At 61.7% G+C, this 48,419-nt stretch carries 35 protein-coding genes, 1 tRNA gene and 1 pseudogene (1 of these 37 only partly in view); 19 read left to right on the forward strand and 18 right to left on the reverse strand.

The window, feature by feature from the left end; translation table 11 throughout:
• The 7 genes from CCD76_RS09505 to CCD76_RS09535 form a co-directional block, all read right to left on the reverse strand.
• Positions 1-2,527, reverse strand: partial view of a sarcosine oxidase subunit alpha family protein gene (locus CCD76_RS09505; protein ID WP_087719276.1) — the 5' portion only. The gene continues 518 nt to the left of window position 1, outside the view; only the first 2,527 of its 3,045 coding nucleotides appear in the window; it begins with the start codon at positions 2,525-2,527; its stop codon lies beyond the left edge, outside the window.
• Positions 2,524-2,916, reverse strand: coding sequence for a sarcosine oxidase subunit delta (locus tag CCD76_RS09510; RefSeq protein ID WP_087719277.1), 393 nt, complete (start codon positions 2,914-2,916; stop codon positions 2,524-2,526). Before CCD76_RS09510 ends, CCD76_RS09505 begins: the two co-directional genes overlap by 4 nt.
• 190 nt (positions 2,917-3,106) lie before the next feature.
• Positions 3,107-4,357: a sarcosine oxidase subunit beta family protein gene (locus CCD76_RS09515; protein WP_087719278.1), complete on the reverse strand. Its 1,251-nt coding sequence runs from the start codon at positions 4,355-4,357 to the stop codon at positions 3,107-3,109.
• A gap of 320 nt (positions 4,358-4,677) precedes the next feature.
• On the reverse strand, positions 4,678-5,748 hold the full coding sequence (locus CCD76_RS09520) for a GlxA family transcriptional regulator (protein ID WP_087719279.1): 1,071 nt from the start codon (positions 5,746-5,748) through the stop codon (positions 4,678-4,680).
• A gap of 127 nt (positions 5,749-5,875) precedes the next feature.
• A complete protein-coding gene (locus CCD76_RS09525) occupies positions 5,876-8,008 on the reverse strand; it encodes a RecQ family ATP-dependent DNA helicase (RefSeq protein WP_087719280.1) in 2,133 nt (710 codons plus the stop codon).
• A gap of 31 nt (positions 8,009-8,039) precedes the next feature.
• On the reverse strand, positions 8,040-9,806 hold the full coding sequence (locus CCD76_RS09530; protein ID WP_087719281.1) for an MFS transporter: 1,767 nt from the start codon (positions 9,804-9,806) through the stop codon (positions 8,040-8,042).
• Between the two features lie 205 nt (positions 9,807-10,011).
• Positions 10,012-10,779 carry an ATP-binding cassette domain-containing protein gene (locus tag CCD76_RS09535; protein ID WP_087719282.1) on the reverse strand — a complete coding sequence of 256 codons (768 nt, stop codon included), beginning with the start codon at positions 10,777-10,779 and terminating at the stop codon, positions 10,012-10,014.
• Between the two features lie 170 nt (positions 10,780-10,949).
• Here CCD76_RS09535 and CCD76_RS09540 point away from each other — a divergent pair, with 170 nt between their 5' ends.
• Together CCD76_RS09540 and CCD76_RS09545 are read left to right on the forward strand one after the other, a co-directional pair.
• Entirely contained in the window at positions 10,950-12,149 is a 1,200-nt protein-coding gene (locus CCD76_RS09540; RefSeq protein WP_087719283.1) for a hypothetical protein, read from the forward strand.
• Positions 12,146-12,634: a GNAT family N-acetyltransferase gene (locus CCD76_RS09545; protein ID WP_087719284.1), complete on the forward strand. Its 489-nt coding sequence runs from the start codon at positions 12,146-12,148 to the stop codon at positions 12,632-12,634. Before CCD76_RS09540 ends, CCD76_RS09545 begins: the two co-directional genes overlap by 4 nt.
• Here CCD76_RS09545 and CCD76_RS09550 read toward each other — a convergent pair.
• From CCD76_RS09550 to CCD76_RS09570, 5 genes are all read right to left on the reverse strand, one after another.
• Positions 12,631-13,158, reverse strand: coding sequence for an RNA polymerase sigma factor (locus CCD76_RS09550; RefSeq protein ID WP_087719285.1), 528 nt, complete (start codon positions 13,156-13,158; stop codon positions 12,631-12,633). The two genes, CCD76_RS09545 and CCD76_RS09550, sit on opposite strands and share 4 nt — an antisense overlap.
• Positions 13,159-13,353: 195 nt before the next feature.
• Positions 13,354-15,837, reverse strand: coding sequence for a GNAT family N-acetyltransferase (locus CCD76_RS09555; protein WP_087719286.1), 2,484 nt, complete (start codon positions 15,835-15,837; stop codon positions 13,354-13,356).
• 61 nt (positions 15,838-15,898) lie between these two features.
• Entirely contained in the window at positions 15,899-17,260 is a 1,362-nt protein-coding gene (locus CCD76_RS09560; RefSeq protein ID WP_087719287.1) for a lysine N(6)-hydroxylase/L-ornithine N(5)-oxygenase family protein, read from the reverse strand.
• Positions 17,254-18,873 carry a pyridoxal phosphate-dependent decarboxylase family protein gene (locus tag CCD76_RS09565; RefSeq protein WP_087719288.1) on the reverse strand — a complete coding sequence of 540 codons (1,620 nt, stop codon included), beginning with the start codon at positions 18,871-18,873 and terminating at the stop codon, positions 17,254-17,256. Before CCD76_RS09565 ends, CCD76_RS09560 begins: the two co-directional genes overlap by 7 nt.
• A gap of 177 nt (positions 18,874-19,050) precedes the next feature.
• Entirely contained in the window at positions 19,051-21,195 is a 2,145-nt protein-coding gene (locus CCD76_RS09570; protein WP_087719289.1) for a TonB-dependent siderophore receptor, read from the reverse strand.
• On the opposite strand from CCD76_RS09570, the gene CCD76_RS19745 reads away from it, so the two are divergent.
• A complete protein-coding gene (locus CCD76_RS19745; protein ID WP_143543270.1) occupies positions 21,194-21,388 on the forward strand; it encodes a hypothetical protein in 195 nt (64 codons plus the stop codon). The two genes, CCD76_RS09570 and CCD76_RS19745, sit on opposite strands and share 2 nt — an antisense overlap.
• Here the strand turns inward: CCD76_RS19745 and CCD76_RS09575 are convergent.
• Both CCD76_RS09575 and CCD76_RS09580 read right to left on the reverse strand, forming a co-directional pair.
• Entirely contained in the window at positions 21,377-22,123 is a 747-nt protein-coding gene (locus tag CCD76_RS09575; protein WP_087719290.1) for a 4'-phosphopantetheinyl transferase family protein, read from the reverse strand. The two genes, CCD76_RS19745 and CCD76_RS09575, sit on opposite strands and share 12 nt — an antisense overlap.
• 3 nt (positions 22,124-22,126) lie before the next feature.
• Complete coding sequence (locus tag CCD76_RS09580) at positions 22,127-22,735, reverse strand: hypothetical protein (protein ID WP_256961235.1); 609 nt, start codon at positions 22,733-22,735, stop codon at positions 22,127-22,129.
• An 83-nt stretch (positions 22,736-22,818) separates the two neighbouring features.
• Here CCD76_RS09580 and CCD76_RS09585 point away from each other — a divergent pair.
• Positions 22,819-22,895: transfer RNA gene (locus CCD76_RS09585), tRNA-Ile, on the forward strand.
• A gap of 37 nt (positions 22,896-22,932) precedes the next feature.
• Here CCD76_RS09585 and CCD76_RS09590 read toward each other — a convergent pair.
• Both CCD76_RS09590 and CCD76_RS20645 read right to left on the reverse strand, forming a co-directional pair.
• Positions 22,933-23,934 carry a tyrosine-type recombinase/integrase gene (locus CCD76_RS09590; protein ID WP_179208892.1) on the reverse strand — a complete coding sequence of 334 codons (1,002 nt, stop codon included), beginning with the start codon at positions 23,932-23,934 and terminating at the stop codon, positions 22,933-22,935.
• 48 nt (positions 23,935-23,982) lie between these two features.
• Entirely contained in the window at positions 23,983-24,207 is a 225-nt protein-coding gene (locus tag CCD76_RS20645; protein ID WP_373419413.1) for a helix-turn-helix domain-containing protein, read from the reverse strand.
• A gap of 525 nt (positions 24,208-24,732) precedes the next feature.
• On the opposite strand from CCD76_RS20645, the gene codB reads away from it, so the two are divergent.
• Genes codB through codA form a run of 3 tightly spaced genes read left to right on the forward strand, consistent with a single transcriptional unit; the run spans position 24,733 to position 28,510 of the window.
• A complete protein-coding gene (gene codB, locus CCD76_RS09600) occupies positions 24,733-25,989 on the forward strand; it encodes a cytosine permease (protein WP_087719292.1) in 1,257 nt (418 codons plus the stop codon).
• Entirely contained in the window at positions 25,989-27,224 is a 1,236-nt protein-coding gene (locus CCD76_RS09605; protein WP_087719293.1) for a PucR family transcriptional regulator, read from the forward strand. Before codB ends, CCD76_RS09605 begins: the two co-directional genes overlap by 1 nt.
• A gap of 14 nt (positions 27,225-27,238) precedes the next feature.
• The gene (codA, locus tag CCD76_RS09610; RefSeq protein ID WP_087719294.1) at positions 27,239-28,510 is read left to right on the forward strand and encodes a cytosine deaminase; all 1,272 of its coding nucleotides are present in this window, start codon (positions 27,239-27,241) and stop codon (positions 28,508-28,510) included.
• Between the two features lie 105 nt (positions 28,511-28,615).
• Here codA and CCD76_RS09615 read toward each other — a convergent pair whose 3' ends face one another.
• Positions 28,616-29,575 carry a LysR family transcriptional regulator gene (locus CCD76_RS09615; protein ID WP_218777007.1) on the reverse strand — a complete coding sequence of 320 codons (960 nt, stop codon included), beginning with the start codon at positions 29,573-29,575 and terminating at the stop codon, positions 28,616-28,618.
• 192 nt (positions 29,576-29,767) lie between these two features.
• Between CCD76_RS09615 and CCD76_RS09620 the strand changes: the two genes are divergently transcribed.
• From CCD76_RS09620 to glyA, 10 genes and pseudogenes are all read left to right on the forward strand, one after another.
• Entirely contained in the window at positions 29,768-31,861 is a 2,094-nt protein-coding gene (locus CCD76_RS09620) for a hydantoinase/oxoprolinase family protein (protein ID WP_087719295.1), read from the forward strand.
• Between the two features lie 18 nt (positions 31,862-31,879).
• Positions 31,880-33,640 (forward strand): hydantoinase B/oxoprolinase family protein, encoded by a 1,761-nt coding sequence (locus CCD76_RS09625; protein WP_087719296.1) that lies wholly within the window; start codon positions 31,880-31,882, stop codon positions 33,638-33,640.
• A 112-nt stretch (positions 33,641-33,752) separates the two neighbouring features.
• On the forward strand, positions 33,753-35,270 hold the full coding sequence (locus CCD76_RS09630) for an NCS1 family transporter (protein WP_087719297.1): 1,518 nt from the start codon (positions 33,753-33,755) through the stop codon (positions 35,268-35,270).
• A gap of 167 nt (positions 35,271-35,437) precedes the next feature.
• Entirely contained in the window at positions 35,438-35,581 is a 144-nt protein-coding gene (locus CCD76_RS19750) for a hypothetical protein (protein ID WP_218777008.1), read from the forward strand.
• A 337-nt stretch (positions 35,582-35,918) separates the two neighbouring features.
• Positions 35,919-36,905 carry a TRAP transporter substrate-binding protein DctP gene (gene dctP / locus CCD76_RS09635; RefSeq protein WP_256961236.1) on the forward strand — a complete coding sequence of 329 codons (987 nt, stop codon included), beginning with the start codon at positions 35,919-35,921 and terminating at the stop codon, positions 36,903-36,905.
• Positions 36,906-36,951: 46 nt separating this feature from the next.
• On the forward strand, positions 36,952-37,464 hold the full coding sequence (locus CCD76_RS09640) for a TRAP transporter small permease (RefSeq protein ID WP_087719299.1): 513 nt from the start codon (positions 36,952-36,954) through the stop codon (positions 37,462-37,464).
• Complete coding sequence (locus CCD76_RS09645; protein WP_087719300.1) at positions 37,461-38,747, forward strand: TRAP transporter large permease; 1,287 nt, start codon at positions 37,461-37,463, stop codon at positions 38,745-38,747. The genes CCD76_RS09640 and CCD76_RS09645 overlap by 4 nt, the downstream gene beginning before the upstream one ends.
• Positions 38,748-39,042: 295 nt before the next feature.
• Positions 39,043-39,744 (forward strand): isochorismatase family protein, encoded by a 702-nt coding sequence (locus CCD76_RS09650; protein WP_087719301.1) that lies wholly within the window; start codon positions 39,043-39,045, stop codon positions 39,742-39,744.
• Positions 39,745-40,118: 374 nt separating this feature from the next.
• A complete protein-coding gene (locus CCD76_RS09655) occupies positions 40,119-40,616 on the forward strand; it encodes a helix-turn-helix domain-containing protein (protein ID WP_256961240.1) in 498 nt (165 codons plus the stop codon).
• A gap of 296 nt (positions 40,617-40,912) precedes the next feature.
• Positions 40,913-41,764: pseudogene (gene glyA, locus CCD76_RS09660) on the forward strand (serine hydroxymethyltransferase); the annotation flags it as partial.
• A gap of 156 nt (positions 41,765-41,920) precedes the next feature.
• Here the strand turns inward: glyA and CCD76_RS09665 are convergent.
• On the reverse strand, positions 41,921-42,940 hold the full coding sequence (locus CCD76_RS09665) for an IS30 family transposase (protein WP_087719302.1): 1,020 nt from the start codon (positions 42,938-42,940) through the stop codon (positions 41,921-41,923).
• A gap of 112 nt (positions 42,941-43,052) precedes the next feature.
• Here CCD76_RS09665 and CCD76_RS09670 point away from each other — a divergent pair, with 112 nt between their 5' ends.
• Together CCD76_RS09670 and CCD76_RS09675 are read left to right on the forward strand one after the other, a co-directional pair.
• Positions 43,053-47,849, forward strand: a complete 4,797-nt coding sequence (locus CCD76_RS09670) for a DUF3320 domain-containing protein (protein ID WP_087719303.1) — start codon at positions 43,053-43,055, stop codon at positions 47,847-47,849.
• Positions 47,850-47,941: 92 nt separating this feature from the next.
• Positions 47,942-48,418, forward strand: a complete 477-nt coding sequence (locus tag CCD76_RS09675) for a DUF1003 domain-containing protein (RefSeq protein ID WP_179208893.1) — start codon at positions 47,942-47,944, stop codon at positions 48,416-48,418.
• Position 48,419: the final 1 nt, after the last annotated feature.

Raw genomic sequence — 48,419 nt, forward strand, 5'->3', positions numbered from 1 at the left:
CCGGCATCGCATAGTTGGCCTGGACGTTGATCTCGTAGGCGAGTTCGCCGGTGAAGGAGATTCGGAACACGCGGGCCGGAATGCCGGCAACGTTGCCCTCGCGCCAGTCCATGAACTTGAACTGATCCGGGGACAGGTCGATGTCGGTCACCTCTGACATCAGCTTGCGCGCTTCCGGCCCGGTCACGGTCATGGTCGCCCAGTGGTCGGTCACCGAGGTGAAATAGACCTCGAGCTCCGGCCACTCCGTCTGGTGCCACAGCTCCAGCCACTCCATCACCCCGGCGGCGCCACCGGTGGTGGTGGTCATCAGGAAGTGATTCTCGGCCAGACAACTGGTGGTGCCGTCGTCCATCAACATGCCGTCGTCTTTGCACATCAGGCCGTAGCGCACCCGTCCGGGGGCCAGCTTGGCCCACTTGTTGGTGTACACCCGGCCCAGAAACTCGCGTGCATCCGGCCCCTGGATATCGATCTTGCCGAGGGTCGAGGCATCGAGAATGCCGACTTTCTCGCGCACGGCCAGGCTTTCGCGCGATACCGCTTCGTGCATCGTCTCTTTCTTGCCATTGACGGTGCGAGGAAAGTACCAGGGCCGCTTCCACTGGCCGACGTCCTCGAATTCCGCGCCATGCTCGACATGCCAGGCATGCAGGGCGGTGTAGCGCTCGGGATCGAACAGATCCCGGCAGTGGCGGCCAACGATGGCGCCGAAGGTCACCGGCGTGTAATTGGGCCGGAAAACGGTGGTGCCGACTTCCGGGATCGAACGCTTCAGGCAACGTGCGGCAACTGCCATGCCGTTGATGTTGCCGAGTTTCCCCTGATCGGTGCCGAAGCCCAGCGCGGTATAGCGCTTGACGTGCTCGATCGATTCGAACCCTTCACGCGTGGCCAGTTCGATACCCGCGGCCGTGACATCGTTCTGCAGATCGACGAACTGCTTGGGGGCTCGCATGGCCGACTTCACGTGAGGCACCTGGAAGAGCGCGCAGGCGGGTTCCTCGCGCCGTTCGGCGACGTCAGGCAGCTTGGGCGCGGACGAGTCGCTCTCGAACCCGATGGCATCCAGCGCGCGGCGAGCCCCTTCGGCAGCGTGTTCGAGCACCGCCTTCAGGGCGAAGACGCCGTGAACGCCGCCCACCGATGTCATGCCTTTGACGTCACCGGGCACGAAACCCAGCACGTCGTCACGCCATACGGGCCGGGTTCCGGTATGGGAGGAGAGGTGGATGACGGGGCTGTAGCCGCCGGAGCTGGCGATGGTGTCGCAGCTCAGCGTCTTTTCGTGACCGAGAACGCAGAAGGCGTCCAGATCGATCCTGGCGATGCGAGCCGCTGTGACGCGGTCACTGCCCTTGGCCTCGATGACGGCGCTCTGGTTGATGATACGGATCCCCAGGGCGCGGGCCTGTTCGGCCAGTTCACCCCGAGACGTGGCGCGGGCATCGACGATCGCCACGACTTCACGACCCGACTCGTGCCAGTCCAGCGCCGTGCGATAGGCGTAATCGTTGCTGACCGACAGCACCAGCTTGTGGCCCGGCACGACACCGAAACGCCGGATATAGGTGGAGACCGCGCCGGCAACCATGTTGCCGGGGACATCGTTGTTGCCGTAGACCAGCGGACGCTCGTGGGTGCCCGTCGCCAGAATGACGTGCCGGGCACGCACGCGATGCAGGCGGGAGCGCGCCTGCGGACGCCGGTTCACGGCGGGGGCGGTATCCCAGAGATGTTCGGTGCGACGCTCGTGGAGCGTGACGAAGTTGTGGTCGTGATAGCCGTTGGCGGTCGTTCGTGGCAGCAGCTCGACGTTCTCTCTTGCCGACAGCTCGGTGACCACTTGCGATACCCATTCCGGCGCCGGCAGGCCGTCGAGCGCCTCGCGACTGTCCAGCAGCGAACCGCCCAGTTCCTCCTGCTCGTCGCAGAGCATGACCCGGGCGCCGCTGTCGGCAGCGATACGCGCCGCTGCCAGACCAGCGGCACCGCCGCCGATGACCAGCACGTCGCAATGCTGATTGAGGTGGTCGTAAATGTCCGGATCGGATTCGAGCGGACTGCGCCCCAGACCGGCGCTCTTGCGAATGTACTTCTCGTAGGTCATCCACATCGAGGCCGGCGCCATGAAGGTCTTGTAGTAGAACCCCGGCGGCATGAAGCTGCCGCCCAGCTTGCCGATCATCCCCATCATGTCGCGCTGCACGTTCGGCCAGCCGTTGGTGCTGCGAGCGACCAGCCCTTCGTAGAGCGCCTGCTGGGTGGCGCGGACGTTGGGCACCTGGGCCGCTTCGCTGGCGCCCAGCTGCACGACGGCATTGGGCTCTTCCGGGCCCGCCGCGACGATGCCGCGCGGCCGCGAATACTTGAAGCTGCGGTTGACGATATCGACGCCATTGGCCAGCAGGGCAGAGGCCAGCGTATCGCCGGCGTAGCCCGTGTAGCGCTTGCCGTTGAACGTGAAGGAGAGTTCGCGGGAGCGATCGATGCGACCGCCGCGGCTGGATCGATGGATCTGCGTCATGCCCGTGCCTCCGTGTTCAACGCTTCGTCTTCAGGGCGCGCGCCGACCGTCTGCCAACCGCCGGACGCGGTCTGAACGCCGGACTGGCGTTCGTCGGCGGCCAGCGTTTCGGCCGTGATCGAGGGGCGCTCGCCCATCTTGTAGGTTTCGAGAATCTCGTAGTTCGCGGTATGCCGCGTAATGTTGAAGAACTTGCGGCAGCCGACGGAATGTACCCACAGCTCGTGGTGAATGCCGCGGGGGTTGTCGCGGAAGAACAGGTAGTCGCCCCATTGTTCATCGGAACAGTTCTCCGGGTCGGCGGGGCGCTGCAGGTGAGCCTGACCACGCGGATGGAACTCTTCCTCTTCGCGATACTCTTCGCAGTAAGGGCAGTAAATATGGAACATGCAAGAGTCCTCCTTAGGGAAACACTGCATAAATGTCTGCGCAGGCGAATCGCTGCGTTACGCGGTGCTGGAGCGCCAGCCCGGTCGGAATCCTCACCTATACCCCATAGGCTCCGGTTGCTGCGCTCCGTGCGCCTTGCGACGGAGTGCCGCCCACTTCATCCTGCTCGCCGATTTATTCAGCGCTTCCTTAGTGGGCGACGCCAGCGGCGCCGTGTTCGTCCACCAGGGCGCCGGTGTGGAAGCGGTCGATCGAGAACGGTGCGGCCAGCGGATGCGCTTCGCCCTTGGCCAGCGTCGCCGCGAAGACATGGCCGGAGCCCGGCGTGGCCTTGAAGCCGCCGGTGCCCCAGCCGCAGTTGAAGAACATGCCCTTGACCGGCGTGGCCGAGAGAATCGGACTGGCGTCGGGGCAGGTGTCGACGATGCCGCCCCACTGGCGGTTCATGCGCACGCGGGAGAAGATCGGGAACATCTCGACGATTGCCTGCAGGGTATGCTCGACGGTCGGGTAGCTGCCGCGCTGGCCATAACCCACGTAGCCGTCGATGCCGGCGCCGATGACCAGATCGCCCTTGTCCGACTGGCTGATGTAGCCATGCACATGGTTGGACATGACCACCGTATCCAGCACCGGCTTCAGCGGCTCGGAGACCAGCGCCTGCAGCGGGTGGGACTCTAGCGGGAGCTTGAAGCCGGCCATCTTGGCGAGCACGCCGGAGTTCCCGGCGGCGACGCAGCCCACCGTCTTCGCTTCGATGTCGCCGCGATTGGTGTGAACGCCATGGACGCGGCCGTCACGGATCTTGAAACCGGTGACTTCGGTGTTCTGCAGCAGGTCCACGCCGAGTGCGTCCGCCGCCCGCGCGTAGCCCCAGGCCACGGCGTCGTGACGGGCCACGCCGCCGCGCGGCTGCCAGGAAGCGCCGAGGACCGGATAGCGGGCCCGGCTCGAGCAGTCGAGGATCGGCACGATCTCTTGGACCCCCTTGGCATCGAGGACTTCGCCATCGATCCCGTTCAGGCGGTTGGCGTTGACGCGGCGCTGGATGTCGCGCATGTCCTGCAGCGTGTGGCCGAGGTTGAGCACGCCCCGCTGCGAGAACATCACGTTGTAGTTGATGTCCCGGGAGAGGCCTTCCCACAGCTTCATGGAGTGTTCGAACAGCGCGGCCGCTTCGTCCCAAAGATAGTTGGAACGCACGATCGTGGTGTTGCGAGCGGTATTGCCGCCACCCAGCCAGCCTTTCTCGATCACCGCGACATTGGTGATGTTGTGGACCTTGGCCAGATAGTAGGCGGTAGCCAGCCCGTGGCCGCCACCGCCGACGATGACGATATCGTATTGTTTCTTCGGCGTAGGATTGCGCCACTGGCGCTGCCAGTTTTCGTGATGGTTCAGCGCGTGCTTGACCAGACCGAATCCGGAATAGCGTTGCATGCTTTTCTCCTGGAGAGACGCCGCCCGAGCAGCCTCGCCGCGGCGTCGGAAATCGTTGAAATCAGATCGTTGGAAGCTTGCGGTCATGATCCGCCAGGCAGATCGAAAGGCGCTTGAACGTTTGCGACAGGATAATTGAATGAAGGGGAAGCCGCGGTCGACCGGAAAACCGCGCCGTGGCCTCGCAGTCGTGCGCTGCTGGCCGGCCGGGAGAGGCCGGCCCTATGTCGAAAAGCGATATTTATGACGCTAACGTTTCCGACACTCGGCCTGGATCGAGCGGGGCGATGCCGGCACGGGGCATGAGGGGAAAGGCGCCTTCAGTGCTGAGCCGGCGCGGCGAGTTCGAGCACTCGGGAGGTCTGGCCGACGTGGAGAAAGAACGGGTCCACGAGCTTGGCGCGCTGATCCTCGGAGAGCCGCCTGACCTCCGAAGGGGGAATGCCGAAGACCTCGCGGAAGTGCCGCGAGAAGTGGGCCGTGTCGGCAAAACCGCAGCGCTCGCCGATATCCGTGATGCTGTGTTTGGTGTAGTTCAGCATCCAGCACCCGTAGTGCAGGCGCAGGTCGCGGGCGAATTTCTGCGGCCCGACCCCGAACTGATCCCGGAAATGGCGCTCGATGTTGCGCCGCGAGGTATGCAGGCGCTTCGCCAGCCGCTCGATCGTGACCACCTCGCCCAGATGCTGCTCGAAGATCGAGATGGCCCGTCGAACCAGCGGATCGGAGACCCGGCTGAAGACCACGGGCTGCGGCTGGGGATGTTGCCCGGGCCGCGGCTCGTCGATCAGCATGATATGCAGGCTCTTCTTCGCCCATAGCCGTCCCAGGTGTCGCTCCACCAGGTACGCGGCCAGGTCGGCGGATGCCACGCCGCCGGCACAGGTCAACCGATTGCCGTCATCCAGAAAGAGCTGGTCGGCCACCGGCTCGATATCCGGGTAGCGCTGCACGAGATCGGCATGGTGATACCAGCTGATGCAGCATCGGCGGCCATCCATCAACCCTGCCTTGATCAGGGAAAAGACCCCGGTACAGACCCCGACGAGAGGAACGTCGCACTGCGCTGCCAGGCGCAGATAATCCAGCGCCTGCTGATCCTCCTCTTCGGCCGCGCCGAGTACCCCGCCGATGACCACGATGTAATCGAAGCGTTCGGGGGCCGTCAGCAGTCCGCAGCCGGTGATCGTGGCGCCGCTGCTGGAAACGACGTCCTGCCCGCCGCTGCTCATGAACTGCCAGCGACAGCGGATCTGCTGACTGCGGTCGCCGTCGTCGGCGGACAGCCGCAGGCAATCGACGAAGGCCGAGAACGGCAGGATGGTGAAGCGCTGCAGCAGCACGAATCCGACCGAAAGAGGCTCGTCTGAAGAAGAGAAATCTGGGGCCATATCGTAGTCTCAGGGCATGGTCGAGGCCGAGGCATCAATCCAGTTTGTCATGACACGCGCTGGTACGTCGCTTCCACAAGCCCTCAGGAGCAGTGCTCGATGGGGCTTCGTTGCCATTCACCATCGATCAACGTCTCGCGCAGGCATTGGCCCACGCCTTGATCTCGGGATAGGGGCGCTGCTCGTAGATGCCGAAACCGGGCAGCTGCCGCGCCTTGAGCGGCGTGAAGACCGGCATGGCGAGCCCGCACAGAAAGTGCGCGATGCGTTGCGCCCCCGGCACCGTGCCAATCTGCTCGCGGTGACGCTCGATCAGCGGCCGGGCGTATCGTTCGAAGTCGTCATCGGTCAATTCAGGCAGCGCCGCCGCGCTCGGCAGGCGGGCAACGTGACCGTGGCAGACCGAGCAGTGGCCGCAGCCCCGGGCGGCTTGAATCGGCTGGCCGCATCCTCGGGCGGCTTGAACAGGTTGGCCGCAGCTTCGGGCGGCTTGAATCGGCTGGCCGCAGCCCTGGGCGGCCTGGACCGGCTGGCCGCAGGCTTGAGTTTCCGCATGCTCGAAATGGTCGTCGCCGAAGTACTCCGCCAGACGGCGGGTCAGGCAGGTATCCGATTCGAACAGTGCCAGCATCGCCTGCAGACGTTCGATCTCGGTTCGCTCGCGGGACTGGCTTTCCGCCAGCAACCGGTCGGTCAGGGCCTCGATGTCGAACGCGGGCTGGCACACCTCGTAGACATCGGTCATGCGCTTGCCTTCCAGCACCACCCAGCCCTTGTCCTGGAAATACTCCAGCGCGGTGATGACGCGCGAGCGCGAGGCATCGATCCCCGCATCGACGCCGGCGCGGTAGAGACGCTCGAAATTCACCGTTCCCCAGGTCTTGGCGATGGCGATGTTGTCCACCAACAGGCGCACGAAGTCGGCCCGTTCCCCCTGGAAGCGTGCGATCAGATCGCCGGGCTCCTCGAGATAGCGCAGCCGGTATTCGGCCAGATAGGCGAAGCGGGGCGCGATCACGCCGTGCATCTCGAGGCGCACCAGCAATGTCTTCAACGGCAGCAGGCGGATATTGCTGTCGCGGGAGAGCGTATTGAGCAGCACCGGCCACTGGCGCTGCGGCTGGCGGCCAGCCTCGGCGATCTCGGCCAGCACGTGACGAATACCCTCGCGCTCCGGCGTGTCGCCGTAGACGAAGTTCTCCAGCACGCGCAGGCCGTCGCGACCGGCCAGCATCAGGCAGCGTGACGGCTCGCCGTCGCGGCCGGCACGGCCAATCTCCTGGCTGTAGTTCTCGATCGACTTGGGCAGGTCGTAGTGGATCACGTTGCGAATGTTGCCCTTGTCGATCCCCATGCCAAAGGCGATGGTGGCGACGATGCAAGGGATCTCGCCGCGCATGAAGCCCTGCTGGATCTCGTCCCGCGTCTCGCTGTCGAGACCGGCGTGATAGGCGCGCACCGTGAAGCCCTGATTCGCCAGCGCCGCGGCGACCGACTCGGCGGTCTGCTGCAGGGTGACGTAGACGATGGTGGGCGCCTGCGATGCCGGCTGTTGTCCTGGCGACTGTCGTGACGAGCGTTGCGGCGCCAGCCATTCGACCAGCGCCGGCAGCCGGCGTTCGCTCTCTACCGGCTGCACCAGAAGCTCGAGGTTGTCGCGATAGAAGCCGGTGGTGACGACATCGTCCGCGGCGATGGCGAACTTGGCGCGCATGTCGTCGATCACGGCGGGCGTCGCGGTGGCGGTCAGCAGCAGCGCCTGTGGGATGCCGAACTCGCGCTGGTAGTCCGGCAGCTTCAGGTAGTCCGGGCGAAAGTTGTGGCCCCATTCGGAGATGCAGTGAGCTTCGTCGACCACCAGCAGCGAGATCGCGACCTGGCGCAGAAAGTGGCGAAAGCGCTCGTTCTTGAGCCGTTCCACCGAGACCATCAGGATCTTCAGCTCGCCGCGGCGGGCACGCTCCATGATGTCGCGGGCGGTGTCGCGATCCTGGGTCGAATCGAGACTCGCGGCCGCCACGCCGTGGCGTTGGAGGAAGGCCAACTGGTCCTGCATCAATGCCAGCAGCGGCGAGACCACCAGCGTGAGATGCGGCAGGTGGAGCGCCGGCAACTGGTAGCAGAGCGACTTGCCGGCGCCGGTGGCGAAGATCGCTGCCGTCGAGCGGCCACCGATGACGCGCTCGACGACCGCTTCCTGGCCGCCGCGGAACGCCGGGAAGCCGAACACCTCGAGCAGGGTATCGCGAGCGCTTTTCATGTTGTCTCCTGCGTCATGTTCGTTTGTTGAGTCATGTCCGCTGCTGCGGCCAGGGCACGGTCGTGTCGGGCGTGGCAGCATCGGATGAGGTGACATCGGCCGGCGAATCGTCGGGCGGTTCGGTCTGGTTCGGCGTCAGTGCCGGTTGGTCGTGCCGCGAGGAACGATAGCTGACGCCGTGGCGCAGGCGCGGGGCCTCCGGGCCGCTGTGCAGTGCCGTGACCCGGTCGATGACGGCGCGGTCCGCCAGCGTCAGCCGGTCCAGCATGCGCAGATGCTGCAGCCAGTTGGGCACGAGGAACACCTCCTGCCACAGATCGCGGTCGACGACGTCGCGGTAGAGCGACCAGCGCTTGGCACCGTTGCGCAGCCGCAGCTTCCTCAGTGGGCGCACGGCGCGGGCGAATTCGCGCAGATGCTCGCTGTCGATGCGGTATTCGACTGTCACCATCACCGAGCCCCGTGCCGGATTGAACTCGAAGTCCGGCCTGTGGGTGTGCGCTTCCGGCGCCTCGACCAGATCGTTGGCGTCCAGGTCCGGCAGTCGGGAAGGGAGTAGCAGCAACGCCGAGACGATCAGCAGCGCGCCGGCCAGCATCAGCGCCATCTGCACGCCCAGGCCGTCGGCCAGCTGCCCCCACAGCAGCGAACCCAGCGTCAGCCCGGCGTAGAGCGCGGTCTGATACAGCGCCAGGGCGCGGGCCTTGACCCAGTCCGGCACCAGTATCTGCACCGAGGAGTTATAGGAGGCCACCGCAGCGATCCAGCAGCTGCCGCCGACGATGAGCGCCGGAAACAGCACCCACAGGGTATCGAGCCCGCCGAGCGCCAGCATCACCAGGCCCAGCAACATCGCGGAGAAGCTGATCAGCCGGCTGCTGCCGACCCGCTGGCGGGCCCGGTTGACCAGCGTGCTGCCGGCGATCGCGCCGATGCCGAGGCCACCGAGCATGTAGCCATAGAGCGAGGCGCTGCCGCTGGGGTGCTGATGGGCCAGCAGCGGCAGCAGTGCCCAGAGTGCGCTGGCGGAGATGCCGAAGATGAACGAACGCATCATCACCAGCCGCGTGACGCTGGAGTACTGCACGAAATGCAGCGCCGCCTTGACCCCTTCCCAGATGCGTTCCGGGGGCAGCGACTTGGGCAGCACCGCACGCTTCCAGCGCCACAGCGCGGCGATCAGCCCGCAGAAGCAGAGCACGTTGAGCAGGAAGATCCACGCCGGCCCCACCGCGGCCAGCAGCAGCCCGCCGATGGCCGGGCCGATGGCACGCGCGGCATTGTAGTTGACGCTGTTGAGCAGCACGGCGCTCGAGACCAGGTTGCGTGGCACCTGCTCGTTGACCGCCGCCTGCCACGCCGGGGTGGTGATCGCGCCGCCGATGGAAACGCACAGGATCGAGACGATCAGCAGCGTCGGTGAAAGCAGATTCATGAAGGCGATCAGCGTGATGAACAGCCCGCCCAGCACCTCGATACCCAGGCCGAACAACATCACCTTGCGGCGATCGTAGTTGTCGGCAATCACCCCGGTGACGATCGACATCAGCACCAGCGGCAGCGCCGCCGCGACCTGGATCATCGCCACCGCCACCGCGCCGCCGTCGTTCGACGTCACCACCCATGCCGCCGCCACCGACTGTGCCCACACGCCGAGATTGGCGAACAGGTTGGCGATCCAGATCATCCGGAACGCCGGGACCCCCAACGGGGCAAAGGTACTGACATTCGCCGGACGTGGCGGCGTCTGTTCGGATTCGAGCGTCAGATCGCTCTGGCGGGAAACGGGTTGCAGCATGACGAGCTCGCAGACAAGGGGCGAATCGGAAGGCAAAGCCTGAAGATTAGCATCCTTGGTTCAGCCGTGCGGGTCCAGCGCCATGGCGCTCCGGCAGTGGAGATGCCGATACGTCATGAGGCGGCAGACGGCGCTCGCCTATCACGAGACAAGAGACTGGTACGAGACAAGAGCCTGGTACGAGACAAGAGACTGGGAAGATGGCCTACTGCAGCACGGCGATGGGGCAGGCGTCGGCGGGATGATTCATCACCCGCATGGGAATGCCGTAGATGGCTTCCAGGTTGGTATCGTTCATCATGCTGGCCGGCGCGCCTTCGGCGAGGAGCCTGCCGCTGTGCAGCGCGACCAGGTGATCGCAGTAGCGTGCGGCCATGTTGACGTCATGGAGCACGATGATCACGCCGAGGCCCAGCTCGCGGCAGAGCTTGCGCACCAGCGCCAGCACTTCGACCTGGTGGGCGATATCCAGCGCCGCCAGCGGCTCGTCGAGCAGCAGATAGCGGCTACCCTGGGCCAGCAGCATGGCCAGCCACACGCGTTGGCGCTCGCCGCCGGAGAGCGTATCGACCAGTCGGTCGGCGAAGGCTTCGGTATGGGTCAGGGCGATGGCGCGCTCGATCTGCTGATGATCGTGGCGATTGAGGCGCCCCAGCAGGCCATGCCACGGGTAGCGACCGAAACCGATCAATTCGCGGCAGGTGAGGTTTTCGGCGCTGGGCAGATGCTGCGGCAGATAGGCGACGTGGCGGGCGAACTCTCGCGGTTTCCACTGCGACAGCGGGCGGCCATCGAGCCGGATGTTACCTTGACTGACCGGCTGCTGCTGCGCGAGCAGCTTGAGCAGCGTCGACTTGCCGGAACCGTTGTGCCCGATCAGGCCGTAGATCCGTCCTTCACCGAAGGTGAAATCGATGGGGGAGAGCAACGTCTTGCCCGCGATCTCGAAGCTCGCTGATTGGACTTCGAACATGGACGGGGCAACCTCGCAGCGAGTGGTGGGTCACAGGGTGGAATGCAATCCTAATTCAAATACGAACGCTTATCAAAGACACTTGTCGTCGTTTATCGATTGGCAGCGTCCCTTGTCGGACGAATATCCCTGTCTCTGGAGCGCGAACCCATGATAAGGACCCCGACCCCATGAAAGTGTGGCTATCGATTGTGCTGTTCGCGCTCGTTGCCGGGGGCGTGCTGACCGCCGTTGCCTCGCACGAGCCCTTCGAGCCTCGCATGGTGCGCCTGGAAGCGCAGCGGACACTGCCGTCGCTGGCGCCGGCGCTGGCCGAGGAGTCGCCGGAGATCAACGCGCTCTTTCTGAGCTACGCCGGCGAGCCGGCACTCTGGGCCGCTGCCTGGCTGGCGATCCGCAATCACGGCGATCTGGCTCGTGAAGCGCTGCTCGATTACGGTCTCGATCCCGCGTTCCAGCGCGTGCTGGTGCGTTTCGGCGCAGACGCAGTGCTGCCGGTGACCTACTACCGCGATCACGATATCGCCACGCTGCGGGCACAGCACTGGCTGGGTACGCGCTACCGGGCGGCAAGCGAGCAGCTGTCGCGCTGGTGGCAAGACGATGCCGAAAAGGCGCCCGAAGCGGATCCGACGACGGCCGACAACGAAGCAACGCCGGCCACGTTGACGCCAGCGCATCGGGGTCAGATCGCCATCGCCATTCTCGAGGCCGAGGGCCACGGCTTCCTCGGGCAGTTCGTCATCGATGCAGACGGCGAGGTGCAGCGGCTACAGAGCGAGCGGGTAGTGAGCGATATCGGCGATTTCTTCACCGGCGGCCTGCGCGATCTGGAAAGCCAGTGGCGCCGCGGCGAGCCGGTCGGCGTCGCCGATCTCGGCTGGGCGGGTGTCGATCTGCTGGTGATGACCAGCGCGATCAAGGTGCTGCGCGCCGGGCGCGCGGTGCGTGCCGGTGCCGCCGTCGAAGGGCAGGGCGCGCGGGCGGCGGGGCGTGGCGTGCTGGCCGGGGGCGGACGCTTCGTCAACCTGTCGAGAGCGGCCAAAGTCGCGGCGGTCACCGGCACGGCTTATGTCGTTTTGCGACATCCCAGCCTTGTCAGCGCGCTGGGGGCCAACGCCGCGCGGTGGCTGGGCTGGCCGGTGTGGCTGGGGCAGTTCCTGATCTGGACGCTGGTGCTGCTGCCGTTCTTGATCGTTGCGCGGTTCGTCTATCGCTGGGTGCTGGCGCCGCTGTTATGGCTGTTGATCCCGTTGCTGAAGGCGACATCGAGAACGCCGCGCTGGTTGATGAAAAGGCAGCGGTCGCAGGGCGATGGCACACTGAGTGTTCGACCGCCAAATGACACCAGAATGGATCCCACGTTATGAATGACGACGTCTGTCATGATGACAACGCTTACCGCCTGCATGATGACAACGCATATCGACTGATTTTCGAGCCGCCCGAAATCGAGACCTATATGCGGCTTCGCCGCGAAGCCGGCATGAACCCGCGCAGCGCTGACGGTGCCGCGCGCGGCTTGCCCCGGAGCCTGTTCGCCGTGCAGGTTGTTCACCAGCGCGAAGGAGAGTGCGAAACCGTGGGCATGGGGCGCGTCGTCGGCGACGGCGGCTGCTTCTATCAGGTTGTCGACATCGCAGTGCTGCCGGCGCATCAGGGGCGCGGTCTGGGCAAGCGGATCATGAGCGAAATTCGCGCCTATATCCTGCGTGAGGCGCCGGAAAACGCCTTCGTCAGCCTGCTGGCGGATGGAGAGGCCCACCGGCTCTATGCCCAGTTCGGCTTCGAGCCCACTGCGCCCCGCGCGATAGGCATGAGCTGGTATCCCAGCGTCGCCGGTTCTCGAGGCTAGTGCCGCGCTGCCCGTTCCAGGCTATCCAATTCCAGGCTATCCAGTTCCTCCTGGCATCGAGTCACCGCCTGAGCGATATAGCGCCCCGCCATGCGCTCGGAAACACCGAGCCGCCGGCCGATTTCGCGCTGGGTCATGCCCTCCATGCGGTGCCAGATCAGCGCCTGGCGTAGCCGTTCCGGTAATCCGGCCAACGTCTGCGTGAGCTGGCGGACACACTGCTGCTGACAGGCGTCGGCTTCCGGGCAAGCGCGTGGGCAGACCAGTACCGGTTCCAGCGTGTCGATGGCGATCAGTTCGGGCGCCTGTCGTCGGCGATGATCGATCAGCAGATTGCGGGCGATGCGGAAGAGATAGGCGCGCGGGTTCTCGAGCCCGTTTTCCGAAGCGGTGTTGAGCAGGCGCAGGTAGACCTCGTGACAGAGATCGGCGGCCTGCTCTCCGGATTCGAGCTGGCGGCGGAGAAAGCCCAGCAGCTCGCGATGGTGCTGGCGATAGAGAGACTCGAACAGTGCTTCGCGCATGATGGCGGCCCTGGGGGCAGAACGACAGAAGTGACGCGATCATGGCAAAAATGAGAATCATTAGCAATAATTCGTATTGGCAACGAGTCGTAGGCCGGGCACCACGACGTGCGCCCGGCGATGGATCGGGGGCGTCGGCTACCTCATGCCGACACGGTCGGTGCGTCGCGCTCGTCCCTGGCGCCGTTTCGCCGTTCAGACATCGGGCGATAGGCGTCGATAGGCGGCGATGGGATTGGCCAGCGTGCCGGCGAACTGCAGGTTCTTCGACGGATCGGCGAGATCGATCATCTGGCGGTTGTTACGCAGCTGCAGCCGGTTGAGACAGGAGAGCGTGAATTCTGGCGCGAACAGATCGAAGCGTTCGAACCTGTCGGCGAACGCCGGGTGTCGTTGCTGGTAATCGATCACGCATGCCGCCACCAGCTGCCAGAACTCGTTCTCCTCGAGCTGGTTCGAAGCCACCAGAATCTCGGCTAGGAAGCGGAAGAAGCAGTCGAACAGGTCGGTGAAGATCGACAGGATCTTCAGGTCCTCAGGCACTTCGACCGCGATGCGCCGGGCGGCTTCCGGCAGCGACTGGCCGTTGTCGAAGATGCCGGTCTCCTCGCCGATATCCTTGAGGATCGCGCCGACCGGCACATGGTTCTCGAGTTGCAGAATCAGGTTCTCGCCGTGAGGCATGAACACCAGATCGTGAGCGAAGAAGCAGTGCAGCAGCGGCGTCATGTAGGCGGCCAGGTAGCGCTCGATCCAGCGGCGAGCGCCGATGCCGGAGGCGTCGATCAGTGCCGGCAGCAGCGCGTCGCCACTGGCGTCCCGGTGTAGCAGGGCAGCCATGGTCATCAGCCGCCGATGGGGCGCGATGCGAATATACGGGCTCTCCCGCCACAGGCACGCCAGCATTTTCTGATACGGGTGCTGTTTGTCAGTCGCAGCCTCGAAGCCGGCATGGTGATAGCCCAGCGTCGCCACTTCTCGCAGTACGCTGAACCCCTGCGTCTGCAGTTCCGGATCGCTGCCGACCAGGTTCTCGACCCAGGCATTGATGGCCGGCGTGCCGCGCATGTAGTGGGGCGACAGCCCGCGCATGAAGCCCATGTTGAGAATCGACAGCGCGAACTTGACGTAACGTCGCCTGGGCTGCGAAACGTTGAACCAGGTGCGAATCGACTGCTGGGCACGGTAGTCGTCGTCCGCTTCGCCGAGCAGGATCAGACGCTGCTCGGCGACTTCGCCGGCAAAGGTGATCGCCAGTTTGTGCCGCCATTGCCACGGGTGAACCGGCATGAAGACGTAGTCGTCGGGATCGAGGTCGAGCGCATGCAGCCGGGCCACGAAGCGCTCCCGTACCGAGGCGTCCAGCTCGTCTTCGATGAGCGATTCGAAGTCGAGCCCGTCGATGGCGCTGTAGGTCGTGCAGTGACGCGCCGCCGCCAGCCAGACGGGGCGAATCGCGGCGCCGGCTTCCGGGGCGTAGCGGTGATAGTCCTCGACGTCGAAACCGATCCGGCCGCTGTTGGCGACGAAGCAGGGGTGGCCCTCGCTCATCGCCGTCTCCACGGTCTGGAAATCGGCCCTGGCGAGGGTGCCGGCCGGCGGGACGTCTCGGCCAAGCTTGTAGGCCATGCCGGCCAGGGTGCTGGCGATCTCCTCCAGGTAGGTCGGCAGATTGTCGGGATCGATGCCCAGCCGATCGCGAAACTCGAGCAGGAACTGCGCCACGTCCAGTGATTGCGGATCGCCGTTGCGGGTCTTGGCAAGCGTTCCCTTGTCGATCCACCAGTGATCCAGCGCCATCCGGCGGGCGCGGAACCGATAGACGATGCTGTCGCTATCGCTGGCGAGCCGGTAATCGGCCCAGCCATCGACCTCGGGCCGGGATTCCGCCAACGGCGCCAGCAGCCGCTCATGGGCGAACTCGCTGATCGCCTTGCCCAGCAGGTCGCGATTGGCGCGCTGCCAACGATCGGGCCGCAGATGGGCGCTGGCTTCGCCCGTGGCGGTGTCACGGCGCCGCGAGGCGTGCAGCGACTCGAACCGCTCGCGGGTGTAGAAGCCCAGCCGGGCGGTCTTCTCCGCCAGCTGAATCTCGCCTTCGTAGACGAACCCGGCACGGCGGTTGAGCGGGTGGATCCTGGCATTGGTCACATCCGGCTCGACGACGATCCGCTGCGTCGTCGGGTCGCTGAACAGGAACGCCACGACGGTATCGATCACGGCCTGGCTGAAGCCGTGAATCGGCGAGGCCGCCGGGTTTCTCGGCGCGACCAGAAAGTGCATGCCACGGTCGCCGGGCTGAACCGGATAGTGCTCGCCGACCGGATCCTGGCGGGGATCGTAGCACTCGACCAGAAACGCCGGCTGGCCATCGTGCAGGCCGAGAAAGGCCTGGGCGCTGTCGCTCTGCGCCATGTCGCGGTAGAAAGCCGTGACCTGATCTCGGGTATCGCCATTCATGCCCCAGAAGCGGGCACTATCGCGGCTGACCCAGTCGAACACGGTGTCGATGTCGCTAGCCGGATCGAGCGGGCGAAGGGCGAGGGTGCCGATGCCCGGCCAGTCGCGATGAAAGCGCAGGTCGGGCGAATAGAGGCTGCTGGCCGATGTGGTGTGTGTCGCGTGGTCTGCCGCGGTGGCTGTCTCGGCGTTGGCCAGTCGAGTTTGCGGTAAGTTCATGAGTCTCTCTCCTGACGGAAATCGGAAATCGGGAATGGCGAATCGGGGTGCGCGATAGCCGTCACGCCGTGGCCCGCTGCGGCTGGAACACGCAGTCATCGGGCGCGCCGAAGTCCTGGAAGGTGAATCCGCGCTCGATCGGATAGACCTCGCGCCCGGCCAGTTCGCGGATGATGCAGGCGTTGCGATAGCACGCCATGCCGAGATCCGGCGCGACCAGCCCGTGGGTATGCAGCTCGGCGTTCTGGACGAAGATGTCGTCTTCAGTGCCGATGCCGTAGTAACGGCTGACCGCGTAGCGGCCCGCGTCGTCCCGCCGGATGCGGTGCTCGATCGGCGCCAGGAAGTCCGGCCTGTGCGCCGCGTAGCCGGTGGCGAGGATCACCCCCGCCGTCCGGTGGTCAAAACGCCGGTTCTGCTCGGTCTGGGTGAAGGTCAGGTCGAAGCGCCGATGGGCGGCATCGAAATGGCAGCTTTCCAACTGGGCGCAGGTGAGCAGGTGGGTATCCACCTTGCCCTGCAGACTCTTGGTATAGAGCCGGTCGTAGATCGTGTTGATCAGATCGAGATCGATGCCCTTGTAGAGTCCTTTCTGCTGGCGCATCAGCTCGTCACGGGTCGACTCGGGCAGCGCGTGGAAATAGTCGATGTAGTCCGGCGAGGTCATCTCCAGGGTCAGCTTGCCGTACTCCAGCGGAAAGAAGCGGGGCGAGCGGGTGACCCAGCTCAGGGTGTAGCCATGGGCGTCGATATCGTCGAGCAGGTCGAGATATATCTCGGCGGCGCTCTGGCCGCTACCGACGATAGTGATCGCTGACTTCGCCTGTAGCGCCGCCTTGTGCTCGAGATAGCGCGAGGAGTGCACCACGCGCTCGGCCACCGGCTGGCAGCACGCCGGGACCATCGGTTCGCTGCCGGTACCCAGTACCAGCCGCCGGGTGCGATAGATGCGGTTGCCACTGTCGTCGAAATCATGGTCGGCATCGTCGTCGGGATCGCCCGCACGGGTGTCCCGGCAGTGAACGCGATAGCACCGTTCATCCTCGTCATAGGTGATGCACTGGACGTCGTGATCGAAGCGCAGCGACTCGAGCTGCGTGGTGACCCACTGGCAGTACTGGTTGTATTCGTTGCGCAGCAGGAAGAAGTTCTCGCGGATGTAGAAGCGGTAGAGCCGCCCCTGGGCTTTCAGGTAATTGAGAAAACTGAAGCGGCTGGTCGGATCGGCCAGCGTAACCAGATCGGCCATGAAGGGCGTCTGCAACGTGGCGTCTTCCAGCAGCAGTCCGGGGTGCCAGTCGAAGCTCGAACGACGCTCGAGAAACAGGCCGTCGAGATCGTCGACCGGATCGGTCAGGCAGGCGAGGCCGAGGTTGAACGGCCCCAGACCGATGGCGATGAAGTCATGGATGCGGCTCAGCATGAGGTCTTTCTCCGAACGATTGACGGGCGAGCAGAGGGCGATGTTTGGAGTGATGTCTGAGGCGTCGTTTGGAGCGATACCTGGGGCGACATCAAGGATCCGCCGATATCGGCGATCTCCGAGATCAGGGCGGTCAGATCCTCGAGGCGGGTCAGGGGGTTGAGCAGGGTGAACTTGAGATAGAAGCGCCCGTCGACCCGGGTAGCGGCGACTACCGCCGCCCCGCGTCGTGACAGCGTCTGACGAATCCGGCGGTTGATCGCCTCGATCCGGGCATCCTCTTCCAGCGCCACCGGACGATAGCGAAACACCAGCGTGCTCAGCGCCGGGGCCATCAGCACGTCGAAATCGTCACGCGCTCGAAGCATGCGATAGGTCTGGCGGGTCAGTTCGATCGCCTCGTCGAGACAGTCGCCCAGGTGATCGGCGCCCAGCGTGCGCAGGGTCATCCACAGCTTCAGCGCATCGAAGCGGCGGGTCGTCTGCAGGCTCTTGTTGACCAGGTCCGGCGTGCCGCCTTCGGCCTGGTCGCGGGGATTGAGATAGTCGGCGTGGTAGGTGACATGGCGCAGCTGGCGGCGATCGCGAACCAGGCAGGCGCTGCAGCTCACCGGCTGGAAGAAGGTCTTGTGGTAGTCGATGCCGACCGAGTCCGCCTGCTCGATGCCGGCGAGCCAGTGGCGATGGCGCGAAGAGAGCAGCAGCCCGCCGCCGTAGGCCGCATCGACATGCAGCCAGATGCCGCGCTGCCGGCAGCGTTCGGCCAGCGCCGGTAACGGATCGATGCTGCCGAAGTCGGTGGTGCCTGCGGTGGCGACGATCGCGAACGGAATTCGTCCGGCCTCGTCGCAAGCCTTTAGCGCGGTCTCGAGCGCTTCCAGATCCATGCGCTTGTCCGCGTCGCACGGCACCGCGATCACGGCATCGTAGCCCAGCCCCAGCAGCGCGGCGGCCTTCTTCACGCTGAAGTGGCTGACTTCCGAGGTGATAATGCGCAGGTCCCTGTAGTTCGGGGGGAGGCCATGATGGCGATTGCCACCGTGGCCAGGCATCGCTTCGCAGGCGCTATCGCGGGCGATGGCCAGCGCCATCAGGTTGGACTGGGTGCCGCCGCTGGTGAACACCCCGTCGGCGTCGTCGCCGAGCCCGATGCGTGCCGCGGTCCAGTCGATCAGCTTCTGCTCGATCAGGGTCGCGCCGGCGCTCTGGTCCCAGGTTTCCACTGCCGTGTTGAGCGGCGTGGTGATTGCCTCGGCGAGGATCGACGGCAGCGTGATCGGGCAGTTGAGATGGGCGACGTAGCGCGGGTGATGAAAATGCACGGCGTGATCGAGATAGAGCCGCTGGACCTCCTCGAGGCTGGCATCGAGATCGCCGAGCGGCCGGTCGAGATCGATCGCCTCGAACGCGGGCTGCAGTTCGTGGGGCTCGATGCCGCTGCAGGGGCCTTGCGCTTGGGTCAGCGTGTGGCGGACCAGATCCATGCAGCGCTGCATGCCCGTTCGGTAGGCATCGAGACTCGCTTCACCGAACAGTGCCAGTGCTTCCGGGGAGCCTGGCGGCCGGGACCGATGCAAAGGAATGGGCGTGGCGAATTCCGTGTCATGTCGCATGACGTTTCTCCTGATTGCCGTTCTGGCGCCTCATGACAGACAAAGGCGTAGCCGATGCGACGCTGGAAGCGCGCATAAAGAGAGAGCGAAGCGGTGAGTGAAGCGGTTCGATGAGTGCCGGCCGCTTCCTGCAGCCGGCGATCGATCAGCGTGGGATCATGCTAGAGCGGATACATGCTAGAACTCGTAGGCCACGGTGGCGGTCACGTTACGCTCCGCGCCGAAGTAGCAGTATTCGAGGGAGTTGCAGGAGGCGACATACTCCTTGTCGAGCAGGTTACCCACGTTGACCCGGGCGCTGACGCCCTGCAGCCCGACCTGGCTCAGGTCATAGCCCACGGCGGCATCCACCAGGGTGTAGTCGGGGACCATTTCGGTATTGGCGCGGTCGGCGTAGATATCGGCGTAATAGCGCACGCCGACGCCGACATCCAGCCCGTCTAGCGCGCCGTTGTCGAAGGCTCCGTTCTTGAAGGAATAGTGACCCCAGAGACTGGCCTGGTGGCGCGGCGCGTAGATAGCGTAGTTGCCATCCTCGTTCGGGTCGTCGCTCTTGGTATAGCGGATGTCGGTATAGCTGTAGCCCGCCTGCAGCCGGAAGTTGTCGGTCAGCCAAGTTTGCGCCTGTAACTCGATACCCTGGGAGCGTATCTCCCCCACGGAGCGGTAGGGATCGGTAGGCTGCTCCTTGGTTGCCACGTTTTCCTGATTGATCCGGAACAGCGACAGGGTATAGAGATCCCGGCTGCCCGGCGGCTGATACTTGAGCCCGGTTTCCCACTGTTCGCCTTCCATCGGTTCCAGCAGATCGCCATTCGCATCGACGAAGCTGGTGGGGGTGAAGGCGGTGTTGTAGCTCAAGTAGGGCGCAACGCCATTGTCGAACAGGTAGAGTACGCCGGCGCGGCCGCTGAACTGGGTGTCGTCGAGTGTGCTCTCGGTATCGTTGTAGTGATCGGTATTCTTGATATCGACCCAGTCGTAGCGCCCGCCGAGGGTGACACGCCACTGGTCGATCGCCATCTGGTCCTGCAGGTAGATCCCGGTCTGGCTGAGTTCATGCCGCTCATCATTGGTGACGGCGATGTCCCCGATCGGCTCGGCGCCATAGCTGGGGTTGAAGGCATCGAGGCTGGGGAAGGAACCGGCCGTCCAGACCACGTCATTCCTGCGTTTCTGATAATCCACGCCGACCAGCACGGTATGGTCGATGAAGCCGCTTTGGAGCTTCGCTTCCACCTGATTGTCCAGCGTCCAGGCGTCGAGGGATTCGCGGCCTCCCGAGTAGTATCGGTTCAATTCGTTGGAATCCGTCGATACCCAGCCGTACCCGTAAACCTGGTTCAGTTCGACGTCCGAGTTCAGATAACGCAATTTCTGGCGGGCGGTGATGTCATCGCTGAAGCGGTGCTCGAGGTCGTAGCCGAACATGCGCTGGGTGCGTTCGAACTTGTCGTAGTCGTCCTCGCCGTCGAAGAAATTGTTGCTGATATGGTGGCCGTTGTGGCTGGTTACCGCGCCTTCATAGGGCACACCGGAGTGATAGCCGCCTTCCGGATCCTTCTGCAGATAGGCCATGAACGTGATCGTGGTGTCGTCGGTCGCATCCCAGGTGATCGATGGCGCGATGGCGTAGCGCTCTTCTTCGACGTGATCGAACTGGGTGTCCGCCTTGCTGCCGATCCCGACCAGCCGATAGGCGACGCGCCGCTCGTCGTCCAGCGGGCCGGAGAAATCGAACGCTGCGCTGCGCTGGCTATTGGTGCCGGTGCTGAAACGGAGCTCGTTGCGGTTCTCGAACAGCGGCTTCTTGCTGGTCAAGGCCACAAGACCACCGGGAGACGAGCGCCCGTAGAGCACCGAGGCCGGCCCTTTGACGATCTCGACGTTATTCAGAAACCAGGGATCGATCACCATCGAGCTGTAGCTGTTGGCATCGCCCATCACCTTAAGCCCGTCAAGATAAGTGTTGCTCAGGCTGCCATCGGAAAAGCCGCGCATGACCAGGTAGTCGTAGCGGTTGGAGGCGCCGACCTGGTTGGTGTAGACCCCGGGCGTGTACTGGGCGGCTTCGCGCAAGGTGCGCACGCCGCGTTCGTCCATCTCCTCGCGGTCGACATTGGAAACGGTCTGCGGCGTTTCGAGGATGGGCGTCTCGGTCTTGGTGGCGGCGGACTGGCCGGTCACCGTGACCGTGTCGAGCGACGCGGAATCGCCGCTCGTCGCGGGTATCGAGGTCGTTACCGTCTGCTGGGCCCAGACCGGAAACGACAGGCAAGCGCAGGCCAGTGCGCTGACCGGGTAACGCAGAACATGATGCATGAACGACAAGCTCCCCTTGAATGAAAATCGTTCTTATCCATGGATGTTGCCAATAAGAAGACGTAGGGGCGTCCGGTTTCTGAACCGCAATGACAATTATTTTCAAAAAGAGAAGAACGATACGGCGAGGGCGGCGGTTGCCGGCGATCCGGCGAAGCGGGAGCAAGAAGAGCTCGCGTGCTCAGGATCGTGAGGGGACGGCGATCAACGTCATCAGATAGCCATCGATTTTCGCGACCTGCCCGGATAGCTGCGCACCGGCTGGCCACTGCGCCGATAGCGTCTTGAGCAGTTCGATCGACACCGCGCCCGCCTCGGCGTCCCAGTCGATCAAGCGGGCATGGGGGAAGTAAAAGCGCTGCCCGACCAGCGGATAGAGCGCCTTGAACAGGCTCTCCTTGAGCGAGAACACCAGGGTGAGGAATTCCCCCTGCCGCTCGGCGGGCAGCCGGTCCAGCCAGGCCAGTTCCGAGGCCACCAGAATCTGCGCTGCCAGACGCCGGGCGCGTTCGCCACTCATCACGACCTCGGCGTCCAGCCCGACCCCCTGATAGGCTGCCCGATTGGCGACCACCGCCGCTGCCAGGCCGCGGCTATGCGTGATCGAGCCGACGGTGCCGGCTGGCCAGTCGGGGAGCTGTTCGGCGTCCTGCGCTGGTGTCGAGGGCGACCCGGTCAGCGCGGCGAGCGCACGGCGAGCGGTAAGACGGCCACCCAGGAACTCCGCCCGGCGCTTGGCTGCCGCCGTCGTCAGGCGATCCGGCAGGGCCAGTTCCCAATCGCCGAGATTTGCATCGCAAAGCGTCTGGGTTTCGAAGCACAGCGCGCTGAAGCGGGCCTCCGGCAGCGCGAGCCGCCAGGGCCACTCGCTCCGTGGCGAGTGGCAGCCGGCGGGTAGCATCTCGAACGGGGTGACGGTGTCAGGCATCGCTTAGCGGTCGACCAGCACGGCATTCAGTTCGACCGGGACCTCGTCGCCGATCTGCTGATACCCGATCAGCGACAGGATCGAACGCACGGTCTGGTTTTTCATCAGTTCCTTGCCGTCGAGCGAGACCGGCTCGGCATTGCGCGCACGCACCACGTCGGTCGCTTCCCGAGTGAAGCGCACCGGCAGTTTCTCCTGGCGCTGCTCGCCGTTGGATTCCGTGCTCAGCGTGAGTATCTCGACCGTCGACTGGCCGACCGCCAGCGAGTTGATGCGTTCCGGCGGCAGGCGAGTGACGACCGTGACCAGCGTCGTGCTGGTGAGCGAGGACATCCACGGCGGCAGCTCGCCAAGGCTATCGAGCACGTCGGTCTGGTTGAGCCGGATCGGCAGTTGCAGCGTGCCATCCGCACTGATCTGGCCTTCCATGCGGCGCAGCGCGTGCTCATGGGGAATCGACTCGCCGCCGCTGGTGATTTCGGTCACCGTCGCCGTGACCTGGGACTGTTCGGGATCGAGCTGCCAGGCCGCCAGCGCCACGCCGTGGAACGCCGTCAACCCGGCGGTCAGGCCGATACCCATGATACGGCGGATGATCGTTTTCGATGACATCGTGTCCTCCCTGGACGTGCAAACCTTCGATAGCGGCTGGCCTGTGCCGGCCGCTTTGGTTATCATACGGCTCCCGCGTTTCAGGGCCTATAGCTCAGTTGGTTAGAGCAGGGGACTCATAATCCCTTGGTCGCAGGTTCGAGTCCTGCTGGGCCCACCATTAAATCAGTGGCTTATGGGATTATTCGACAGCGGTCTCAATGCTTGGTTGCGGTTTGGTTGCTGATTTTCGGCAACCGAGTCATAACACCGTCCCATCGAGCGGGATCCGCGTGCGCGTAGCGGCTGGTCACTACGAGCGACGAATGTCCCAGCAGATCCCTGATGCTCGTCAGAGCTTCTCCCTTACTCGCGAGCAGAGAGGCGTAACAGTGCCGCGAGTCGTGGAAGCGAATCTCAGGGCGACCAATCTTCTCTCTAGCTGTTTCAAAGGCGCCACTGATTCTGTCTCCGGTGGTATCGAACGGCAAGGCGTCCACAAGCGCCAGTGCTTCTTCAGTCAATGGAACTACTCTGGGTTTCCCGTTCTTGGTTTGGTTTGGCTTGAGAAGGATACGACCGTTATGGACGTTGCCCGGCTCTAGCCCCATCAGCTCTCCTCGCCTCATGCCCGTCAGCATTGCCAGTAGGATCACCCTTCGTTCGACCCTGTACCGCTCGGGTACTGCTTCAAGCAGCTCGGCAAGCTCTACCTCTGTCAGGTAGATATGCCGTTCGTTCTTGGGCGATGGTTTGCGCAGCTTGCCGTCCAGCGGCAGATCTATCCAATCCCACTCCCGGTATGACAATGAGAGCACCCGCTTGACCACCTGAGTTCGGTTGTTAATGGTCGATTGGGCTAATCCCTTCTCCTTGAGAGCTTTTTGCATCCTGCGCGCTGCGTCCAGTAGCTCCTGTCCGATTATCACGCCGGGAGCGTGGTCATCCATCCATCTTGCTACCAGCAGGATGTGTTGCTTCTGCGAGCGGACATCGTATTCGTTGACCATGCGTTGCAGCCCTTCGGAGAAAGTGAATTTGGGTTTGCGGCCCATGACTCCGTTGAACTTATCTTCCTGGCGCTGAGCTTCCGCCTTTAGCGCATACTGCCTTGCCTCTCCTTCTGTGCGAAAAGTTCGTTGAGTGCGCTGACCGTCGATCGTGCACCGCACGACCCACGTGTTGCGATCTTTCTGTAGTGGTTCACTAAAACCGGACACCCATTTAGGTGGTATCGTCGCCACCAAAGTAGAGGTGATCTGTAGTGTTCAATTAATCCCGGACAGTGTTTTAAGTTTTTCTTCAGCTAACGCAGGCGGGATCCCTGCATTAAACGTATGGGGCCGCTGGCGATTGTAATAACCCAGCAGCTCCTCTAGCTTCTTGACCTGAAGGCTGATGGCCGGCTGCGACCGACCAAGAAGCTCGCCAGCACTAGTGAAACCTCCCAGGTCCTTTATCGTGACAAAGGTTCGCAGCAGGTCGGTGGGCATTGGTCATTGTTTTGCCGTTTGAGTGACGAATAAGGTCAGTGAGTAGGTTGGTTGCGGCTACGGGTCTTGCCTATCTCGATATGGCGTTAGTCCTCGGCTGGATGTGATCATGCCGCCAGCCATCATGATGTTATTCATACTGTTCATCACCTTTTCCAAGAAATACATGGCCGGCTTCCGATGGAATACCGCAGCTTGGGCAGGCTTTTCCCGCCCATGTGGGGCATTGTCTCGATGCTCTCTCCCCTCCCATCGCTTGAGCTCTAGCGAAGATCAACACCTTTTGGCTCAGTAGGCGCACCGCCATGGTGCGCTCTGGTCGTCTTGGGCGCATGCCATGCCGAAGGCGCTAGCCATATGCACGTACCCTGCTAAAGCGATATGCAATGTGCACATTCTACTCCCGCCAGTTGTCTACATATTACACATCGCGTCCTCAATAATATGATTTGATCAGTAGTTGGCACGTACATTGCACATACCCATGCAGAGCATCCTCAATACACAACATCAAGGAGCTATGTCATGGAACCTTCCGATTATCCGTTGACTGAGGTGCCCAGAAGCGACCGAAAGGGGCTTGTGTCCACGTCTCTCGTGCTGCTGGGGTTCACCTTCTTTACCTCCACCATGTGGGCAGGTGGCACACTCGGCGAAGCCTTTGCCATTGGCGAGCTGCTGTGGATCATCCTGGCCGGCAACCTGCTGTTGGGCGGCTACGCCGCCACGCTGGCGTATATCGCCTGCAAGAGTGGCCTGAATTCGGTACTGATGGGCCGTTTCTGCTTCGGTGAGGTGGGCAGCAAGCTGTCGGATGTCATTCTCGGCTTTACCCAGATCGGCTGGTATGCCTGGGGCACCGCCACTATCGCGCTGATCCTGGTGAAGACGACCGGCATCCCGGAGGCCTACACGACGCCCTTGATGGTGTTCTTTGGTCTGGCCTTCTGTCTGACCGCCATGGTCGGCTATCGCGGCCTGGACCTGCTGTCACGCTTTGCCGTGCCGGCGATGCTGATATTTATCCTGATCAGCCTCTACAAGGGCCTGATCGATGTGGGGGGCCTCGAGGGGCTGGCCAGCCAGATCCCCACGGCCACCATGAACGTGACCGCCGCCATTACCATCGTGTTTGGCACCTTCGTCAGCGGGGGGACGCAAGCCACCAACTGGAGCCGCTTTGCAAGTACACCCAAAGTGGCCGTGATCGCCACCCTGGCCGCCTTCTTCGTGGGTAATGGCCTGATGGTGCTCACCGGCGCCCTCGGCGCGCTCATCTACCAGCAGGCCGACATCGTGGACGTGCTGCTGGCACAAGGGCTCGTCGTGCTGGCGGTGCTGATGCTGTTCCTGAACATCTGGACCACTCAGGACAACACCATCTACAACTTCGCCGTTGCCGGCTGCAACCTGCTGCGCACCGACAAGCGCCGTATCGTCACGGTCAGTGGCGCCATGATCGGTACCGTGCTGGCCATTGGCGGCATGTACAACCTGCTGATTCCGTTCCTGGTACTGCTAGGGACCTTCATTCCGCCGATCGGCGGGGTCATCATGGCTGATTTCTGGCTCAAGCATAAAGGCCAGTATCCGACCCTGGCGGAAGCTCGCCTGCCGGCGTTCAACTGGCAGGGACTGGGGGCTTACGTCATCGGCTCCGCGGCGGCCTACGCGTCGCCCGTGCTCCCCCCCGTCGCGGGCGTGTTGGCGGCCGTCATTGGCTACGGCGCGCTCAGCTACCTGCCATCTCGTTCCGCCGCGGTGGCGGTGACCAAGAGCTGATGGCCATCCTCTGCGCCGATATCTCTTGCCTGCCCGGCCTCGACAGCATTCGACTGCGGGCCGGGTGGCAGGGTAGCCAGAACGTGGTTCGCTGGCCCTATGTCGCCGAGGGCGACAGCCTGGCGCCTTGGGTGCGTGGCGGTGAGCTGGTGTTCGTGACGGGCATCAGCCAGCCTCGCAGCGAGGCCAGCTTGCAGCAACTGGTCCGCGAGGGCATCGAGCAGCGAGTGGCCGGCATCGCCATGCTGACCGGTGCAGACGGCATCCGAGAGATTCCTGGCAGTGTGATCAAGCTGGCCAACGAACTGGGGTGTCCGCTGTTCGAGCAGCCCTATGCCTTGCCGCTGGTGGTCGTAACGGAAACCCTCAGTAACGCGATTGTACAGGATAACCTCATCGGTCAGTCGACGAAGCTGTTCCTGACGCGCCTGTTCCATGGGGTCGCGGATACCCCGGAGCTGATTCAGCTGCGGGCGAAGGAGCTTGGGCTCGAGGCGGAAGGCAGCTACGTGCTGGTGGCGATCCGCCTGGCAGAACGTCGTGAGGCCCAGGACGCGAGCGGCGGGGGAAGGGTTCAGCCGCAAGACCTCCACGTGCTGGAACAGCAGTTAGTCGAGTTGTTGAAGCGGCGAGGCATCGAGTGGCCGGTACTGCAGCACGAACACAGCCTGATCATCATCTGGCCCACTCCGCCTGAACAGATCGCCACCTTGCCGGAAACCCTAGAGCAAGCAATGAGCACGCTGAAGGCATGGCAGCCGTCATGGCCGCTGTATGCCGGGGTCAGTGAGCGCCAGTCAGGGCTACGCCATTTCGCAAAGGCCGCCGATCAGGCAACTCAGGCCCTCCAGTTTGCCCAGCAGCAACAGAACTCGCCGCTGTTTTTCTATGAAAGATTGGGCATCGCACGGCTATTTGCCGCAATTTCTCAGCGCAGCATGCTGGCCGGTTTCTGTGAGGAGCAGCTGGGTCCGCTGTGTTTCGCCCATGATCGTCAATCACTCGTACTCAAGCATACGGTAAGAGCCTTTCTCGAGTTCCTGGGCAACCAACAGCAGGCATCCGCCGCTCTTGGTATCCATCGCAATACGCTACGCCAGCGACTGAAGCGTACCGAGCAACTCACCGGGCACTCGCTGCAGGATCCATATGTGCGACTCAATCTGCAAAACGCCCTCTTGATCGAACAGATACTCTTTCATCATCACTCGATAGATGCCTACGGCAAGTCATAAATAAGAGGTATACCATGAAGATTATTAACGCACGCCTTCGTCATAAGTCTGAACTGCATACCTTGACCATCGAGAATGGCGTATTCACCGACATCCAAGAACAAGGTGAGCGGCTGCCTGCCGGTGATGGGCAGCTCGATGCCCAGGGCAAGCTGCTCTGTGCTCCCTTCGTCGAGCCGCATATCCATCTGGATGCGGCACTGACGGCAGGCGAGCCGAACTGGAATCAGAGCGGCACCCTCTTCGAGGGCATCGAGCGCTGGAGCGAGCGCAAGCCGATGCTGACCGAGCAGGATGTCCGCCAGCGCGTCAACCAGACGGTTGAACTGCTCATCCAGAATGGCGTTCAGCACATCCGCACCCACGTGGATATCACCGATCCTAGCCTGGTCGGTCTGCGCACCCTTTGCGCCATGCGTGATGAGCTCAAGGAGCAGGTGGATATTCAGGTGGTCGCTTTCCCGCAGGAAGGGATGCTTTCCTATCCCCGTGGCCTGGCGTTGCTGGAAGAGGCCCTCAAGATCGGTGCCGACGTCATCGGCGGGATTCCCCACTTCGAATACACGCGAGAGATGGGCGAAACGTCCATGAAGAAGGTGATCGAACTGGCGATCCAGTATGACCGGCTCGTAGATGTCCACTGTGACGAGATCGATGATCCAAACTCGCGCTTTCTCGAAGTGCTGGCCGCCGAGGCATTGGCTCACGGAATCGGGCCGCGCGTGACGGCCAGTCATACCACGGCCATGGGATCCTACGACAACGCCTATTGCTCGAAACTGTTCAGGCTGCTGAAACGCTCCGGCATCAACTTCATCTCCTGCCCGACAGAGAGCCTCCACCTGCAGGGGCGCTTCGATAGCTACCCCAAGCGCCGTGGCCTGACCCGGGTCAAGGAGTTGAATGAAGCGGGGATCAATGTCTGTCTCGCCCAGGACTCGATCTGCGACCCCTGGTATTCACTGGGCAATGGCAAGCTGCTGCGTACGCTGGACTTCGGGCTGCATATCTGCCACATGATGGGCTATCGCGACTTTAGCCACTCGCTTGACCTGATTACCGACAATGGCGCGAAAACGCTCAAAATGGAAGAGCGCTATGGGATTGCCGTGGGCAAGCCCGGCAACTTCATTCTCCTAGACGGAACGGATGATTACAGTGTGCTTCGCAATCAGGGCGAGGTGTTGATGTCAGTGCGGCATGGTCGCACGCTGATGCAGCGTACGCCGAGTCACGTGGTAATGAGCACGGAAGCCCAAAACTCGCTCTGCGAGGATGCCGCCTGATACATGACATCGGGGTCCTGGATGGGGGCGTCCAGGATCCTCGATATAATGTTCAGTTGTGTGCCGTAAACATTTTATCGAGAAATTTATCAGGCAGGCCAGGCGTCAGGTGCTGGGAAGGGGTGGGTTGTCTAGCTGGTGTTTGAGATGTTGCCGGAACAATTGAAAGCTTGGGGTGACATAGGCGCCGCTCCAAGCGGCGATGGTCTCGACCGTGCAAGTGTCATCATCCAGTGGAGCAACGACGATGTCTTCTCTCTGGAAGCGGGTAATGCAGTCGGAGTACAGGGAAATACCCATATTGGCGGCGACAAGGCCAAAGATGCCGCTACTGGTACTGGCTTCCTGGACGACTTGAGGAGTGAAGCCGGCGCGCATGCAAAGGTTGAAGATAGTATGGCGAAACTCGCTCCAGCCGCTTTCCGTACCCATGATGAACTTTTCGTCCGCCAGGTCGGCAATATTGAGTTGGTTGCGAGTGGCCAGAGGGTGGCGTCGAGGCAGTATGACGACAATCTTCTCTGTGGCGGCACGATAGGTTTCGATACCCTCGAGCTCTAGCGGACCAATGAGGAACCCGACATCGATTTCGTGATCTAGAAGCGCCTTGTGCTGCTGATGTGAGGGCATGTAGGCGAGATCAACGGTAATCTCTGGGTACTGCTCCTTGAAAAGCTCCAGGATGCTGGGCAAGACACCATTGATGGAAAAGTCATTATAGGCGATGGAGAGGTGTCCAATATCGCCACTTGCCGCCTGCCGTGCCAGGTGGCTGGCACGCTCAAGGTGGTTGATGGCTTTCTGGCACTCCTCCAGAAAAAGCCGGCCTGCCACGGTGAGCTCGACCTGTCGGGTTGTGCGTGAGAACAGTTCGGCACTAATGCTTTCTTCCAGCCCTTTTATCATGCGACTTAGAGCGGGTTGCGTGATGCACAATACCTCGGCGGCCTGCTTGAAATGTAGGGTTTGGGAGACGGCGAGAAAGGCCCGTACTTGGCGTAGGTCAAATCTTAGATTCATGATTTCCCGGACAACAATGCGTATGAAAATGGAATTGGAAGTCATTACCTCTAAAGCATAGGCTGGAAAGTGTCCAGCTTCCTTGGCATTGCATTGCGCTTTAGTCTAAACCCTCTGCATGTTGAAAGGAGCAGGCATTTTACCATATCGAAAATTACAAAAGGCCAGGCTGGCAGGTCCAGAAAATAGTCAGCCCTCTTGATTGATAGAATCTAATAATTCTTTGTGAGGTTTGTTATGGCTCGTATTGGAGTAGATGTCGGTGGTACCAATACAGATATCATCTTGGAAACATTTTCCACAGATTCTGTCGGCGCTGGTACCTATCGTCACAAGGTGCCAAGCACCACTCAAGATCAGTCGATTGCCGTATTGCAGGGTGTGCTTGAGGTCTGTGACAAAGCCGGTATCAAGCGAAGTGAAGTGAGTACCATCGTGCATGGTACGACCGTCGCAACGAATATCTCCATTGAGCATAATGGTGCAGAAGTCGGGATGCTCACCACCCGAGGCTTCCGGGATATTCTGCACATCGGTCGGCATAAGCGTCCCCATAACTTCTCGCTCCACTTCGACGTGCCCTGGCAGTCCAGGCCCCTGGTCAAGAGACGGTATCGAATTCCCATCAGCGAGCGCGTGCTGCCGCCCTCCGGCGAGGTGGAGGTCGCCCTGGCGGAAGATGAGGTCAGGGAAGCGGCCAAGAAGTTCAAGGAAGCCGGTATCAAATCCGTCATCGTGGGCTTTCTTTTTTCCTTCCTGAACAAGGGCCATGAGTTGCGCGCCAAGGAGATCGTCTTGGAAGAAATTCCGGATGCCTACGTCTGCTGTTCGTGTGAAGTCGTCGATGCCATGCGCGAATATGAGCGCTTCTCGACCACCGCCATGAATGCCTATGTGGGGCCCAAGACCTCCCTCTATCTCAATAATCTGGAGCGCCAGCTCAAGGAAAATGGCGTCGACGCCGACCTGCGTATCATTCAGTCGAATGGTGGTCTAGCCACCGTGGATAGCTGCTGCGAAAAAGCCGTAAATATTCTGATGTCAGGTCCCGCCGGAGGTGTCATTGGTGGTCACTTCTTCTCCGACCTTGATGACGAAAAGAACATCATCACCGTCGATATCGGTGGCACCTCAGCGGATATCTCGACGCTGGCCGAGGGTGATATAAAGATCATGAACCCGCGGGACTCCTACGTGGGCGGTCATCCGGTGATGGTGCCGATGATCGACCTGATCACCATCGGGGCCGGTGGCGGCTCGATCGCCTACGTCGATGAGGCCGGTGGCTTTCAGGTCGGGCCTCGCTCGGCGGGCTCCATGCCGGGGCCGGCCTGTTACAACCGTGGAGGTGAAGAGCCTACCGTGACGGATGCCAACATCCTGCTCGGGCGCCTGGATGCCGACCAGATGCTGGGTGGCGACCTGAAGGTTGATTCTCAGCTTTCCCACGATGCGATCAAGCGCAAGATTGCCGATCCGCTTGGATTAAACGTGACGGAAGCCGCGCTGGGCATCATCAAGATCGTGAATAACAACATGGCATTGGCGATTCGTTCAAACTCCGTGGCCCGGGGCGTCGATCCGCGCGAATTCATGCTAATGCCTTTCGGCGGTGCCGGTCCGGTGCATGGACCGGCCCTGGCCGAAGAGGTCAACGCCAAGGGGGTCATCGCGCCGCCCGCACCGGGGATCACCTCGGCGGCCGGCCTGCTGACCACCAACCTGCAATACGAGGTCACCCGTTCGCACCTCTGCGAACTGACATCGATCAGCAGCCGGGACTTCGAGACCGTGCAGGGGCTAATGAGCGACCTGGATGAGGAAGCCACACAGAAGCTCGCCAAGGACGGTGTCGCTCCTGCCGATGTCCAGTTGACTCGCTTTGCCGAGTGTCGCTACCACGGCCAAGGCTTCGAGCTGCGTGCCGAGATTCCGGATGGCGAGCTGACCCGCGAGAACGTCGGCCAGGTGGTGGAAAACTTCCATCGTCAGCACAAGACCGACTACGGCTACAGCTATGACGAGGCCGAAGTCGAGCTGGTGACGCTGCGCGTGGTCGGCGAGTCGAAATCGAAGAAGCTGGAGTGGAAGCCACTTGCCTCGGCAGAAGGTAGCGGGCTGGATGAGGCCTTCATGTATGAAAGGGAAACCACCTTCGACGATGGGGCCTCTCACATGACTCCTCGCTACGACCGGAGCAAGCTGCTGTTTGGTCATGAAATTCCAGGACCGGCCCTGGTCATGCAGCATGACTCGACCTCCCTGGTACCTCCCGGCTGGACGGCCCTAGTGTCGAAGCACGGCAGCCTCATGATCACGAAATCCAGCTAACTCGTTCAGGTGAGCAAGATGGAAAACAACAAAGTCGATCCAATTACCATGCAGGTCATCAGTGGTGCCCTCGACACCATTGCCGAGGAAATGGGCCACGTGCTCTACCGGATGTCCTTTTCCTCGATCATTCGCGAGTCGCAGGATCTGGGGGCCGGGCTGTTCGATCGGAACTACCAGACCATCTGCGAGTCAGAATCGACCCCGATGCACATCGGCTCGATCCCCGCTTACCTGCGCGGTGTCGAGAAGACCCTGCAGGGTGGCGAGTGGCATGAAGGCGATGTGGTGGTCCACAACCACCCCTATTACGGATCAAGCCATACCCCCGATCTGGCCATCATCATTCCCGTCTTCTATGAGGGCGAGCTGGTCGGATTCTCGGCCAATACCGCACACCATATCGATATCGGCGCTGCGACACCGGGTCTGATCATCGATGTGGGTGACGTCTATGCCGAGGGGATGCTCTTCGCCGGCCTGAAGCTCTACGAGAAGGGCGTGAAAAACGAGGGGCTGGAGAAGATGATTACGGCGAACAGCCGTGCCGCACAGCAGCTCATGCGCGACATCGAGGCCCAGGTGGCCTCGGCCCAGCTGGGGGTCAAGCGTTTCAAGCAGCTGCTCGACAAATATGGCAAGGACCGGACCTTCACCGCGATCGATCAGCTGATCGATTACTCCGAGACGATGCTTCGCAACAAGATCACCGAGATCCCGGATGGGGAATACCAGGCGAAAGGCTTTCTGGATGACGATGGGCGCAATCGCGACGAGCGGCTTCCCGTCGTGGTGACGGTCAAGGTCGAGGGCGATTCGGTCACCGTTGACCTCACCGGCTCCGCCGACCAGACAGCGACCGCCTATAACGTGCCCTTCGAGGGCTCATGCAAGGTGGCGGCGTTCGCCGGGTTCCGCAAGCTGCTGCTGGATGCCAGTCGCCTGGAAGTACCGATCCCCTCGAACGAGGGCTCTTTCCGGCCCATCAACGTCGTGGCGCCTGAAGGCTCGATCTTCAACCCGATCTTTCCGGCAGCCACCGAGGCACGCTTTACCCAGTGCAACATGATGATCGATCTGATCATCAAGGCGTTGTCTCCCGTCATGCCCGACCGGACCATCGCCGGCAGCTCGGCCGCCATCTCCTTCGCCTCCTACGCCGGCATAAAGGAGAGCGGCGACTACTGGGTCTTCCTGGAAGTGAACGAGGGGGCCTATGGCGGGCGCCCTGATTCGGATGGCCCCGACTCCATCGACAATCTCATGGCGAATACCCGGAATAACCCTATCGAGGATCTGGGCATGCACCTGCCGATGATCTGTGACCGCTATGAGCTCCGGGATGATGTGATGCCCGGCGCCGGCAAGCATCGCGGGGGCATCGGGGTCGTCAAGGCTCAGCGCGTCCTGACGCCGGGTTTCATCACCCATGAGAGCGAGCGTCATTACCATGTGCCCTGGGGGGCCTTCGGAGGCTCGGACGGCGCCGTCGGCAAGTGCGAGATCTACAATTACGCCTCCCGCGACGAAAAGACCAGCATGCCGTCGAAGTTTTCCGGGTATGTAACCAAGGCCAACGATGTCATGGCGTTCTACGCCCCCTGTGGCGGTGGTTATGGCAATCCGCTCGAGCGCTCTCCCGAGCAGGTGAGGGAAGATGTGCTCGATGACTTCTGCACCGTCGAGCATGCCTTCGAGGCCTATGGCGTCGTCCTTGACGACAAGCTGGAGATCGATCGTCTGGCCACGGCCGCTAGGCGCAGCGAAATGGGTGCCTAGGTACCCGCTCGCCTGGGGTGGGGAATGCCCCACCCCTTTTTCATGATCCTTGAGTCGGCCTGAACATCAGATCTCGAAAACAACGTCAACAAGACTATCCAAGGGTAAGAATATGTCTGCTACAGGATCGGGTATTGCCGGTAAGGCTGCGCCCATTGCCTCCGAAAAGAATCATCTGCTAGAAGAATCCATACTACCGGTCGTCAATACGCAAAAGCCCATTGCGGCACTCGGCTTTGTCTGGATATGGGTCGGCATTGCCGTCATGATCGCGACTTTTCAGTTGGGCGCGAACGGCATTACAGGCTTGCCGCTGTGGCAGGTCGTATCGGTCATTTTCGTCGCGAACGTGGTGCTGGCAATGCTAATGCTGCTGACCGCAGATATCGGCACCGAGCATGGGCTCTCGTTCTCGGTGTATCTCAGGGCGCCCTTCGGCGTCTATGGCACTCACTTGCCATCGGTCTTTCGTGGCACCGTGGCCGCGATCTGGTTCGGAATCCAGACCTATCTCGGGGCGCTGGCGCTTAACGGCATCTTTGAGTACCTGACCGGGTTCTCGAACTGGGTCGTGTGGTACGGGGTCTTTGCCCTGATCCAGGTCGCCAACACGGCCATGGGGATCAAGGCCGTCGAGAGGCTGGCCGCCATTGCGGCCCCTGCCATTCTGGCCATCTCGATCTGGATGTATTTCACCCTGGATGTGCTGGCGCAGACCCAGGGCATCAATATCTGGCGGTTCGTGGGCGGTCAGGACCTCACTATCCTCACGCTCTTTCTCGCCAACGTGGCCTTCTGGTCGACTCTTGCCATTGATATTCCGAACATCACGCGTTTCGTCAAGGCCCCTTCCGGGGAACGGCGCTTCTTCTCGCGCAACCGGAATGTGCTGCTGGCACAGCTTCTGGCTCTGCCGGCCACTCAAGCCTGGATCGCCCTGATTGGCGCGGTATCCTTCATTGCCGCGGGGGACTGGAATCCGGTCACCGTCATTCAGGGGCAGGGGGAAGGCCTGAGTCTCATCGTTCTTCTGGTGCTCGTCATCCTGGCCCAGTGGTCAACCAACAATGCAGCCAACCTGATCCCGGCGGCACTGGCATTCGTTAATGCCGGGGCACCCAAAATCTCCTACCCAGTCGCGGTGGCGATTGCCGCCGTCGTGGGCACGCTGTTCATGCCCTGGGCGATTCTCGACAACCTGTTCTCGTTCCTCTTCTCCTACGGCGCCTACCTCTCCGCCATCGGGGGGATCATGGTGTCAGACTACTACTTCATCAGGAAGCGCCGCCTTAATGTGCCCCATCTCTACCAGGAGGGTGGCCAGTTTCACTACCTCAAGGGCTTTAACCCGGCAGGCATCATTGCTTGGCTCGCGGCCGGAACCGTTGCGTTTTTCTCGGGCGAATGGGCGTTTCTTTTTGGCTTCTTGCTCGGTGCCATCATCTACTTCGCCATCATGAAGCTGTATGTAATGAAGCGCTTTTCACAGGAAGAGTGTGTGGAGGGTGGTTCGGATGATTTCCTGGGCACCAGTGTGGGCTTTAATTGGGTCCACGATAAGGAAAGCAAGAGTTTCCTGCGTCTTCATACCAGTGAGCTGGATAAGAATGCATCTCGGGAGGATTTGTAAAGTGAGGGGGCGGCATAATTGATGCGTTCCATGATATATGAGTTGTCAAAAATATCATTGGATGCCACTTTTTATGGATATTCTTTCAGTCTATTTTAAGCAAAATCCTTGATAGCCGTTCATTTGATATCTGAAATAACTAACCTTTCCATATTGGGTAAATGATAATGTCCCAAGATCTCATGATCATGCTGCAGCAGACCTTCGACGAGACCACCCAGCTCTACCAGGATCGCGGCTTCCAGCGCCGTGTCGGCTTCGTCAAGAAGCCTGCGATGTCGAGTCCGTGGACCGCTGCATCGACTACGTGAACACCATCGCGAGCACTCAGTCCTGATGCTATCGGGACAGCTTTTTCCTCCAAGGCGAGCCCATCCGGGCTCGCTTTTTTATAGCTGACGACCTGAGGGGAGACGTCTTCTTTCTGGAGGTTGGCTGCAAGTCGGTAGCGTCTGAATTGTGCCTATTGATGCCAATTTTCGCATCAATCGCTGACGATAATTCATTAGACGAGAATTATGACTTAGTCGTACGCTAATTATAGTCAATTAATGCCGGTATGACTTTTCGGCTTCCTAGAATAACGCCAAAAGAGATAGCTAAATGAATGCGAAACTCAAAAAAATGCTTCTGGTTGGCTCTTCCAGCTTGGCCACCACTCTAGCCGCGACTTCACTTTCGGCTGCCGAGAGAACCCTCAAGTTTCACAGCGGCTATGCCGAGTCGCGTCCCGAGGCGGGCTTCGTCGACGACTTCGCCGCCCTGGTCAGCGAGAAGTCGGGCGGTGAGCTCGAGATCGACGTCTACCATGCCGGCTCGCTGGGCCTGAAGGAGCCGGACATGCTGCGTATTTTGCAGCGCGGCATGGTGGACATGGCCCTGCTCTACGGCGAGTACTACACCCGAGATGCCCCGGAGCTCTCCGCAGTCTACGCCCAGGGCGCCATCAAGGAAGCCGAGGAGCATCTCGAGATGCTGCCCACCCTACGCGAGATCTATGCCAGGGAGTATGGCGAGTGGGGTATCAAGACCATCGGCGGCGTCGTCTCGCCGGTGTTCGACGTCGGCGTGCACTGCAAGGAGCCCGCCAATACCCTGGCCGAGCTCGAGGAGCGCAAGCTGCGCGTCTGGTCCGCCCATCTGGTGGACACCTTCACGCGGCTGGACATCTCGGCGCAGGTCATTCCCCAGAATGACATGTATATGGCGCTGCAAACCGGCGTCGTCGACTGCGCCTACTACCTCTCCACCGTGGCCGAGACAGTCTCGCTCAACGAGGTCACCGACTACGAGGCCTATCTGCATCCCTGGGCCGCGGCACCGGCGATGTTCGGCGTCAGCCAGCGCACCTGGACCTCGCTGAGCGACGAGCAGCGCGCGGTGCTTGAGGAAGCCGGCCAGGATATCTGGGAGACGACTCGCGCGATGGCAGTGGATCCCCAGCGCGAGGCCGAAGCCCGCGCCCATCGCGAGTCCCTCGGCATCACCATGCTGGAGCCGTTTTCCGACGAGGACGTGGCACGCTTCCAGTCGGCCGCGCTCGAGGCCTGGGAGGAGCTGGCCCGGCGGGCAGGGGAAGATGGCCTGGCCATCTTCGACGAGGTGACCGACCGGATCCGCCAGATCAACGAATGAGATCGCGGGGCCGGTCCCCCCGGCCCCGCGCTCGGAGGCCAAGACGATGAAGATCATCGACAAGACGATCGACAGGGTGGCATACGGCATGTTCCTCTGGGGCGTGATCGCCGGCATCTTGATGACGCTGACGGTCTTCGTCAGCACCCTGATGCGCTACGTGTTGAACTCGCCGCTGCACTTCTCCAACGAGCTGGCAGGCCTGCTGTTCCTGTCGATCACCTTCCTGACCATTCCCCATGTTCAGAACATCGATCGCCATATCGGTATCGATCTGGTCGTCAAGCAGCTGCCGGTCCGCTTCCAGGGCCTCGCCGGCCAGCTGGCAGGCCTAGTGCTGATGACCTTTGCGGCGGTGTTCGTCTACCAGTCCTGGGACTTCATGGTGTTCTCGCGTGCCATCGGGGCGCGCTCCGATATCAGCGGGTTGCTGCTCTGGCCCTGGATGCTGCTGATGCCGCTCAGCTTCGCGATGTGCATCATCATTACGCTAAAAAAAACCCTGCAGCGCTGCGTCGGTCGTGATAGCGCAGCGCTCGGTGGGGAGGCTATCTCATGAGCTGGGTGATTCTGAGTACCGGCCTGCTGACCCTGCTGAGCAGCGGCGCCGTCCTGGGGGCCGCGCTGGGGCTGGTCGGCTTTATTCTGCTGCATTTCCAGGGTGGTGGCGCCACGTCGCTGGCCATCAACTCCAGCTGGAACCTGCTGACCGGCTTCTCGCTGACCGCGGTGCCGCTGTTCATCTTCCTCGGTGACATCCTGCTGGCCAGCGGCGTTTCCACCAAAGTCTACAACGGCCTGACCCCACTGTTCCGGCGCATTCCCGGCAAGCTGCTGCATACCAATATCGCCGTCTGCACGCTGTTCAGCGCGGTGAGCGGCTCTAGCTCGGCGACCGCGGCCGCCATCGGCTCGGTGGGCTATCCGGAGCTGAAGAAGCGTGGTTACTCGCCGAGCATGGTGGTGGGCACCCTCGCGGCCGGGGGCACCCTAGGTCTGCTGATTCCGCCGAGCCTGGCGCTGATCATCTACGGGGCTACTCAGAACGTCTCCATCGGCAAGCTGTTCCTGGCCGGCATCATTCCCGGGATCATGATCTCCGGCGCCTTCTTTGTCTGGATCATGCTGCGCTCCCGCTGGGGGGAGGCAATCACCCCCGAGGAGGACGAGCCCATGGACTGGGGCGCCGTCTTCCGCGGCCTGCTGCAGATCTGGCCGCTGCCCGTGCTGATTTTCTTCGTCCTCGGCACCATCTACATGGGCGTCGCCACGCCCACCGAGGCGGCCTCGCTGGGCGTGGTGGCCAGCATCGTGATGGGCTTCGTGTGGGGCAATCTCACGCCAGGGCAGCTGTGGTCAGCATTCATCAACGGCACCATCATGTTCAGCGCCATCGCCATGATCATGCTGGGCACGGCGATTCTTTCCCAGGCCGTCAGCCTGCTCGGGCTACCGCGTGAAGCGGTCTCGGCGATCGCCGAACTGGGCTTGAATCGCTACGGGATTCTGCTGCTGATCGTGCTGGTCTATCTGGTGCTCGGCTGCTTCTTTGACGGCATCTCGCTGCTGCTGATGACGCTGCCGATCACCTTCCCGATGATCACCAGCCTGGGGTTCGACCCGATCTGGTTCGGGGTGATTGTGACCCTGCTGATGGAAGTGGGGATGATCACGCCCCCAGTGGGGCTCAATCTCTTCGTGCTGACCTCCATTACCCATAACGAGGTCAAGGTCACAGAGGCTGCCTGGGCGTCCTTCCCCTACTGGCTGATCATCCTGGGGGCCGTGCTGGTCTATACCCTGTTCCCCTGGCTGGTGACTTGGCTGCCGTCTTTCTACTGAGCATATCGTGGCACGGCGGCGCCCCCCGCCCTGTCCAGACACCATGCCGGCCCCTCGGGGCCGGTTTTTTATTTTCACTTATTATTTTCTTTTTTATCAATATTTTGGGAAGCAATGGGCGTAGCGCTCACGTCAATTTTATTAATACCAAAAATTGAATCAATCTGGTGAAAAAAGGAATTTGTTGTTAATAGTCGGCAGAGTTAGCCTTGAACATGCCAACCGGCAGACAGCGAAAATGACCGCAAGCCACTCGCCGAAGTGATAGCAATTAACCGATAAAGGAATCAAAACCATGTCTCAAGATCTGATGGCCATGTTGGAGCAAGCCTTCGATGAATCCACCAAGCTCTATCAGGAGCGCGGCTTCCAGCGTCGTGTCGGCTTCGGCAAGAAGCCGGCGCTGATCAGCGTCGATCTCGCCAACGCCTGGACCCGCCCGGGCAACCCCTTCACCTGCGACCAGGAGAAGATGGACAACGAGATCATACCGGGGATGCAGAAGCTGCTCGAGGCGTTCCGGGCCTCGAACTTGCCGGTCATCCACGTGACGACCGCCTATGAGATCACTGATCGCGACGCGCCGTTCACCGACATGGGGCTGTGGCACAACAAGATCCCGGTCGATGCCGTGGATCTCGCCAACGAGGAGCTCTGGGCCATCGATTCGCGGATCGCCCCGGTCAAGGGCGAATATACGCTGCTTAAGAAGCGTGCCTCGTCCTTCCACGGTACCGAGCTCGCTGGCATCCTGCGTGCCAATGACGTCGATACCATTCTTGTCACCGGCGTGACCGCCTGTGCCTGCGTGCGCCAGACGATCTGTGACGGCATCGCCGACGGGTTCCGTCCGATCGCGGTCAAGGAGTGCATCGGCGATCGTGTGCCGGGTGCCGTGGCCTGGAACCTGTTCGATATTGACGCTAAGTTCGGCGATGTCGAGTCCGTGGATCGCTGCATCGACTATGTGAACACCATCGCGAGTACTCAGTCCTGATGCTATCGGGACAGCTTTTCCTCCCAGGCGAGCCCATCCGGGCTCGCCTTTTGCGTATTCGGAACTCACAGAGCGACTGCTGCTCAATGAGGCTGGGTCGAGATGGCCAAGGACGCTTCTGGTGGTACGGGAACCGGGCACGGGTTACGCTGGTGCCTTGGGTTGGTCACCGCGTTCGCGACAATCTCTCGCGCAAAAATCCGATGACGCCAGGAGCACCGAACAGCCTCTCCTCGCGGAATGCCCCCCTGTCCGTGGGGTTTGTCCTGCTGCAGCGCTTTATCCTGCTGCCTTTCGCCGCCTTCGTCGACTGCCTGCGCCTGTCCGCGGACGAGGGGGACCGGAGCCGTCAGCTGCGCTGCCACTGGACCTTCATGACCAGCGCCGGCCAAGAAGCCGTCTCCAGCTGTGGGGCGGCCATCTCACCATGCTGCTCGACGAGGCCCGGGTGGGCACTCATCCCCAGCTACAGCCGGTGGTCTTCGGCAAGGTGGGCGATCGTCTGGTGCATCGCGCCATCGCGATGCCGAACAGCACTTGGGGGAAGCGATCAGCATGGAGGCGCTGGCGGAGCGGGTGGCCACCTCGCGTCGCAACCTGGAGCGCCGCTTTCGCGAGACCCTCGGCGTTGGCCCCAGAAGTTCTCGCGTGACCTGCGCCTGCGCTACGGACTCTGGCTTCTGCACTACACTGGCAAGAGCATCACCGGGATCGGCGAGCGCTGCGGTTTCGCCGATACGGCCCATTTCTCTTGCCACTTTCGCAGCACCTTCGGCGTGACCCCGTTGGAAATGCGCAAGCGTGCCGGCGAGCCCGGAAGCGACCGGGTCGATCCCTTATTTCTGTATGTCGAGGGCCGGCCGGCGCTCTAGGCCGCGTCGCTCTCACTCCCCCCGCGCGGCGTCAGACTTTTGTCTCGGGGCGGCCGGTATCTGCCGAACGGGAGAGCCGGCGATGCTTGCTGGCGTCGCCTGCTCAGGAAGCCTGTCGCATTTATTCAATCTTTGCCCCGCCCCATCGCCTTTAATCGAAGCATGAACTGGATAAGCCTCGCCCCGATTATCGGCGCATAAGGATTTCAAATTTTCTCCCGGCAGGTAGCCGATAGATTCGAAGTTACACCCTGCCCACCACCGACAATCCGTTACGACAATAACAGGAGTCCATCATGAACCAGGTTGCCCTCGCGACTTTCGATGCCCAGATCGCCGCCTCCATCGCCGATGAGGTGGCGCGCCAGGAGGATCATGTCGAGTTGATCACCTCCGAGAACTATGCCAGCCGGGCCGTGATGGAGGCTCAGGGCACTCAGCTGACCAACAAGTACGCCGAGGGCTACCCGGGAAAGCGCTACTATGGCGGTTGCGAGCATGTGGATGTGGTCGAGCAGCTGGCCATCGACCGCGCCTGCGACCTGTTTGACGCCGACTACGCCAACGTCCAGCCGCACTCCGGCGCCCAGGCCAATGCTGCGGCCTTCATGGCGCTGGTCAAGCCGGGCGATACCGTGCTGGGCATGAGCCTGGCCCACGGCGGCCACCTGACCCATGGCGCCACCCTCAACTTCTCCGGCAAGCACTACCACGCCGTGCAGTACGGCCTGAACGCCGAGACTGGCGAGATCGATTACGCCGAGGTTGAGCGTCTGGCGCGCAGCCACAAACCCAAGCTGATCATCGCCGGCTTCTCGGCCTATGCGCGGGTGGTCGACTGGCGGTGCTTCCGCGCCATTGCCGATGAGGTGGGCGCCTACCTGCTGATTGATATGGCCCATGTGGCGGGGCTGGTGGCGTCCGGCATCTACCCGAGCCCGCTGCCCCACGCCCATGTGGTGACCACCACCACCCACAAGACCCTGCGCGGCCCGCGAGGCGGCCTGATCCTCTCCGCCCACGGCGACGAGGCGCTCTACAAGAAGCTCAACGGCGCGGTCTTCCCGGGCCAGCAGGGCGGCCCGCTGATGCACGTGATCGCCGCCAAGGCAGTGGCCTTCAAGGAAGCGACCACGAAAAGCTCAGTATGCCGCTGCTGGAGGATGAGGAAACGGGAAGGCAGTTTGCGTTGTTGATATTGAAGCTTTTGGCGGGGAGAGAGCAGCCGACAGTGCAACAGTGATGGGAAACTAAGGATGAGATCATCAACCGAGCAGTGGCGGTCTCAAGTTCCAAGCGCAACGCTATTGAAGGGTGCTCGGTCCAGCGACCGATTTCTTGAGCACCTCGGCGTAGACTTCCAGCGGCGTGCGCCAGTCGAGCGTCTTGCGCGGCCGCGTGTTCAGTGAGTCGGCGATCTCATCGAGTTCTTCCTGGCTGTAGACCGACAGATCCGTGCCCTTCGGCAGATACTGCCGCAGCAGCCCGTTCGTATTCTCATTGGAGCCGCGCTGCCACGGGCTATGCGGGTCAGCGAAGTAGATCGCCGTCCCGGTCTTCTGCGTGATCTCGGCATGCTTCATCATCTCTCTGCCCTGGTCGTACGTCATGGACAGCCGCAGGGCTCGCGGCACTTCATTGAGCTTGTCGCTGAAGCCAACGGCCGCCGCCGTGGCCGTGGTGTCATCCACTTTCGCCAAGATCACCAAGCGTGTGGTGCGCTCCACCAGCGTACCGACGGCGGAGCGATTGTTGGCACCCATGATGAGATCACCCTCCCAGTGGCCAGGCATCAGGCGGTCTTCGATCTCAGGCGGGCGCATGTGGATGCTGACCAGATCGGGAATCTGCTGGCGTCGATCCTTGCCACGACTGCGTGAGCGACGCTTGCCGTTGCCCTGCCGAAGGCAGGCGATGAGCTCTTTCTTGAGACTGCCGCGGGGCATCACATAGAGCGCGTTGTAGATGGCCTCATGCGAGACCTGCCGACGTGAATCGTTGGGAGACATGCGCTTCAGTGTGCGGGCTATCTGTTGCGGTGACCAGCACTTGCGCAGCAAGTGGACCACTACCTCGAAGAGCTCCCCGTCGGGATGCAGCTTGGGGCGCTGGCGTGGCCGATGTCGCGTCAGACGAGCCCGATAGCCCGCCAGGCCGGCATCGTAGCCCTTGATGGGGTCGACCGTATGGCGAGCAATTTCTCGCGACACGGTGCTCGGCGCACGCCCCAGGTGAGTGGCAATGGCCCGGATCGAATGCGTGGCTCGCATCATCATGATGGCGGCTCGGTCTTCAGCAGAGAGATGGCGATAGCAGTAAGTCATGGCAACACCGTACCTGATGGCTCACGTGTTGCACTTGGTCATTGAGACCGCCAGTCCTTGGTGACAATAATATTTGAACTTATATACGTGACCCACGTAGAGAACGCGCAACATGGATAAAGCATCACTTCAGCACAAGCTCGAGCTCGCCCGACATGAGCTCCTCGATATGGGATTGCGCGGGAATCCGCTATTACATGTTCCCAGTAACAAACGCTTTCTCGATATCGTGGGTGAGCGATCGACTGAGGTGGTCAACATCCTGGTCGAAGAAAAAAAAACCATGCGCTTTCTGCCGCTTCCTGAAGTCTATGGCAAAGACGAGACTGAAACGGACGAGGACGTTGGCGAAGGTAAAAGTGGAGAGCAGGGTGAAGAGGAAGAGCCTCTTCCGCCCCTAGAGGCGTATCTTGAGCAGGAGCAGGGCGAAGAGCGTTTCAGTGACCTCAATCTGCAGACGCGCCTGCCGGCTCGCGAACTGGACACGCGGCTGATCAAACTGGAGAACGAAGCCCATACCCTGCTTCAAGAGCAGGGCATCGAGGTGCTGTATCTGGCGCTGGGGTTCCTGGAGTGGTATGAGGATGAAAATGCCCACACATCACGTTATGCGCCACTGATCCTGCTGCCGGTGGAGCTCCAGCGGGAATCTGCACGCGCCGGCTTCACACTGTCGTACACCAATGCCGAGATGGGCGGAAACCTGGCCTTGGCCGCCAGGCTGAAACAAGACTTTCGGCTCACACTTCCCGAGTTCGACGAAGAAGCGTCGCTGGTGGACTACTTCGGACACGTCCAAGAGATGGTCGCTGATCGCCCTCGCTGGAAGGTCCACGTCGATCAGATTCGGCTAGGCCTCTTCTCGTTCGGCAAGTTTCAGATGTATACCGACCTCGACCCGGCGAACTGGCCGGAGTCGCATGATTTGCTGAAGCATCCTCAACTCGAAAAACTGTTCGAGAAGGGCTATCGCGAGGATGCCGAGCGACTCGAGGCGTCTTCTGGCCATGATCTGCTCAAGACACCCGAGTCGCTCCACCTAGTCAAGGACGCCGACTCCAGCCAGCTCGAGGCTATCCTTGCGGTGATGGAAGGCGCGAGCCTGGTAGTGCAGGGCCCACCAGGAACTGGCAAGTCGCAGACCATCAGTAACCTCATCGGAGAGGCGCTGGCGCGCGGCAAGAAGGTCTTGTTTGTCGCCCAGAAGATGGCGGCCTTGGAAGTCGTCAAATCACGCCTGGACGAGTGTCACCTCGGCGATGCCGTACTGGAGCTGCACAGCCATAAGAGCAACAAGAAAGCGGTCCTCGATTCGCTGCGGCGAGTGTTCGATAACGGGCTTCCCAAGGTACCGGATCGCTCAAGCGAGTATCAGCGTCTGGGCGAGGTGCGCGAGTCGCTGGATGACTATGTGGAAGAGCTCCGTCCCACCATTTTGGCCTCAAAGACCGACTATGTGACAGCACTGGGGAAAATGCTGCAACTCCAGCGAGATGAGCGCCTGCAGGCATTGTCGCGGATCGACTTCGAGCATCTACGCGACTGGGGGCCCCAGGAGCTGGCCCGTGGGCAGCGTGCCATGGGTGCCATGGGCGATTATCTGGCTGAGTACGGTCCACCCTCCGACAATCCATACCGTTACTCGCGGCGTCATGCCCTCTCGCCTGGCGAAGAGCAGGAGCTTCGCAAGCTGGTTCATCGGGCCGCCGACCAGCTGACGGAATTAACCGACAATGCCGTCGCCTTGGCCAAGGCCATGCAATTGCCGATTCCGCAGGATTTCGATGACATCGCCATCCTGCGGCGGGCCGGCAAGCGCGCGCTTAATGCACCGCATTTGGCCGGAGTGAAGGTGAATACCGAGCAATGGCAGGCCCGTCGTGACGAGGTGCAGCAGGCGATCGCTGCCGGCCAGGCGCTGTCACGCACCCGTGATGCCATGCAGCCACGGTTCATCGAGGCGATGTACGACGCCGATCTGCTGTCGATTCGCACCGGGCTTGCCGGACGGGCCGACAAGTGGTGGCGCATCTTCTCAGGCGAGTATCGGCGTGCCGCTGCCGTTCTGAAAGGCTATGCCCGCGGCCAGCTGGCAGGTACGCCGGTAGATTGGTTAGGGTGGGTTGATGAGTTGCTGGAAGCCCAGCAGCACCGTAAGACGCTGGAGCGCCTGTCGCCCACTTGCCAAACCCTATTTGGAGCTCAGTGGCAGGGCGAAGAGAGCGATTGGTTGGTGCTGGCGCAGCTCGCCGAGTGGATCGTCGATTTATATGACGCGATCGGTAAGGGAGAGTTGCCGGCGGGGCTGGCCGACTTCTTGGATGGTAACCCCGATCTGCGGGAACATGCTGACCAAGTAGAAGCACTGCAAGCACAGTCAGAGCGAATCCAAGGGTTGCTGCAGGAGCTTTGCCACCAGGTCCAGTGGCAGGGTGAAGCGTCACAAGTTGATCTGGCTACCTGGCATCAGCGGCTCTCCGGCTGGCGAGATACTGCCCAGTTGTATGCGGTGGTGCGCTTCAATCAGCTTTGTGAAGACCTTGAGGCGGCAGGGTTGGGGCATCTGACAACGACCTTGGCCAGCTGGCCCCACGCACCGCGCGCCCTGGGCGCATGGCTGCAACTGAGCTATTTCGGCGGTCTGGTGGATCATGCCTATGTCGAGCGCCCGCGCCTGGCGCGCTTCGATCGGCTGACCCACGAGCGTCTGATTCAGGAGTTCAAACAACTGGATCAGGCCAGCTTCCGCTACGCCCAGGAGTCGCTGGTCGAGCGCCTGCATGCCAATCTTCCGCCCAAGCATGCACCGGGGGAGATGGAGGTCCTGCGTAAGGAGTTCACAAAGAAACAACGCCACTTGCCCATTCGAAAGCTGCTGCGTGAGGCGGGGGCCGTCATTCAGCAGGCCAAACCGGTATTCATGATGAGCCCGATGTCGGTAGCGGGCTATCTCGCTCAGGGAAACTTGGACTTCGACTTGGTGATCTTTGACGAGGCGAGTCAGATTCCGGCTCCCGAGGCTCTGGGTGCCATTCTTCGGGGGCGCCAGGTCGTGGTGGTGGGCGACAGCAAGCAGATGCCGCCCACCAACTTCTTCGGCCAGTCCGTCGAACTCAGTGACGAGGAGGCCGATGAAAGCGCCACGGCTGACGTGGAAAGTATTCTCGGCATGATGAAGGCCCGCGGTATGCCCGAGCGCATGCTGCGCTGGCACTACCGTAGTCGCCATCACTCCCTGATCGCCGTCTCGAACGATCAGTTCTACGACAATCAGCTGCTGATCTTCCCCAGCCCCGGTGTCCATCCAGAGGCCAGAGGGCTGAGTTTCCGTCACCTGCCTGAGACTCACTACGACCGCGGTGGCTCGCGGACTAATGCGGGCGAGGCTCGTGCTGTTGCCGAGGCGGTAATCCAGCATGCGCAAGAAACTCCCCAGCTGTCGCTCGGGGTGGTGGCCTTCAGTACCGCCCAGCGAGAAGCCATCTTGCTGGAGGTGGAGCGTCTGCGCCGAGAGCATGATGAGCTCGAAAACTTCTTCCGCCATCATGACGGAGGGGATGAGTTCTTCATTAAGAACCTGGAAAACGTTCAGGGCGATGAGCGCGATGTGATCTTCATCAGTGTCGGGTATGGACGCACGTCGGCAGGTCGTCTCGGACAGAATTTCGGCCCGATCAACAAGACCGGGGGCGAGCGACGCCTGAACGTGCTGATTTCTCGCGCCCGGCTGGCCATGGATGTCTTCGTCAATTTCCAGGCCGATGAGCTGAAGGTCACCGAGTCATCCCCGTTCGGGGTTCGTGCCCTGCAGGCTTTCCTCAAGTATGCCGAGACGGGAGAGCTGCCTACTTACGAGATGAGTGAGAGGGAGCCCGATTCACCTTTCGAGTGGGAAGTGATGCGTGCCATTCAGGACTTGGGCTACGAGGTCCAGCCGCAGGTGGGTAGTCAGGGCTTCTTCATCGACCTGGCGGTACGCGATCCTGAGTCCCCTGGCCGGTTCCTGCTGGCAGTCGAGTGCGACGGAGCCAGCTATCACAGCAGTGCTGTCGCGCGTGATCGAGATCGCCTGCGCCAGTCCGTCCTGGAAGGGTTGGGTTGGCGCTTCCATCGCATCTGGAGCACCGAGTGGTTCCGTAATGCGGCCGCCGAGACGGAACGCTTGAAGGAGGCTCTGGAGGCCGCTAGCCGTCACCAGAAGGACCTGGAAGCGCGGGCCAAGGCGGCAGCCGAGGACATCACGCCGATGTGGGATGACGAGCCTCAAATTGAAGAAGCGACCGAGGCGGAAGTCCCTAGTGGCATAGCGCGGGAAGCCGAAACGGGCCCAATTCCTGGTATACCGGCTTACGCTCCCGTCGGCTCAACGCGGATTGGCTTATCCAGTGCAGATAGCCAGTTCGACGAAATCCCCGTAAATCGCATGCAAAAGGCCATCTTGGCTGTGGTCGAAGGGGAGGGGCCGATCCATAGAAAGATGCTGCTGATCAGGCTGACCGAAGCAACTGGGATTCAGCGTGCCGGCGCCCGAATCCAGCGACGCGTGGATGCCGAGTGTCGGACCCTGGTAAGGAAAGGCTTGCTGAATCAGGATGAAGACACTCTCGATATTATTAATCGTGAAACGCTGCCATTACGAGACTGGAGTGGACTTCCCGCAAGTCAGCGTAAGTTTGAGTTAGTGCCAGAGGCAGAACTCGAGAACGCGATTCTGCAAATGCTGCGCGACGGTGTCTCGATGGGTCCGGAGGAGGCCATGAGTGCTTCCATCAATCAGTTGGGATTCAAGCGCGTGACGGGGGCGGTTCGTCAGCGCCTTGAGGCACTCATCGCTAGGTTGATGGACGACAAAAAGATAAAGGAGCGTAATGGGCGGCTACAAACCAGTAGGGCCAATCTAGAAATCTGAAGGGGAGTAGTTGATACCATTCCTATCCGGCTGACAATGCCGTTTAATCTGTCTCGATGTTTCGGTTGCGTGATTCACAGGTGGGAATGGCAATGAACGATACGCATACGAAGGTTTGCCACGTTTGCCAGCGTCGGTTCGAGGCGGGGGATCTCAAGCCCTGGATTGCCGTGCGTCCGGGTGTGTCTGCGTTGATCGCCAGTGCGGCGCCCGGCTGGGAAGAGGGCAAGATGATCTGTCGCGAGGATCTTGCCAGGTTTCGCCATCTCTACGTCGAGCGAATGCTGGAGGAAGAGCGCGGTGAACTGGGCGAGCTGGAACATCAGGTCATCGAGAGTCTCAATAACAGGCAGCTCATTTCGAAAAACCCGGAGGACTTGCTGGACAGGTCCGCGACGTTCGGTGAGCGCATGGCGGACCGGGTGGCGCTGTTCGGCGGTTCCTGGGCCTTCATTTTGACGTTCTCGGCCGTGCTGCTGGTATGGGTCATCGTCAATGTGGGTGGGGTACTGGCCAAGCCCTTTGACCCTTATCCGTTTACCCGCCTCATTCACGAGGGTGCTGATTGAG

This window comes from Salinicola salarius, assembly GCF_002179555.1.
Taxonomy (GTDB): Bacteria; Pseudomonadota; Gammaproteobacteria; order Pseudomonadales; family Halomonadaceae; genus Salinicola; species Salinicola salarius_A.

Coding starts and splice junctions, on each gene's coding strand:
- CCD76_RS09510 (WP_087719277.1), bottom strand. CDS start 2,916: ATGTTCCATATTTACTGCCCTTACTGCGAAGAGTATCGCGAAGAGGAA.
- CCD76_RS09515 (WP_087719278.1), bottom strand. CDS start 4,357: ATGCAACGCTATTCCGGATTCGGTCTGGTCAAGCACGCGCTGAACCAT.
- CCD76_RS09520 (WP_087719279.1), bottom strand. CDS start 5,748: ATGGCCCCAGATTTCTCTTCTTCAGACGAGCCTCTTTCGGTCGGATTC.
- CCD76_RS09525 (WP_087719280.1), bottom strand. CDS start 8,008: ATGAAAAGCGCTCGCGATACCCTGCTCGAGGTGTTCGGCTTCCCGGCG.
- CCD76_RS09530 (WP_087719281.1), bottom strand. CDS start 9,806: ATGCTGCAACCCGTTTCCCGCCAGAGCGATCTGACGCTCGAATCCGAA.
- CCD76_RS09535 (WP_087719282.1), bottom strand. CDS start 10,779: ATGTTCGAAGTCCAATCAGCGAGCTTCGAGATCGCGGGCAAGACGTTG.
- CCD76_RS09540 (WP_087719283.1), top strand. CDS start 10,950: ATGAAAGTGTGGCTATCGATTGTGCTGTTCGCGCTCGTTGCCGGGGGC.
- CCD76_RS09545 (WP_087719284.1), top strand. CDS start 12,146: ATGAATGACGACGTCTGTCATGATGACAACGCTTACCGCCTGCATGAT.
- CCD76_RS09550 (WP_087719285.1), bottom strand. CDS start 13,158: ATGCGCGAAGCACTGTTCGAGTCTCTCTATCGCCAGCACCATCGCGAG.
- CCD76_RS09555 (WP_087719286.1), bottom strand. CDS start 15,837: ATGAACTTACCGCAAACTCGACTGGCCAACGCCGAGACAGCCACCGCG.
- CCD76_RS09560 (WP_087719287.1), bottom strand. CDS start 17,260: ATGCTGAGCCGCATCCATGACTTCATCGCCATCGGTCTGGGGCCGTTC.
- CCD76_RS09565 (WP_087719288.1), bottom strand. CDS start 18,873: ATGCGACATGACACGGAATTCGCCACGCCCATTCCTTTGCATCGGTCC.
- CCD76_RS19745 (WP_143543270.1), top strand. CDS start 21,194: ATGAACGACAAGCTCCCCTTGAATGAAAATCGTTCTTATCCATGGATG.
- CCD76_RS09570 (WP_087719289.1), bottom strand. CDS start 21,195: ATGCATCATGTTCTGCGTTACCCGGTCAGCGCACTGGCCTGCGCTTGC.
- CCD76_RS09575 (WP_087719290.1), bottom strand. CDS start 22,123: ATGCCTGACACCGTCACCCCGTTCGAGATGCTACCCGCCGGCTGCCAC.
- CCD76_RS09580 (WP_256961235.1), bottom strand. CDS start 22,735: ATGTCATCGAAAACGATCATCCGCCGTATCATGGGTATCGGCCTGACC.
- CCD76_RS20645 (WP_373419413.1), bottom strand. CDS start 24,207: ATGCCCACCGACCTGCTGCGAACCTTTGTCACGATAAAGGACCTGGGA.
- codB (WP_087719292.1), top strand. CDS start 24,733: ATGGAACCTTCCGATTATCCGTTGACTGAGGTGCCCAGAAGCGACCGA.
- CCD76_RS09605 (WP_087719293.1), top strand. CDS start 25,989: ATGGCCATCCTCTGCGCCGATATCTCTTGCCTGCCCGGCCTCGACAGC.
- codA (WP_087719294.1), top strand. CDS start 27,239: ATGAAGATTATTAACGCACGCCTTCGTCATAAGTCTGAACTGCATACC.
- CCD76_RS09615 (WP_218777007.1), bottom strand. CDS start 29,575: ATGACTTCCAATTCCATTTTCATACGCATTGTTGTCCGGGAAATCATG.
- CCD76_RS09620 (WP_087719295.1), top strand. CDS start 29,768: ATGGCTCGTATTGGAGTAGATGTCGGTGGTACCAATACAGATATCATC.
- CCD76_RS09625 (WP_087719296.1), top strand. CDS start 31,880: ATGGAAAACAACAAAGTCGATCCAATTACCATGCAGGTCATCAGTGGT.
- CCD76_RS09630 (WP_087719297.1), top strand. CDS start 33,753: ATGTCTGCTACAGGATCGGGTATTGCCGGTAAGGCTGCGCCCATTGCC.
- CCD76_RS19750 (WP_218777008.1), top strand. CDS start 35,438: ATGTCCCAAGATCTCATGATCATGCTGCAGCAGACCTTCGACGAGACC.
- CCD76_RS09640 (WP_087719299.1), top strand. CDS start 36,952: ATGAAGATCATCGACAAGACGATCGACAGGGTGGCATACGGCATGTTC.
- CCD76_RS09645 (WP_087719300.1), top strand. CDS start 37,461: ATGAGCTGGGTGATTCTGAGTACCGGCCTGCTGACCCTGCTGAGCAGC.
- CCD76_RS09650 (WP_087719301.1), top strand. CDS start 39,043: ATGTCTCAAGATCTGATGGCCATGTTGGAGCAAGCCTTCGATGAATCC.
- CCD76_RS09655 (WP_256961240.1), top strand. CDS start 40,119: ATGACCAGCGCCGGCCAAGAAGCCGTCTCCAGCTGTGGGGCGGCCATC.
- CCD76_RS09665 (WP_087719302.1), bottom strand. CDS start 42,940: ATGACTTACTGCTATCGCCATCTCTCTGCTGAAGACCGAGCCGCCATC.
- CCD76_RS09670 (WP_087719303.1), top strand. CDS start 43,053: ATGGATAAAGCATCACTTCAGCACAAGCTCGAGCTCGCCCGACATGAG.
- CCD76_RS09675 (WP_179208893.1), top strand. CDS start 47,942: ATGAACGATACGCATACGAAGGTTTGCCACGTTTGCCAGCGTCGGTTC.